Source organism: Dactylosporangium sp. NBC_01737 (assembly GCF_035963215.1).
Classification (GTDB): Bacteria; Actinomycetota; Actinomycetes; order Mycobacteriales; family Micromonosporaceae; genus Dactylosporangium.
Map to the genome: position 1 here is coordinate 4283275 of NZ_CP109153.1, position 55729 is coordinate 4339003.

Below are 55729 nucleotides of genomic sequence, written 5' to 3' on the forward strand. Positions count from 1 at the left end.
GGTGCCCCTGGACGAGATCAAGCAAGCAGCGGCGCAGGCGTCACCGCCCAAGGATGCCTACACCAAGCTGAGGGCCCCCGGCGTGGGGGTGATCGCCGAGGTGAAGCGCGCGTCGCCGTCGAAGGGGCAGCTCGCCGAGATCCCCGATCCGGCCGAGCTGGCCAAGGAGTATGCCGCCGGTGGTGCCCGCGCGGTCAGCGTGCTGACCGAGGGCCGCTGGTTCGGTGGCAGCCTCGACGACTTCGCCGCCGTGCGCGCCGCCGTCGACGTGCCGCTGCTGCGCAAGGACTTCATCGTGTCCTCCTATCAGGTGCACGAGGCCCGCGCGTATGGCGCCGACCTGGTGCTGCTGATCGTGGCCGCGCTGGACCAGAACACCCTGTCGGGTCTCCTCGACCGCATCGAGAGCCTGGGCATGACCGCCCTGGTCGAGGTGCACGACGAGGAGGAGACCGACCGTGCCCTGGAGGCCGGCGGCAAGGTGATCGGGATCAACGCGCGCAACCTGCGGACCCTCGAGGTCGACCGGACGGTGTTCGAGCGGATCGCGCCCGGCCTGCCCAACGACGTGGTGAAGATCGCCGAGTCGGGTGTCCGCGGCCCGCACGACCTGATCCGCTACGCGTCCGCCGGCGCCGACGCGGTCCTGGTCGGCGAGGGGCTCGTCACCCAGAAGAGCCCGCGTGATGCGGTCGCCGAGCTCGTCACGGCCGGTAGTCACCCGGCGACGCCGCGGCCGGCGCGATGAACGCGTTCCTGTCCGCCGCCGGGCTCCTGCCGGACCAGTCCGGGCACTTCGGCAAGTACGGTGGGCGTTTCGTCCCCGAGGCGCTGATCGCGGCCCTGGACGGGCTGGACGCCGCGTACCGGCACGCACAGGCCGACGAGGCGTTCCAGGCCGAGTTCAACCGGCTGCTGCGCGACTACGCGAACACGCCGTCGCCGCTGTACCGCGCCGACCGGCTCTCCGCGCACGCCGGCGCCCGGGTGTTCCTCAAGCGCGAGGACCTCAACCACACCGGCGCGCACAAGGTCCGCAACGTGCTCGGCCAGGCGCTGCTGACCAAGCGGATGGGCAAGCAGCGGGTCATCGCGGAGACCGGCGCCGGCCAGCACGGCGTCGCCAGCGCCACCGCCTGCGCCCTGCTGGACCTCGAGTGCGTCGTCTACATGGGCGAGGAGGACACCCGCAGGCAGGCGCTCAACGTCGCCCGCATGCGGATGCTCGGCGCCACCGTCGTGCCGGTCACGACCGGCAGCAAGACGCTCAAGGACGCGATCAACGAGGCGCTGCGCGACTGGGTCACCAACGTCGACACCACCCACTACCTGCTCGGCACCGCCGCCGGCCCGCACCCGTTCCCGGCGATGGTCCGTGACTTCGTCAGCGGCATCAGCGTCGAGGCGCGCCGGCAGATCCTGGAGCAGACGGGGCGGCTGCCCGACGCGGTCGCCGCGTGCGTCGGCGGCGGCTCCAACGCGATCGGGGCGTTCCACGCGTTCGTCCCCGACGAGGGTGTGCGGCTGTTCGGCTTCGAGGCGGGCGGCGACGGCGTCGACACCGGCCGGCACGCGGCCAGCATCACCGGCGGCTCCACGGGCGTGCTGCACGGCGCCCGCACGTACCTGCTGCAGGACGAGGACGGCCAGACCGTCGAGTCGCACTCCATCTCCGCGGGCCTGGACTACCCGGCCGTCGGGCCGGAGCACGCCTACCTGCACGACACCGGCCGCGCCACGTACGAGCCGGTCACCGACGCCGAGGCGATGGACGCGTTCAAGCTGCTGTGCCGGGTCGAGGGGATCATCCCCGCGATCGAGAGCGCCCACGCGGTCGCCGGCGCGCTGCGGGTCATCCCGAAGCTGTCGGCCGACCTGGGCCGCGAGCCCGTCGTGGTGATCTGCCTGTCCGGCCGCGGTGACAAGGACATGGACACCGCGCGCGACTTCTTCGGGGTGTGACGACAGTGAGTGTTTCGATCGCGTTCGAGAAGGCCCGCGCGGAGGGTCGCAGCGCGCTGATCGGCTACCTGCCGGCCGGGTTCCCGACCGTGCCCGGCGCGGTCGACGCGATCAAGGCGATGATCGACAACGGGGTGGACATCGTCGAGGTCGGCCTGCCGTACTCCGACCCGGTCATGGACGGCCCCGTCATCCAGCGCGCCACCGAGGCGGCCCTGGCCGGTGGCTTCCGGGTCGCCGACGGGCTGCGCACCGTCGAGGCGGTCGCCACGGCCGGCGCGCCGATCCTCGTCATGACCTACTGGAACCTGGTCGAGCGCTACGGGGTGGACCGGTTCGCCGCGGACCTCGCCGCCGCCGGCGGTGCCGGGCTCATCACGCCAGACCTCATCCCGGACGAGTCCGCGCCGTGGCTGTCCGCCTCCGACGCGCACGACCTGGACCGGGTCTTCCTGGTGTCGCCGTCCTCGACGGACGCCCGGATCGCGATGACCGCCGGCAGGTGCCGCGGCTTCGTCTACGCGACCAGCGTCATGGGTGTCACCGGCGCCCGCAGCAGCACCAGCACCGCCGCGCCCGCCCTCGTCGAGCGGATCCGCAAGGCGGACCCGAAGCTGCCGGTCGCGGTCGGTCTCGGCGTCTCCAACGGCGATCAGGCCGCGGAGGTCGGCGCGTTCGCCGACGGGGTCATCGTCGGCAGCGCCCTCGTGCGGTGCCTGCAGGACGCCGCGACGCCGGCCGCCGGGGTCGCCGCGGTCGCCGCGCTCAGCGCCGACCTCGCCGAGGGCGTCCGCCGCCGCTGACACCGGCGTGAGTCACCGGGCCCGACGACCGTCGTTGAGCCCGACGTGCGCCGATTTTTCCGTTTGGTACCTGTAGCGCTCCTGCTGTCCGCGGCCCCCGCCGGCCTCGCCCTGGCCTTCCCGGGCGTGGTGCCGCCCCCGGCGGCGGCGGTGACCGAGACCGACGCCGGCTGGCGGCAGGACGGCAACGGGCCGGGTCGCGCCGGATACCAGCCGGTCACGCCGTACCTGACCACCGGGTCCGCGATCCGGCTCGGCACGGTGTGGACCGCGCCCGCGTCCCGGCCCGAGGAGCAGGTCGGCGGCGCGGTCGTCGCCGACGGCACGCTGCTGCGCTCCTCCGGCGGCCCGACCGGCCAGATCCGCCGCTACGACGCGGTCACCGGCGCCGACCTCGGCCCCGTGCTCGACGTGCCCGGGCGGTGGTTCGGCCGGCTCGCGGCGCCACCCGCCGGCCGGCGGGCCGGGCTGCTCGTGGAGTCCCAGACGTACGACGCGGTCAGCGGCAACCTGCTGCAGCGCCACCTCAGCGCGTACACCACCGGCGGCGAAGCGGTGTGGGACGTCCTGCTGCCCGACGAGGTGTCCGGCGGCTACACCGTCGCGGGGGACGTGGTGCTGCGCGCCGCGGGCACGACCCTGACCGCGTCGCGGCTCACCGACGGCACCACGGCGTGGACCGCGCCCCTGGACGGCGAGGCGGGCCTGCACCCGCCGGTCGCCGACGCCGGGCTCGCGCTGCAGACGTTCGAGACCGCGGGCGGCACCGGGCTCGCCGCGTTCGACCTGCGCACCGGCACCCGGGTGTGGCGCCAGGACGTGAGCGGGCCGTGGCTGATCGCGGCCGGCGGCGTCGCCTACACCACCGGCACCGGCGGGGTCTGCGCTTACACCGCCGCCGACGGCGCCCGCCGCTGGTGCGACACGACGACCCTGCGTGACCCGCGCTCGGCGACCACCGACGGGCAGACGCTCATGGTCTTCGACGCCCACGGCCACGCCGCGGGGTTCGGCGCCGGGGACGGCAAGGTCCGCTGGACCCGCGACTGGGGCGCGGCCGGCGCGGAGGTCTCCACGTCCTACTGGTCGCCGGTCAACGGCGGCGGCGTGCTCTACGGGGTCGTCTACCAGTTCCTGCTGCGCGACGGCGCCCCCGTGCACCGCACCGAGCTGCTCGCCCTCGACGCCGCCGACGGCACCGTCCTGACCCGGCAGGACCTCGCGTTCGACGCCCTGCACGGCGCCGAGCCGCTGCTGCTGTCCGGCGACCACGTGTACTTCGCGGCCCTCGAAAAGCTCATCGCGCTCGGGGTACGCTAGGCACATGGACAACCGCCGGATGATGCGCCCCGTCACGGGGTCGCTCGGCGTGCGCTAAGTCCGCTCACCATCCGCCCCTGCACGCAGGGGCGATCGCGGATCAGGTCCGTTCCCTGCCATGGCAGGGCACACAGACCGGAGATCCGTCATGAGCTTCTACGTCACCACCGCCATCCCGTATGTCAACGCCGCCCCGCACCTCGGGCACGCCCTGGAGCTGGTCCAGGCCGACGTCCTCGCCCGGCACCGCCGGCTGCGCGGCTCCCGCGTGCGGTTCCTCACCGGCACGGATGAGAACGCGTTGAAGAACGTCACCGCGGCCGCCGCCGCGGGCGTCGACGTGACCGGCTTCGTCGCCGCGAACGCCGACCGGTTCGAGGCGCTGCGCGACGTGCTGGACCTGTCGTTCGACGACTTCATCCGCACCTCCCGGGACCCGCGGCACGCCCGCGGCGTCGAGGAGCTGTGGCGGCGCACCGCCGAGCACGGCGACTTCTACCGGCGCGACTACGAGGGCCTGTACTGCCCGGGCTGCGAGCAGTTCTACGAACCCGGTGAGCTGACCGCCGGCCTTCGTTGCCCCGAACACGGCACCGTGCCGGAGACCGTCACCGAGTCCAACTGGTTCTTCCGGCTGTCCGGGTACACCGAGCGCATCCTGAAGGCCCTGCTGTCCGGTGAGGTGCGGGTCGAACCGGCCGCGAAACGCAACGAGGTCCTCGCGTTCGTCCGGGCCGGCCTGCAGGACATCAGCGTGTCGCGCCCGGCCGCCCGCGCCGGCGGGTGGGGCATCCCCGTGCCCGGCGACCCGTCGCAGGTCGTCTACGTGTGGTGGGACGCCCTGGCCAACTACGTCACCGCGCTCGGTTCCTCCGGCGGCGCGCTGTACGAGCAGTGGTGGCAGGACCCGGCCGAGCGGGTCCACGTGATCGGCAAGGGGATCGTGCGCTTCCACGCCGTGTACTGGCTGGCGCTGCTGCTGTCCGCGGGCCTGCCGCTGCCGACGGCGATCTTCGTGCACGAGTACCTGACCGTCGGCGGCGCGAAGCTGTCCAAGAGCGCCGGCAACGCGGTCGACCCCGCCGCCCTCGCCGGCCGGTACGGCAGCGACGCGCTGCGCTGGTGGCTGCTGCGGGAGGTCGCCCCGCTCGGCGACACCGACTTCACCGAGGAGCGGCTGCTGCAGCGCTACCACCAGGACCTGGCCAACGGCCTGGGCAACCTCGTCAACCGCACGATCAGCCTGGTGCAGCGGTACCGGGGCGGCGTGGTGCCGTCCGCCACCTCCCCGGGTGCCGCCGCGCTGCCCGCCGCCGTCGACCGGGCCCTGGCGGTGTTCGACCTGCGGGCCGCGACCGACGCGATCTGGGCCGCGGTCGCCGCCGGCAACCGCCTGGTCGAGGAGACCCGGCCGTGGGAGCTGGCGAGACGGGGACAGGCCGGCGAGCTCGACACGGTCCTGTCCGACCTCGTCGCACTGTGCCGGGTGGTCACCCGCGAACTGGGGCCGTTCCTGCCGGCGGGCGCGGCACGGCTCGCCGCGCAGCTCGGCGACGGCGCCCTGGTCGGCACCCCGTCGCCGGTGTTCCCGCGCCTGTGACGCGGGTGTCAGGCGCGCAGCGCAGCCCGCCACGCGTCGCGGACGGCCTCGGCGCCCCAGGCGTTGGGTTCGATGTGCCCGCACAGCCACAGGTCGCGGTTGTCGGGGCGGGGGTCGGCGGCGGTCACGTCGCCGGCCTTGGCGCCGTGGCCGAGGAACGCGGCGTGCAGGTCGGCGACCGCCGTCCCGTGGCGGGCGGCCGCATCGCGGATCACGTCGTTGAGCGACGCCAGGACCCGCAGGCCACCCTCCCAGGCGGGCAGCCCCACCCAGGACAGGTCGCCGGTGCCGTCCGTCGGGTCGTACACGGTGCTGAGCACCAGCTTCGCGCCGGTCGCGACGAGGGCCGGCATGGCGATCGCATAGTTCGCCGCGACCTGCGCCACGGTGCGCTGCGCCGCGTCCAGGTCCGGCGGCAGGCCGAGCTTGGCGGGCGAGAACAGGGTCGTGAGCAGGTCGTTGCCGCCCATGGTCAGGGTGATGAGGGCCGGCCGTCCCTCGATCTTGTCCAGCTGGGAGCGCACGACGTCGTCGCTGGTCGCACCGTCACGGGCGAGCAGCGTCAGGTCGATGCCGAAGTCGTCGGCGAGCAGCGAGGCGGCACCCAGGCCCGGACCGCCGGCATAGTCGTCGATCGAGATGGAGTCGCCGAGCGCGTAATAGGCCACGGGACCAGTAGATCACCCGCGGGCCCGTGCACGTTTCACGCGTCCACGGCCTCACGCTCGACTTCACGCAGCACGTCACGTTTGATCTGGCGGATCACACCCGCGCGGCCCGCGCCCGCGTCGGCGATGGCGGTGCGGGTGGTGGCGGTCAGCGGCTCCGGCAGCGACGCCGGGTCGTGCCACGCCAGGCGGCTGATCCGGCCGGGCGCGTTCAGCGCCGGCCCGCCGCCCTCCAGCCGGCCGCTGAGCCGGCCGCGGAACACGTGGACGAACAGGTCGGGGACCGCCTCGCCGCAGCCGTCGCCGGTCACCTCGTACATGCCGACGAGCTCGACGATCTCGGCCTCCAGGCCGGTCTCCTCGAAGATGTCGCGGACCGCTGCGTGCACGGGGCTCTCCGCCGCACGGATCCGGCCGCCGGGCAGCCCCCACAGCTGGTGACCGCCGGCCTGCTGGCACAGCAGCACGCGGCCGGAGGCGTCTTCGATGATCGCGGCAACGGCAGACGTGACTTCGTAGCTCATATTCGCACTCTAGGCGCCATAGCGGACCGTTGCGATACCTTCGCTGGTGGTGATCTTCGCCGGTCGGAGTGGGTTTCCGGGCGCGGCCGGGTGGCGAATTGGGCGAACCCAGGGCATCGCGTTTCGGCGGATCGGCGGTAGCGTGTGCACCCGTGGATGCTGCCCTTACCCCGCTGGCCGTGATCCCCAGCCCCACGCAAGGTGTCTGGGACCTCGGACCGGTGCCGTTGCGCGCCTACGCGCTGTGCATCGTGCTCGGCATCGTCGCCGCGTGCTTCATCGCCGACCGGCGGCTGCGCCAGCGCGGCGCCCCGCCGTGGGTGATTCTCGACATCGCGGTGTGGGCGGTCCCCGCCGGCATCATCGGTGCCCGGATCTACCACGTGATCACCTCTCCCGAGGCGTATCTCGGTGAGAACGGTGACCTGCTCAAGGCGTTCAAGATCTGGGAGGGCGGCCTCGGCATCTGGGGCGGCATCGCGGGTGGCGCCGTCGGGGCGTACATCGCCTGCCGCCGGCTCAACCTGCCCTTCGCGATGGCCGCCGACACCCTCGCCGTCGGCCTGCCCGTCGCGCAGGCCCTCGGCCGCTGGGGCAACTGGTTCAACAACGAGCTGTACGGCAAGGAGACCGACCTGCCGTGGGGGCTCAAGGTCTACAACTGGGACGCGAGCGCCGGCCACGCCCAGACGGTCAACGGTGAGCCGATCGTGCTCGGCATCTTCCACCCCACGTTCCTGTACGAGTTCCTATGGTGCCTCGGTGTCGCCGCCGCCGTCTGGTATGCCGACAAGCGCTGGACCCTCGGGCGGGGCCGGGCGTTCGCGCTGTACGTCGCGCTGTACTGCGTCGGCCGGTTCTGGATCGAGGCGCTGCGCATCGACGACGCCCACCACTTCCTGGGCATGCGGCTCAACAACTGGACCTCGATCGTCGTCTTCGCCGCCGCCGTCGTCTACTTCCTGCGGGTGAGCGGCCCGCAGGAGCGCGTCACGTACGACGAGAACGGGCGCATCACGGTCGTCACCGGCGCCCCCGAGGACGCCGACGTCTCCGGTGCCGCCGTCGCCGAGCCGACCCCGGCCGACGCCGCCGAGGAGCCCGCGGCCGGCGCGGAGCCCGTCGAGGACACCTCCGAACCCGACGACGCGGACAGTTCCTCCAACAGCTCTTCGAGCAAGGGCTGAGGTAGCGACCGGATGCGCACCGCTGTCGTGGTGGGCGCCGGCATCGGCGGGATCGCCGCGGCCGGCGCGCTCGCCCGGACCGGCTGGCAGGTCACCCTCCTCGAACGCGACGACCGGCTCCGCCCGGGCCGCGGGGCGCTCGTCCTGTGGCCCAACGGGGTCCGGGCGCTGCGCGGGCTCGGGCTCGCCGGCGGCCTCGACGGCATCGCCACCCCGTCCCCCCGGTCGGCATCCGCCGCCGCGACGGGCAGTGGCTGGTGCGTCCCGGCGCCGGCACCCCCGACGGTGCGGGCGACGACGTCGAGTCGCCGCCGGTGGTCGTGCACCGCGAGGACCTGCACGACGCGTTCATCGCCGGGCTCAGCGACCAGGTCGACATCCGCAACGCCATCGAGGTGCAGCCCGCCAGGGTGCGCCGGGAGCGCCCCGCCGTCGGCGACGGCCGCACCACGTTCGAGGCGGACCTCGTCGTCGCCGCCGACGGCGTGCAGAGCGCGATCCGCCGCCGGCTCGCCCCGGCCACCAGCTTCGCTAGCGCCGGGTTCGCCGCGTGGCACGCCGTCATCCCCTGGTATCGCATCCCCGACCTGCCGCCGGGCCTGCCGCCGCACGGCGAGACCCTCGACGGCGGCCACCGCTTCACCTTCGCCTCGCTCGGCGAGCGCGGCTCCTCCGGCGGCTCGACCCGCGGCGGCATCTCCTGGGTCGCGACCGTCCCCGGCGCGCTGCGCCCCGAGCCTCCCGCGGGCCAGCTGGCGCTGCTGCGCCGGTGGTTCGCCGGCTGGCACGCCCCGATCCCGCAGCTGCTCGCCGCGACCGAACCCGACGACCTCGTCCAGGAGCCGATCGGCGAGCTGGCCCCGCTGCCGGAGACCTTCGGCGTGCGGGCCGGCACCGGCGGCTACGCGCTGATCGGCGACGCCGCCCACGCCATGCCCCACCACCTCGCCCAGGGCGCCTGCCTGGCCCTGGAGGACGTCGCGACCCTGCAGGCCGTCCTGGCCAACGTGCGGGGGCCGCTGGCGCCCGCCCTGGACGAGTACAGCCGCCTGCGCCGCCCCAGGGCGGCCAGGGTCCTGCAGCAGACCCGCAAGGCGTCCGCCGTCCTGCAGCCCCGCGGCGGCCTCACCAGCCGCGCGATGGGCGCCGCACTCGGCCGCGCCAACCCGCGCACCCTGGACCGGGCCGCCGCCGCGGCGGCCGAGTGGGCCGGCCCGACGTCGCCGTAGCGGCACCGCTCAGTGCGGTCACGCGGTGGTCAGGAGGCCAGGTGGCCGTGTTCGACGCAGGTGGCGGACCAGCCCTTCGGCAGGACCTGCACCTTCATGCGGCGCCGGCACTGCGGGCAGAACCGCGGCGGCTCGAGCTCCCGCGCCGCCGCGCACGCCGGGTGTGGCGTGCCGGCGGTCAGCGCCTCGCCGCAGCGGTCGCACCAGACGGCGGTGTCCACGGCGCTCACAGCGTCGCCGAGAGGGCCTTGACCGGCATGCGCAGCTCGTCGAGCAGGGCGAGGTCCTGGTCGGGGGAGCGGCCCAGCGTCGTGAGGTAGTTGCCGACGATGACCGCGTTGACGCCGCCGAGCAGGCCGTCGCGGGTGCCGAGGTCGCCGAGGGTGATCTCGCGGCCGCCGGCGTAGCGCAGCAGGGTGCGCGGCAGGGCCAGGCGGAACGCGGCGACGGCCCGCAGCGCGTCCTTCGGGTCGAGCACCGGCTGGTCACCCAGCGGGGTGCCGGGGCGCGGGTTGAGGAAGTTGAGCGGGACCTCGTGCGGGTCGAGCTCCTGCAGCTGGATCGCGAACTCGGCCCGCTGCTCGACGGTCTCGCCGAGGCCGAGGATGCCGCCGCAGCAGACCTCCATGCCGGCGTCGCGGACCATGCGCAGCGTGTCCCAGCGCTCCTCCCACGTGTGGGTCGTGACGACCTGCGGGAAGTGCGACCTCGCGGTCTCCAGGTTGTGGTTGTAGCGGTGGATGTCCAGCGCCGACAGCTGGTCCACCTGTTCCTGGGTGAGCATCCCCAGCGACGCGGCGATGTTGATGTCGACCGCCTCGCGGATCGCGGCGACACCGTCGGCGAGCTGCGACATGAGCCGCTGGTCGGGCCCGCGCACCGCGGCGACGATGCAGAACTCGGTGGCACCGGTCGCGGCGGTCTGCTTCGCCGCCTCGACGAGCGACGGGATGTCGAGCCACACGGCCCGCACGGGGGACGTGAACAGCCCCGACTGCGAGCAGAAGTGGCAGTCCTCGGGGCAGCCGCCGGTCTTGAGCGAGACGATGCCCTCGACCTCGACCTCCGGGCCGCACCACGTCATCCGCACCTCGTGCGCGATCGCGAGATATTCGGGCAGCTCCTCGTCGGAGCAGCGCAGCACCGCGAGGACGCCTTCGAGGTCGAGCCCGACCCCGGTGTCCACGACAGCCTTGGCAGCATCAAGCATGCTCGTACCTTACAAAACGTTAGGGGCCGACGGGTCAACGGTGAAATTGTGCACATCAGACAATCGATGTGGTAGGGGTTCGACAACGGCGATGCGAGGATGTGGCGATGGAAGACGGATCCTGGCTGTCCACGCTGGACGGTGAGGCCGCCGCCCGGCAGGCCGCCGGGCTGCGCCGTGAGCTGCGCCCCCGCACCGCCGGCGACGACGTGATCGACCTCGCCGGCAACGACTACCTCGGGCTGTCGCGGCACCCCGCCGTCCTCGCCGCCGCGGCGCGGGCCCTCGCCGACTACGGCCTCGGCGCGACCGGCTCGCGGCTCGTGCGCGGCTCGACCGAGCCGCACCGCGCCCTGGAGGACGGCCTCGCCCGGCTCCTCGGCGCGCAGACGGCCCTGGTCTACTCCTCCGGCTACCTCGCCAACCTCGGCGCGATCCGCGCCCTCGTGCGCCCCGGCACCCTCGTCGTGTCCGACGCGCACAACCACGCGTCGATCGTCGACGGCTGCCGGCTCGCCTGCGCCGGGCGCGCCGCCGCGAGGGCGCCACCACCGTCGTCGCGCCGCACGCCGACCCGGCGGCGGTCCGGGCGCTGCTCGCCGCGCACCCGCGGCCCGCCGTCGTCGTCACCGAGAGCGTGTTCTCCGTCGACGGCGACCTCGCCCCGCTCGCGGACCTGCACGCCGCGTGCCGTGCGCACCCCGGCGGCGCGCTGCTGCTCGTCGACGACGCCCACGCCCTCGGCGTCATCGGCCCCGGCGGTGCCGGTGGGGTCGCCGCGGCCGGCCTGTCCGGCCGCCCCGACGTGATCGTCACCGCGACCCTGTCGAAGTCCCTCGGCGCCGCCGGTGGCGTCGTGGCCGGGCCCCGGCAGGTGCGCCGCCACCTCGTGGACACGGGCCGCACGTTCATCTACGACACGGCGCTGCCGCCGGTCGTCGCCGCCGGTGCCCTCGCCGCCCTCGACCTGCTCGTCGAGGGCGACGACCTGCGCGCGGACCTCGCCGCCCGGTCCCGGCACGCCGTCACCCGGCTGCGCGCCGAAGGCCTCGACGTCTCCGACCCCGACGGCGGCGTCATCTCCGTCGCCGCGCCCAGCGCCGACGAGGCCTTCGCGTGGGCGGCCGCGTGCCGGGACCGGGGCGTCGCGGTAGGCTGCTTCCGCCCACCGTCCACACCGGACGGTCGGTCGCGCCTGCGGCTCACCGTCAACGTCGGTGTGCCGCCGGAGGCGTTCGAGCACGCGCTCGACATCATCGTCAAAGAGCGCCCCTGAGAAGGACAGCCGTGACCGACCCGCGCCCCGAGCCCCGTGACGTCCTGCCCGCCGAGGCCCTCCTGGCCGAGGCGCTGCGGTCCGAGGCGCTGCTGTCGGAGGAGGCGACCCCCGCCGCGGTCGAGCCGATCACCGGGGCCGTCATCGTCACCGGCACCGACACCGGGGTCGGCAAGACCATCGTCACCGCAGCCATCGCCGCCGCCGCGACCGCCGCCGGGCGCAGCGTCGCCGTCGTCAAGCCCGCGCAGACCGGCACCGCCGAAGGCGACGAGCCCGACGCCGCGACCGTCTCCCGCCTCGCCGAGCCCGTCACGGTGCGGACCCTCGCCAGCTACCCCGACCCGCTCGCGCCCCTCGCCGCGGCGCGGGTCGCCGGGGACGACCCGCTGACCGCGGTCATGGCGCAGCTCGCCCTGCGCACGATCGTCGAGGAGCACGACGTCACCCTCATCGAGGGCGCCGGCGGGCTGCTCGTGCCGATGGGGGAGGGCGGCTGGACGGTCCTGGACCTCGCCGCGGCGCTCGGCGCCACCGCCGTCGTCGTCGCCCGGCCCGGCCTCGGCACGCTCAACCACACGGCCCTGACCCTGCAGGCCCTCGCCCACCGGGGCGTGCCGGCCGCCGTCGTGCTCGGCTCGTGGCCGGCGGAGCCCGAACTGGTCCACCGCACCAACCTGCACGACCTGACCGGCGACCTCGCCGGCGCGGTCCCGGAGGGCGCGGGCGCGCTCGCCCCGGCGCTGTTCCGGCGGGAGGCCCCGCACTGGCTCGCGCCGCTGCTGCACGGCCGCTTCGACCCCGTCGCGTTCCGGTCCCACAGCCGCTGACCGGGTCCCGCAGCCGGTGGAAGGTCGGCGCTTCGGGGGACCGCGGCGATCAATGTGACGCGGTACGGTCACGCCATGACCGAGATCGACCCCGGTGCCCACCCGGCCGCGGTGCCCACACCGGACGAGGAGCGCCGCGCCCACGCCCGCAAGCGGCTCGACGACGCCGTCGCCCGCGTCACCGCGGAGGCCCGCGCCGAGTCCCGCGAGCAGGTCCGCGAGCTCATGGGCTGGTCATGAACGACCGGCCAGACACCACCGGGCTGGTGCTCGACCCGTCCGCGGTCCTCGCGTACACCCAGGGCAACACCGGCGTCGACGACCTGGTCAGCACCGTCCTCGCCGACGGCGGCACCGTCGTCGTGCCGGCGGTCGCGCTCGCCGAGACCCGCAGCGAGCTCGCCTACGCCGAGGAGCTCGCCCGCCTCGACACCCTGCTGCGCGCCGTCACCGTCGCACCGCTCGGCGGCGACGACGCCGTCGGCCTCGGGCGGCTCGCGTCGCGGCTCAACAGCGGTCTCGGCCTCGCCCACGCCGTCGCCGAGGCCCACCGCCACGAGGCCCGCCTGCTCACCGCCCACGGCTCCGCCGTGCGCCGCACCGTCGGCGAGCTCGACGGCATCGTCGACCTCTGAAGCCGGCCTCCGGGAGCGGGAGCTACGGCGAGCGCCGGCTCACCGTCGCCAGCACGCCGGCGGGCAGGGTGAGCCGGAACGACGTCTCGTCCAGGCGGACCTCGCCGCCGCACAGGCTCGCCACGGCCCGCGCGACCCGCAGGTCCGCGGGCTTCTGCGGGTCGCTCGGGCGCGGCTGCGGCGCGGTCAGCTCGCCGTGCGCGACGATCTTCGCGTCGATCGCCGGGACCGGGTCCGCCCGCAACGCGATCTCGATGTGCGCGCGGCCGGGCGCGGCCGTCGCCAGCCACAGCACCAGCTGCCCGACGAGGTGCCGGCAGACGAGGTCGTCGACCGCGACCAGGACCGTCGCCGGCGCGTCCGCGTGGATGCTCACCGCACCGGCGACCGCGACCCGCCGCGCCAGGTCGACGGCGTCGTGCAGCACGGCGACCAGGTCCGTCGCGCCCGGCCGGTGCGAGCCGTCGTCACCGGCCGCGTCACCGGCGAGGTTCGCGGCGGCGAGCGGCAGCACGACACCGTCGACGTAGCGCTGCAGCCGCACCGCGTTGCGGTCGATCGCGTCCAGGCACGCGACGCCCTCGCTCAGCGCGTCCGCCGCGGGAGCGCCGGCCAGGTCGTCGCGCAGCAGCCGCGTGTACGCGAGGATCGACGTCAACGGGGTGTGCAGCTCGTGCCGCAGCCGTGCCGCGGGATCGTCGCCGGTGGAGAACACGCGGGCTCCTAACTGTCGCTGCCCGGGACATCGACGCTAACCGGCGTCCGAGCCGCCGGGTCCGCGACCGGCGATCAGGTCACCCGATCGGGAGCAGGTGCTGCGCGGCGCGCGACGGGTGACGCGGCGCCGCGCCCGGCAGCGGGTCACGCTGCAGCGCCTCCCGCAGCGACGCCTGCACCGCCGACGGGTCCGCGCCGGCGTCGACGACCGTGAAGCCGACCGCTTCCGGCAGGCCCCGGTACGCCGCGTCCGACGCCGTCAGATAGTCGAGCTCCTCGTGGTCCTTGCCCCGCGCCTCGACCCGCGCCTGCGCCACCAGCGGCGGCACCGCCAGGTAGAACACCAGGTCGGGCTGCGGCAGGAGCCGGAACAGCATCCGTGCCACGCCGGGCCTGCCGCCGCGCACGGTGATGCTGGTGTACTGGCAGTAGGTGTACCTGTCCATGACGGCCACCGTGCCGGTCAGGCGTGACAGGATCAGCGCCCGCGTGATGACCAGGCCCCGCAGCACCGTCTCCACCAGCAGGAACAGCCGCACCCCGAGCAGATGCTCGGCGTCGCGCCGGCCCAGCCGCTGCGCCACCCGGCCGAAGAAGACCCGTCCGGCGGCGTTGCGGTGATAGCGGGCGGGGGTGCCGCTCGCGTCGAGCCAGTCGGCGAGCCACCGCGCCTGGGTGGACTTGCCGGCGCCGTCGATACCAATCAGTGCCACTGTACGGATCACCTCCCCAACGGTAAGCCGTCGGCTGTGAAATACCAGTGAAGGTGATTGGATCTGACTCAAGGTCAGGGCAGGACGACGACGCTGGTGCCGCTGGGCACCGAGTCGAGCAGGACCTTCTGGGCGGCGGGCGGCATCCGGACGCAGCCGTTGGACCTGCGGAAGCCGAACTCGTTGCGGTACCAGGCGTGGATGCCGGTGTGGGCGTCCTGCAGCCCCTCGGCGACGGCGCCCTTGTCGTCGGGGACGGCGCCGAGCGCGAGGACGTCCAGGCCCGCGTAGACCTTGCTGGGCAGCGTGGAGCGGCCCAGGACGAACGTGCGGCCCAGCGGGGTCTGGGTCGCCGCCGCGCCGACGGTGACGGTCCACGTCTGCTGGGCGACGCCGTCGCGGACCCAGGTGAGCGTGAACGCGCCGCGGCGCACGACGAGCTGGTCGCGCAGCGGCACGGTGCTCCAGCCGCCGCCGGGGAGCCAGCCGACGCTGCGGTTGATCGTCGGCAGCAGCACCGCGACCCAGCCGGCCTGCCGCGCCACGATCGGCATGACCAGCTGCACGCCGCTGATCTCGGGGGTCAGGTAGGCGCGGGCGTTGCCGCCGGGCGCGTCGTACGCGGCGAGCTTCGCGGTGGGGTGCAGCGCCTCGGTCAGCGGCACCGTCGAGGACTGGTCCGGGTCGGCGGGGAAGCCGGACGCGGCCCGCGTGTAGGTGATCGTCGGGATGCCGGCGGCGGCCGCGGCGGCCGGCGGGGTGGTCGCGGGCGCGGCCGGTGACGCCGGTGCGGACGCCGACGGCTCCGCGGCGGCGGTGGCCGTCGGCTGGGCTCCGGCCCGCGGCTGCTTCGCCTTGCCGCAGGCGGTGACCCCGCCGGTGAGGCAGACCGTGAGCGCGGTGAGGGCGGCGGCGCGGCGCACGAGCATCCGTACACCGTAGCGGGCGCCGCCGGGGTGCCCTGTCATCCCGTCGGGCGGGAGGCGCGGTCGAGGAGGTCCAGGGCGACCGGCAGGTCGGCGGCGGTGATCATGCCGTAGCCGATGACCAGGCCGTCCGGTGGCTCGCCGGTGCTCCCGCCGGCGGCGTAGAAGCCGGCGAGCCGCTCCACGGCGACCCCCGCGTCCCGCAGCCGCGTCACCACCCCCGGCACGTCGAGGCCCGGGGCGGCGAGCAGGGTCACGTGCAGCCCCGCCGAGGACGGCACCAGGGTGAACCGGTCGGCGAGCACACCCCGCGCGGCGGTGGTCACGAGGTCGTGGCGGGTGGCGTACACCCGCGTCACCGTCCGCACGTGCCGCCGCAGCAGACCCTCGTCGATGAAGTCCGCCAGGGCCGCCTGCGCGGCGGGCTCTGCGTGCCAGTCGGTGAGGCGTTTCGCCGCGACGAGCGCCGGGCGCAGCGACGCGGGCGCCACCAGGAACCCCAGCCGCAGCGCCGGCAGCAGCGTCTTGGCGAACGAGCCGACGTAGACGACCCTGCCCGCCCGGTCCAGGCTCTGCAGCGGCTCCAGGGGCCGCTCGGAGTAGCGGAACTCGCTGTCGTAGTCGTCCTCGACGACCGCGGCGCCGTGCCGCTGCGCCCAGTCCAGCAGCGCGGCGCGCCGGGGCAGCGACATGGGGACGCCGAGCGGGTACTGGTGCGACGGCGTCACGTACACCAGCCGCGCCTGCCGGGGCAGCGCCTCCACGACCAGGCCCGAGCCGTCCACCGGGACCGGGACGACGCGGGCGCCGAGCGCGGTGAAGGCGAGCCGCGCCGGCGGGTAACCAGGCTCCTCGACGGCGACCACCGACCCCGGCTCGACCAGCACCCGGCCGACGAGGTCCAGGCCCTGCTGGGCGCCGTTGGTGACGATCACGTCGTCCGCGGACGCCCGCACCGACCGGGACAGGCCCGCCGACCGCGCCACCGCCGACCGCAGTGCCTCCAGGCCGGCCGGGTCGGCGTAGTCGGCGCCGCCGCGCAGCGACCGGGTCAGCAGCCGCCGCCACGTCGCCAGGGGGAACAGGGAACCGTCGGGGTGCCCGGCCCGCAGGTCGTAGCGGGCCGCCGGGACCGGGGCCGCAGGGCGAGGTCGCCGGCGACGGCGGCCCAGCGCGGCGAGGGCCGCAGCGCCCCGACCGGCGCCGTGCGGGACCCGGCCCTGGCTGACGGCATCGACGGCATCGACGGCATCGCCACGAACGTGCCCGCGCCCGCCCGGCCCTCCAGGAACCCGTCGCCCACCAGGCGGTCGTAGGCGGCGGCGACCGTGTTGCGCGACACCGAGAGCTGCCGGGCGAGGTCGCGGCTCGGCGGCACCCGCTCCCCGGCCCGCAGCCGCCCGTCGAGGATCGCGTCGCGGACCTGCCGGTAGATGCGGGCGGCCTGGTCACCGCGGCCGCCGAGACTGATGTGCAGCTCCAACTTGGCCCAACGCAATCCGTGATCAATTGGCACTTCAACCAGGCCAAGCGCGGGCCTAGCGTCGATCGTATGCTCACCGTCAAGCAAGGCGCCGCACTGTCCGTCGGCGCCGTCCTCGGCACCGGCGTGATCGCCCTGCCCGCCCTCGGCGCCCAGGTCGCCGGCCCCGCCTCGCTGGTCGCGTGGCTCGCCCTCGTCCTGCTGTCCGCGCCGCTCGCGGCCACCTTCGCCGCCCTCGGCGCCAGGTATCCCGACGCCGGCGGCATCTCCACCTACGTCGCCGAGGCGTTCGGCCCGCGCGCCGCCGCCGTCGTCGGCTGGACCTTCTACCTCGCCGTCCCCGTCGGCGTGCTGCCCGCCGCGACCTTCGGCGGCGCCTACGTCACCGCCGCCGTCGGCGGCGGCTACCGCACCACCCTGCTCACCGCCGGTGCGCTCGTCGTGCTCGTCGCCGCCATGAACTTCGGCGGCGTGCGCCTGTCCGGCAAGGTCCAGCTCGGCCTCGCCGCGGTCCTCGTCGGGCTGCTGCTCGTCGCCACCCTCACCGCGCTGCCGCACGCGAGCCTCGCGAACCTGCGGCCCTTCGCCCCGCACGGCTGGCTCGCCGTCGGCCCGGCGATCACGGTCCTCGTGTGGGGCTTCGCCGGCTGGGAGGCGCTCACCTCGCTCGCCGCCGACTACCGCAACCCGCGCCGCGACGTGCCCCGCGCCACCTGGATCGCCGTCGCCGTCGTCGGCGTGCTCTACCTGCTGGTCGCCACCACCAGCCAGCTCGTCCTCGGGCCCCGGGCCGGCACGGTCGAGGCGCCGCTCGCCGAACTGCTCACCATCGGCCTCGGCCGCGACGTCACAATCCTCACCGCGGTCGTCGCGCTGCTGCTCACCGCCGGCGCCATGAACGCCTACTTCGCCGGTGCCGCCAAGCTCGGCGCGGCCCTGGGCCGCGACGGCGCCATGCCCGCGTGGCTCGCCAAGGGCGCCGGCGCCGGCCAGGTGCCGCGGCGGTCCCTGGCCGTGGTCGCCGGGCTCGCCGGGACCTGCATCGCCGTCGCCGGGCCCCTCGGGGTCGGCGCGAAGCCGCTGCTGCTGGCCACGACCGCGTCGTTCGTCGTCGTGTACGTCCTCGGCACGGCCGCCGCCGTCCGGCTGCTACCGGCCGGGAGCTGGTCGCGGCGCACCGCAATGGTGGCGTTGCTGTGCGTAGTCGGGCTGCTCGCCCTCACCAAATGGTATGTGGTGTGGACGGTGGGGGTGGCGGTGGTCGCTCTCGGTTATCAGGCGGCCACCGCCAGTCGCGTCAGGGGACGTCAGCGGTCGACGTCGATGATGTGCATGGCGGCCTCCTCGGCGGACGCGGCGCCGCCGTCGATGCCGACGTCGGAGCCGATCTCGTCCTTCTCCTCGTCCTCGCCCCAGCCCTCGTCCGGGGCGACGAGCCGCCCCGCCCTCCTGTCGCCGACCTCGCCGGCGTCGAAGAACTCGTCGGACTCGGTCGTCGTGCCGTAGTCGTCGAGGTCGGGGCGGGCCGCCGGGTCCGGCTCCTCCTGCGCGATGCGCTGATCCCAGGACTCACCCCGCTGCGCCTCCGCCTGGGTGACGCCGAACGCGTTGAGTCCCAGGGGCTTCTCCGGCGGCGAGTATCCCTCGTCCAGGGCGTCGACGAGCCCGCGGTCCGACAGGGTGTCCTCGGCGGACAGCTGGCCTTCCTCGTCCGGTGCCGGGTCCCAGCTCGCGGTGTCAGAGCTCATGATCACGTCTCCTCGATGGCAGGGTTTCGCGGTGCTGCCGGTCTGCATACCCGGCAGCACCCACAATCGACCCTAGATGACCGAATCGTGCGCGACAGGGTGTGCGGCGCGATGGGCGCGGATCAGCTCCGCGTACCGGTGGCCGCTGGCCTTGATCGTGCGCTCCTGCGTGTCGTAGTCGACCCGGACCAGCCCGAACCGCTTGTCGTAGCCGTAGGACCACTCGAAGTTGTCCAGCAGTGACCAGGCGAAGTAGCCGTCGACCGGTGCGCCGCGCACCACCGCGTTGCGGACCGCGTCCAGGTGCTGCTCCAGGTAGTCGACCCGCTCCTTGTCCTGCACCTCACCGTTCGGCTCGACGGTGTCGGCCCACGCCGAGCCGTTCTCCGTCACCAGGATGCTGCGCGGCTGGTACGTCTCCGCGACCCGGACCAGGATCTCCTCCAGGCCCCTGGCGTAGACCTCCCACGGCATGGCCGTCTCCACCGACCCCGGCACCGGGATCTGCCGCACGTTCGGCGCGTGACCGTCCGGGTCGTCCACGATGATCTGCCGGAAGTAGTAGTTGATCCCGAGGAACTCCGTCGGCGCCGCGATCAGGTCCAGGTCGCCGTCGCGGACCGGCACGTCCACCCGGTACGTGTCCAGCATGTCCGACGGGTAGCCCAGGCCGTGCAACGGATCCAGCCACCAGCGGTTGACGTGCCCGTCGGCGCGGTGTGCCGCCGCCACGTCCTGCGGCCGGTCGCTGCCGGGCTCCGTCGGGCTCAGGTTCAGCACGATCCCGACGTTCGGCGGCAGCTGCGCCGACGCCCGGACCGCCTGGTTGACGAGGCCGTGGCCGAGCAGCACGTGATGCGACGCGCGGACCGCCCGCGTCAGGTCCCGCTCACCCGGCGCCATGCGCCCCTCGAGGTGACCGATCCAGCACACGCACAGCGGCTCGTTGACGGTGTTCCAGTCCGCGACCCGGTCCCCGAGCCGGCCCGCGACGACCGCCGCATAGTCGGCGAACGCCTCCGCCGTGGCCCGCTGCGGCCAGCCGCCGGCGTCCTGCAACGCCTGCGGCAGGTCCCAGTGGTACAGCGTCGCGAACGGCCTGATGCCCGCGTCGAGGAGCCCGTCGACGAGCCGGTCGTAGAAGTCCAGGCCGGCCTGGTTCACCGCGCCGGTCCCGGTGGGCAGGACGCGTGACCACGCCACCGAGAACCGGTAGGCCGCAAGGTTCAGCCGCGACATCAGCGCGATGTCCTCGGGCCAGCGGTGGTAGTGGTCGCAGGCCACGTCCCCGGTGTCGCCGTTGTCGACCGCGCCGGGCAGATGGCTGAACGTGTCCCAGATGGACGGTCCGCGGCCGTCTTCCGTGACGGCGCCCTCGATCTGGTACGCCGCGGTCGCGGAACCCCAGATGAAGTTCGGTGGGAGGTTGGACAGATCCAGCACGGGGTGGTTCTCCTCTTGGTGGCGGGAGGACGGGTTACTTGACGGCGCCGGCGGTCAGACCGGCCACGAAATACCGCTGCAGTGCCAGGAACCCGGCCACGACCGGGATGCTGACCACCAGGGACGCGGCCATCACCTGGTTCCAGTACACCTGGAACTGCGTCGAGTAGGCCTGCAGGCCGACGGCGAGGGTGCGGCTGTCCTGATCCGTCATGATCGAGGCGAACAGCACCTCACCCCACGCGGTCATGAACGCGTACACGGTGACCGCGACGATCCCCGGCACCGCCGTGGGCAGGATGACGGTGAACAGGGTGCGCATCGAACCGGCGCCGTCGACCTGCGCGGCCTCGTCGAGGCCCCGCGGGATCGAGTCGAAGTAGCCGACCAGCATCCAGATCGAGAACGGCAACGAGAACGTCAGGTACGTGATCACCAGGCCGAGGCGGGTCTGGTACAGCTCGATCCCGGTCGCCGTGCCCAGGTTCACGTAGATCAGGAACAGCGGCAGCAGGAACAGGATGCCGGGGAACATCTGCGTGGACAGCACCGCGACGGAGAACACGCCCCGGCCGCGGAAGCGGTACCGGCTGATCGCGAACGCCGCGAACACGGCGATCGCCACCGAGAACAGCGCCGCCACCGACGACACGGCCACGCTGTTGAGCAGGTAGTTGCCGAGCGGGACGGTGCTCCACATGTCCACGAACGCCTGGAACGTCAGCGTCGAGGGGAACCAGGTGAAGTCGTCCTGCACGTCCTGCAGCGGCTTCAACGCCGAGCTCACCATCACGAACAGCGGGGTGAGCACGAACAGCGCCAGCAGGCTCAGCACGATCCAGCGGGCGATCCGCTCGCCCCTGCCCTCACGCATGGTTCCTCCCCCGGTTCGTGACCATCAGGTACACGGCGGTCACCAGCAGCAGGAACAGCAGCAGCACCACCGACATCGCCGAGCCCATGCCGAAGTCCCAGGTGCTGAACGAGCTGTTGTAGATGTGGATCGAGATCAGGTCCGCCTCCTGCGGCGCGGACCCGCCGAACAGCACGTACGGGGTGTTGAAGTCGTTGAACGTCCACAGGAACAGCACCAGCAGCAGCACCTGGTTGATCGGGCGCAGCGACGGCAGCGTCACCGAGCCGATGCGCCGCCAGAACCCGGCGCCGTCGATCGCGGCCGCCTCGTACATCTCCGTCGGCACGTTCTGCAGCCCGGCGGTGATGCACAGCAGCGCGAACGGCCACGTCCGCCACACCGACACCACCAGCAACGCCCAGAAGCTGTTCTCGCCGATGAGCCAGAACGGCCGCTCGCCGTCGACGAGCCCGAGCTGGTCGACGAGCACGTGGTTGACGAGGCCGGTGTCGCGCTGGAACAGGAAACCCCAGGTGATGACGGCCGCGTAGACGGGCAGCGCGTACGGGGTCAGGAACAGGGTCCGCAGCAGCGCCCGGCCCTTGAACGGCCGCTGCAGGAACACCGCCGCGGACAGCCCGAACAGCCACGACAGGAACACCGACAGCGACGTGTACAGCACGGTGATGCCGAACGAGCGCAGCAGCGCCTTGCCGGTCTCGCTGTTGAAGTCGACGGTCGCGGCGTAGTTGTCGAACCCGACGAACGGCGCCGTCGACCAGTCCTGGATGTGGAACTGGGTCAGTTCCAGCAGGCTCATCCACACGCCGACGAGCATCGGCACCACGTGGATGCCGATCTCCAGGACCACGGCCGGGGCGACCAGCAGGTACGGCAGGTACCTGGAGCGCAGCCGGCGCCGCCGGCGCTGACGCTGGGTGCGGTTCGGTGGCGCACCCACCGCGCGGGCGTGATGCTGGCGCACGTCCGGGGCGGCGTGCATGGGCCGGCGGACCGGTACCGCGGCGGAGCCCCGCACGCTCATCGGCGTCACGTGGCCGCGGCCGGGGCGGGTCATCCTTTCATCCGTTGCTCGACGGCCTTGAGCTTCGCGCGGATCGCGGCCTCGGTGATCGGCTTGTTGTTCGCCGCGTTCGCGAACTGCTCCTTCATCACCGCGCCGACCAGCGTCTCGAACTGGCTCTCCGTGGTGACCTGCGGCAGCGGCGACGCCGTGGAACCGAGCACCTCGGCGAGGACCTTCTGCTCGGGTGCCGCGAACGCCGGGTCCGCCAGGGCCGCCTTCACCGACGGCAGCGAGCCGTACACCTTGTTGAGGGCGACCTGCTCGGCGTCGCTGGTCATGAACTTCACGAACTCCATCGCCCCCTCCAGGTTCCTGCTGTGCCGGAAGACCGCGATGTTGATCCCGGCGACCATGCTGTTGACCTTCTTGCCGCCGGCCGGTGGGTTCGCCGGGAACGGCACGTGGGCGATGCCGTACTCCTCGGGGCTCATGCCCTGCGCCTGGAACGCCGACCCGGCCGCCTGCCACAGCAGCATCGCCGCCTTGCGGTTGGCGAAGTCGGACAGCGACTCGTTCTTCGCGTACTCGGCGTTGCTCGGGTTGACGATCTTGTCGACGGCCATGAGGTCGATGTACCGCTTGATCGCCTTGACGTTCTGATCCGTGTCGAACGTCGGCTTGCCGCTGGCGTCGAACCACTCCCCGCCGTACTGCTGGCTGAACGTGAACGCGTGGTGCGCGTTCTCCGACGGGTTGGCGCCCTCGATCGCGAGGCCCCACTGCTTGCCGTTCGTGAGGCGCTTGCCGACCTCGACGAGCTCCTCCCACGTCGCCGGTGGCTTGCTGATGCCGGCGTCGGCGAACATCTGCTTGTTGTAGTAGAGCGCGTACGACAGCGAGTACAGCGGCACCGCCGCCGGCGCCTTCCCGGGCGCGCCCGCCGCGGCCAGGGCCGCCGGCACGAACCGGTCCCGGCCGCCGATGCGGTCGAACGCCTGCGCGTCAAACGCGATGAGCGCGTTCGTCGCCTGCAGCGACGCCGACCACGTGTTGCCGATGTTGACCACGTCGGGGCCGCGCCCGGAGGTCGCCGCGGCGAGGAGCCGGTTGAGCAGGTCCGACCACGGCACGACCTCGACCTTGACGTGGATGCCGGTCTGCTGCTCGAACCGCTCCAGGACCGGCGCGAGGGTCTGCTTGTCGAACTCGAGACTGCTGCCCTGGTTGCTCGCCCAGTACGTCAGGGTCCTGGCGTCCGCCACAGGGTCCCCGCACGCGGTGAGGGAACCGGTCAGCAGGGCGGCCGCCATCAGTAACGCGAGCCTGTGTCGTCCCGACACGGTGTCTGCCCTTTCGATGGGTGCCGACCGGCGTGCCGAAGCGACCGCAGGGGTTGGGACTGCGGTGTGACGGTCGCGCGCTCGACAGGGGTGGGGTGGTGCTGGTCCCAGCCGAACGGGGGGTGTGTTGCCGCGACCAGTTTCTATCGAGACTTAAATAATGTCGTCATTAAAGTGGGGCGCCTTGAGGACGTCAAGGTCGGGCCGGATCCGCAAACGCCGCAAAAGGGATTGTTCACGTCGCGATAGAAGTTTGTCTTGACGGCGGTGCAACGTCGGCGTAACACTCGTGGTTCTGAGAGAGCGCTCTCTCACTCCTGCTCCGCAAGCCGGCATGACGATGCCGGCCGACCGGCCGGCGCACCGCCTTGCGCCGTCCGCGTCACCCCCTCACGGTTCCGTCCGCCCAGATCACGACCGGGAGACCAACGAACCTCGCCCGGTCTGGATCCCCGCCAGGTCCCCCGATTGACAGGCAGGATCATGAAATTTCCGCGTATGTCGCGTTACGCCTCGGCGCACGCTGAGCCGGCCGAGGTGAGTCGCCGCTCTGCCCTGCGGCGCTGGCTCCTCGGCGGCGCCGCCACGCTGATGCTCTCCACCGTCGTCGCCGCCATCGCGCTGCCCAACGCGAGCGCCGCGCCCACCCTGCTGTCGCAGGGCAAGCCCACCACCGCCTCGTCCGCGGAGAACGCCGGTACCCCCGCCACCGCCGCCACCGACGGCAACACCGGCACCCGCTGGGCCAGCGCCTTCAGCGACCCGCAGTGGATCCAGGTCGACCTCGGCGCACCCGCCACGCTGTCCCAGGTCGTGCTCAACTGGGAGGCCGCGTCCGGCAAGGCGTTCCAGGTCCAGGTCTCCGCCGACGCCGCCACCTGGACGTCGCTCTACTCGACCACCACCGGCGCCGGCGGCGTGCAGACGCTCAACGTGACCGGCACCGGCCGGTACGTGCGCGTCTACGGCACCGTGCGCAACACCGCCTACGGCTACTCGCTGTGGGAGTTCCAGGTCTACGGCGAGATCTCCCCGACCGGGCAGACCTGCGGCCCCGTCAACCGCGCGATCAGCCGCCCGGCCACCGCCTCCTCGACCGAGAACGCCGGCACGCCCGCGGGTTCCGCGGTCGACGGCAACACCGGCACCCGCTGGTCCAGCGCCGCCTCCGTGCCGCAGTGGCTGACCGTCGACCTCGGCGCGACGTACCAGGTCTGCCGGGTGATCCTGCGCTGGGAGGCCGCCTACGCCAACGCCTTCCAGATCCAGGTCTCCGGCGACAACGCCAGCTGGACCCCGGTCTACTCGACCACCACCGGCACCGGCGGCGTCCAGACGGTCGACCTGACCGGCAACGGCCGCTACGTGCGGGTCAACGCCACCGCCAAGGCCACCCAGTGGGGCGTCTCGCTGTGGGAGTTCGAGGTCTACGTCCTCGGCGGCGGCTCCACCTCGCCGTCCAGCAGCCCGTCGACCAGCACCGGGCCGATCGAGCCGACCGACCCGAAGAACCCCAACTTCGGCCCCAACGTCTCCGTCTACGACCCGTCGCAGCAGGCCGCCGCGCAGGCCCGGCTCAACCAGATCTTCGCCGGCCAGGAGACCAACCAGTTCGGCACCGAGCGGTACGCGGTGCTGTTCAAGCCCGGCAACCACACCATCGACGCCAACATCGGTTTCTACACCCAGGTCGCCGGTCTCGGCTTCTCACCCGACGACGTCAACATCAACGGCCACGTGCGGGCCGAGGCCCTGTGGTTCGGCGGCAACGCCACCCAGAACTTCTGGCGCGGCGCGGAGAACCTGTCGGTGACCCTGCCGAACACCGGCAACGGCGTCCAGGTCGAGCGCTGGGCCGTCTCGCAGGCCGTGCAGTACCGCCGCATGCACCTGCGCGGCGCCAACAACGAGATCCAGCTCTGGAACGGCGGCGACGGCTGGTCCTCCGGCGGTCTCATGGCCGACACGAAGGTCGACGGCCGGGTCGTCTCCGGTTCGCAGCAGCAGTGGTACACCCGCAACAGCGAGCTCGGCAGCTGGGCCGGCTCGGTCTGGAACATGGTCTTCCAGGGCGTGACCGGCGCCCCGCCGCCGAACTTCCCGAACCCGTCGCACACCGTCATCAACCAGACGCCGCTGCAGCGGGAGAAGCCGTTCCTGTACATCGACGGCACCGGCACCTACCGGGTGTTCGTCCCGGCGCTGCAGGCCAACACGACCGGCACCAGCTGGTACAACAAGACCCCGGCCGGCTCGTCGATCTCCCTCGACCAGTTCTTCGTGGTGCGCCCCGGCCACACCGCCGCGCAGATCAACGCGGCCCTCGCCGCCGGCCGGCACCTGCTGGTGACCCCCGGCGTCTACCACCTCAACCAGACCCTGCAGGTCAACAACCCGAACACGATCGTGCTCGGCCTCGGCCTGGCCACGTTCGTGCCGGACAACGGCATCACCGCGATCAAGGTCGCCGACGTCGACGGCGTGAAGCTCGCCGGCATCCTCGTCGACGCCGGCACCGTCAACTCGCCCACCCTGGTCGAGCTCGGCCCGGCCGGCTCGTCGGCGTCGCACGCCGCGAACCCGACCTCGCTGCACGACGTGTACTTCCGCATCGGCGGCGCCCACGTCGGCAACGCCACCGTCAGCCTGCAGGTCAACAGCAACAACGTGATCGGCGACCACATGTGGATCTGGCGCGCCGACCACGGCAACGCCGGCACCTACGGCTGGACCGTCAGCAAGGGCCAGAACGGCATGGTCGTCAACGGCAACAACGTCACCATGTACGGGCTGTTCGTCGAGCACTACCAGCAGTACCAGGTCATCTGGAACGGCAACGGCGGCCGCACGTACTTCTTCCAGAACGAGATGCCCTACGACCCGCCGAACCAGGCCGCCTGGATGAACGGCTCCACCCGCGGGTGGGCCGCCTACAAGGTCGCCGACGCCGTCAACACCCATGAGGCGTGGGGCCTGGGCAGCTACTGCTACTTCAACGTCAACACCGCCGTCGTCGGTGAACGCTCCTTCGAGACGCCGGTCAAGTCCGGGATCGCCTTCCACAACATGGTCAGCGTCTCCCTCGGCGGCGTCGGCACGATCAACCACGTCATCAACAACACGGCGGGACCCGCCAACGCGGCCAACCAGATCATCTACGTGACCAGCGGGCCATAACGCCTTTCCCCGGAAACAGTCGAGCCGGAAGACCTACCCGCCCGGGTCTTCCGGCTCGACGCCGTCTGTCCACCGGTCGGTTGACAACCGGGTTCCGTCGTCCGGTCGTCCTTTGCCGGTGGGCGCAGGCGGTTCGATGGGTCCATGACACCGATCGAAGTGCACGGGCTGCGCAAGGCGTACGGGGGCAACCCGGCCGTCGACGGGATCTCCCTCTCCGTCGGGCCCGGGGAGATCTTCGCCCTGCTCGGGCCCAACGGAGCGGGCAAGAGCACCACCATCGAGATCCTCGAAGGCCACCGGCGCCGCGACGGCGGTGACGTGCTCGTGCTGGGGGAGGACCCCGGGGTCGCGGGGCGGCGGTGGCGGGCCCGGATCGGCATCGTGCTGCAGACCGCCACGGACGCGGCCGACCTCACCGTCCGCGAGACCGTCCGGCACTACGCGCGGTTCTACCCCTCCGCACGGGACCCCGACGAGGTCATTTCGCTGGTGGGCCTGTCATCCAAGGCGGGAGCCCTCGTCCGGACGCTGTCCGGCGGGCAGCGGCGGCGCGTCGACGTGGCCCTGGGCATCATCGGCAACCCCGCCCTCGTCTTCCTCGACGAGCCGACGACCGGGTTCGACCCGCAGGCGCGGCGGCAGTTCTGGACACTGATCCGCTCCCTCGCCGCCGACGGGACCACGATCCTGCTCACCACCCACTACCTCGAAGAGGCCGCCGCCCTCGCCGACCGGCTCGCGATCATCGCCGGTGGCCGGGTCGTCGCCGCCGGTACACCGTCCGACGTCGGCGGACCCGCCCGGGCACAGGCGACCGTCACCTGGCGCGATGGCACCGGACTGCACGAGGTCCGCACCGACACGCCCAACAGCGTGGTCGCCGCCCTGCCACCCGACGCGCTCGACCTGCAGGTGCGCCGCCCCAGCCTGGAAGACGTCTACCTCGACCTGATCGGAGCCCCGTCATGACCGCTCTGCTCGCGCACGGCCGCTCCCGTGGCCACGTCGAGATCCTGCAACTGGTGCGGCAGAAGGACGCGGTCATCTTCACGTTCGCGTTCCCGGCGCTGCTCACCGTGCTGCTCGGGCTCATCTTCGACACCCCGGTCGTGCCCGGGTCGCCGACCACGCACAGCCAGGTGTTCGCCGCGGGCATGATCGCCTACGGCATCCTGTCGACCGCGTTCATCAGCATGGGCGTCGGCATCGCCGTCGACCGCGAGGACGGCACGCTGAAGCGCCTGCGCGGCACCCCCGTCACCGCCGGCGCCTACTTCCTCGGCAAGATCGTCCTGGTCTTCTTCGCCGCGCTCTTCGAGGTGCTGCTGTTGCTGCTGGTCGGGGTCCTCATGTTCGACCTGCCGCTGCCCTCCGGGTCCCGCTGGCTCACGCTCGCCTGGATGCTCGTCCTGTCGGTGGTCGCCTGTACCCTGCTGGGCATCGCCGCGTCGTCGATGGCCCGCTCGGCCCGCAGCGCCCCGGCGGTGCTCAACCTGCCCGTCCTCGTCCTGCAGTTCACCTCCGGCATCTTCGTCCACATCGCGGCGCTGCCCCCGGCGATGGTCAACGTCTCGGCGCTGTTCCCCGTCAAATGGATGGGCCAGGGATTCCGCTCGGTGTTCCTGCCCGACACCCTCGCCGCGCAGGAGGTGGCAGGCTCATGGGAGCCCGGCAGGACGGCTCTGGTGCTGGGGGCGTGGTGCGTGATCGGACTGGTGCTGAGCCTGCTGACGTTCCGGTGGTCGCGTTCATGAAACGCCGGCATTGGGACTTGGGCTTCACCGTCGTGGCCGGCGCGGTCATCGCGTTCATGGCCTTCGACGACGGCCCGGGTCCCCGCGCCGCGTTCGTCTCCTCGGTCCTCGTCGCCGCCGCCCTCGCCTGGTACTTCCTCTACGGCCGCCGCCACATCTTCCGCACCGTCACCCCGCGCGGCGCCTGGATCTTCGTCCTCGTCCTCGCCGTGCTGCACCTCACCGCCGTCTGGATCGACCACACCGCGTCCTTCGCCCTCTTCGCCTGGGGCACCATGGTCTTCTCCGCGGTGCCCCGCCGCCCCGCCGCCGCGATCGTGGCCGCCCTCACCCTCCTGCCGGTCCCGATGACCTACCTGCGCGACGGCACCCTGTCCCTCGTGCACGGCCTGCTCCCGCTCACCGTCCTCGGCCTGGCGTTCGCGCTCCTCCTCGGCAGCTTCGTCTCCCACCTCGTCGAGCAGAACGAGGAACGCGCCACGATGATCGCCGAACTGTCCGCCAGCCGGGCCGAGGTCGCCCGCCTCTCCCACGAGGCCGGCGTCGCCACCGAACGCGCCCGCCTCGCCGCCGAGATCCACGACACCCTCGCGCAGGGCTTCACCAGCATCATCACCCTCGCCCAGGCGGCCGCGGCCGATCCCGCCCAGGCCGCGCACCGCCTCGAGCAGGTCGCCGGCACCGCCCGCGACAACCTCGCCGAGGCCCGCGCCCTCGTCGCCGCCCTCACCCCGGCCGACCTGCACAACTCCGGCCTCGGCGACGCCGTGCGCCGGCAGCTCTCCCGCCTCGCCTCCCAGACCGGCATCCGCACCGCCTGCCACCTCGATCGCCGCCTCGACCAGGGCCTGTCCGACCTGCCGACCGCGCTGCAGGTGGTGCTGCTGCGCTGCCTGCAGGAGGCCCTCACCAACGTCCGCCGCCACGCCCACGCCACCACCGTCGACGTCCACCTCACGCTCACCGGCACCACGGTCGTCCTGACGATCACCGACGACGGCATCGGCTTCACCGTCCCACCCCCGGCCGCCGCTGTGGCCCCCGCCCCGGCTGCGGTGCTGGGTGTGGACTCCGGCGGTGCGGCTGCGGGCCCGGCCGCGGCTGCGGTGCCTACCTCTGCGGCGGCGCCTGCCCCTGCTGCGGTTCCGGTTCTGGGCTCCGCCGATGCGGCTGCAGGGCCGGGTGCGGCTGCGGTGCCTGGTTCGGGCGCGGTTCCGGATGTGGGCTCCGGCGGTGCGGTTGCGGGCCCGGCCGCGGCTGTGGTGCCTGGTCCGCGTGCGGTTCCGGATCCGGGTTTGGGCTCCGGCGCTGCGGCGTCCAGTGCTGCCGGGTCGGCGTCTGGGCCCGAGCCCGGGTCCGGGTCCGGGTCCGGCGGGTCCGCAGCCGGGTCGGGATTCGGGTCGGGGTTCGGCCTCGCCGGAATGCGTTCCCGGGTCGAGCAGGCCGGCGGCCTGTGCACCGTCGAGAGCCGCCCCGGCGCCGGCACCACCGTCACGGTGCAGTTCGCATGATCCGCATCCTGCTGGTCGACGACCATCCTGTCGTCCGCGACGGCCTGCGCGGCATGCTGGAAGCCGAGCCCGACCTGACCGTCGTCGGCGAGGCCGGCTCCGGCGACGAGGCCATCACCGCCGCGCACACCCACCACCCCGACGTCATCCTCATGGACCTGCGGATGCCCGGCCTCGACGGCGCCGACGCCACCGACCGCATCCTCGCCGCCCTCCCACAGACCCGCGTCGTCGTCCTCACCACGTACGACACCGACGCCGACATCCTCCGAGCCGTCGAAGCAGGCGCCAGCGGCTATCTGCTCAAGGACGCCACCCGCACCGATCTCACTGCCGCCGTCCGCGCCGCCGCCCGTGGCGAGACCGTCCTCGCCCCGTCCGTCGCCGGCCGCCTCGTCCAGCAGGTCCGCAACCCACCCCGCCCGGCGACCACCCCGATCCTCTCGGCCCGCGAACTGGAGGTCCTGTCCCTCGTCGCCACCGGCCACACCAACGCCGCCATCGGCCGCGCCCTGCACATCACCGAGGCAACCGTGAAGACCCACCTGCTGCGCGCCTTCAACAAGCTCGACGTCAGCGACCGCACCGCCGCCGTCACCACCGCGATGGCACTAGGCCTCCTCACCTTCTGACCCCGGCTCACCTTCTGACCCTGGCTGACGTTCTGGCCCTGGCTGACGTTCTGGCCCGGCTCGCCCCTGCCCTCGGCACTCACCCCTGGCCCGGCTCGCCCCTGCCCTCGGCGTTCACCCCTGGCCCGGTGCGACCGCACCACAGCGCTTCCGGCCAACCGTGCCATGGCCCTGTCCAGCCGCACCTCCGTCCGCTGTCTCCACCCCAGAGCACCCGATCGGCGGCCGTTCCCGGTCGGCGTTGCGTGCGATCAAAGGGCTGCCGAGGTCCACGATGCGACGTCAGCGGCCGAAGTCGTGGATGGCGGTGGTGTGTTCGACACGCATGGTCCTCATGTCCCTGGCGATGACCGCGGCGGCCATCACGAGCAGGACCGCCGTGAGCTGTGCGACGGCGCGCCAGTGACCCAGCGGGATCGCCGCCAGGACGCCGGCCGCGGCCGCCACGCGATACCAGGCGCCGGGCAGCTTCAGGATCGACAGGAACAGCGCGTGGCCGAGCAGGAACGTGGCGGCGCCGGCGCTCAGCGCGATCGCGCTCGGCCAGTGCAGCGGCTCAAAGGCATGACCGACCGACAGCTTCACCCCGACTGCGGTGAACACGATGCCGGCGATCAGGAAGTAGTGCGCGTAACCCCACGCCTGGACCGCGACACGGGCCTTGCGGGCCGGGTCGGTGATCGCGTGCAGGGCGTGCTCGGCGCGGGTCTCGTCGCCGGAGAAGTAGTTCCAGTACAGGTAATACGCGATGCACAGGCCCAGCATCGCCACGAGGAGCGTGGACGGGTTGAGGTGCATGCCGGCGAAGGCGAGGCCGATCGCGACGACCGACTCGCCGATGGCGACGATGACGACCAGGCCGTGCCGTTCCGCGAAGTGTCCCGCGTTGATCGTCCAGGTGCCCATGCTGCGCTGCAGATACGGCGCGGCGATGACCACCACCAGTGCCGCGGTCCACAGCCCGTAGTGCCACGCGCCGTCGAGGAATCCGCCGGCCAGCACCAGAAGCGCGGCGGTGCCGTTGATCGGGGCCAGGCCGCCGATCGCGGCGCCGATCGAGGCGTTGTCGTCGGCCTGCAGGAACAAGGCAGAGTGGACGGCGGTGACGATGAGATAGCCGACGCCGAAGGCCCATCCGTCGCCGTCGAACGCATACGGGATCGACAGGGCGATCACCATGAATCCGGCCATGCCGGTGAGCAGCAGCGTGCGGCGCGTCGTGCTGCTCGGGGCCACCGCGTTGGTGAGCCAGGCGTAGCCCGCATACATCCACCAGACGATGCCCAGCATCAGCAGCACCCGGAGCGTGTGAACCACGTCGACGTGCTTGACCAGCACGGTGGCGAACTGGGTCACGGTGAAGACGAACACGAGATCGAAGAACAACTCGATGGTGGAGACCCGGGGTCCCCGCACCTGGGATGTCACAGCGATCACTGTAGCGACGGGCACCGACAATTTTTCTTGTCTTGACAGAAGAAGTTGTCGGTAGGTACGGTTCTCACATGTTCGAAGTGGGAGTCATCGAGGAGCCCGGCGCCGCCGAGGTGGCGTTGGACCCGATTCGGGCGCGGCTGCTGGCGCTGCTGGTGGAGCCGCACTCGGCGACCAGTCTCGCGGCGATCGTCGGCCTGCCCCGGCAGAAGGTGAATTACCACCTGAAGACGCTTGAGGCGCACGGCCTCGTCGAGCTGGTCGAGGAGCGGCGCAAGGGCAACGTCACGGAGCGGGTGCTGCGGGCCACCGCAGCGTCGTTCGTGATCTCGCCGACGGCTCTCGCCGCCGTGGCACCCGACCCGGCCAGATCACCCGACAAGCTGTCCGCGCGCTGGCTGCTTGCGATTGCGGCACGCCTCGTCAAAGAGGTCGGCACGCTCATCACCGGTGCCGCCCGGGCGGGCAAGCCGGTCGCGACGTTCGCGCTCGACGGCACCGTGCGGTTCGCCTCCGCGGCCGACCGGGCCGCGTTCGCCCAGGAGCTGACCACGGCGGTGGCCGCGCTGGTCAGCCGCTACCACGACGAGCGCGCCGAAGGCGGACGCGACCACCGCGTCATCGTCGCGATCCACCCCAGCCTGCGCCCGGACGCCCCGGGTTCGATGGACGCGGCAGCCACCGCCACAGACATCGACGTTCAGATCGAACCGCACCGTCCCGAGACCAAGGAGTCCTGACATGTCGCACGAATTCGAGCTCACCCACGACATCGACATCGCGGCAACGCCCGAGCAGGTCTGGGACGCGATCGCCACCGGCCCCGGCATCGACTCGTGGTTCATGGGCCGCAGCGAGGTCGAGCCCCGCGTCGGCGGCCGCGGGTCACTCACGATGCCCGGTTTCACCGCCGAGTCGACGGTCACCGCGTGGGATCCGCCGCACCACTTCGCCTACCAGAGCTCGCCCGACGAGAGCGGCGCGTTCATGGCGTTCGAGTATCTCGTCGAAGGCCGCGACGGCGGCAGCACCGCGCTGCGGCTCGTGCACAGCGGGATCATGACCGGCGACTGGGAAGAGCAGTATGACGCGCTGCGCAAGGGCAACCCGCTCTACCTGCGCACCCTCGAGCAGTATCTGCTGCACTTCCCGGGGCGCACCGCGGTGCCGGTCACCGCGTTCGGGCCGCAGCAGTCTGACCCGGAGCGGGCGTGGGCAGGCATCGTCGCCGCCGTCGGTCTGACCGTGCCGGTCAGCGAGGGCGACAAGGCACAGTTCACCGTCGACGGGCAGGACGTCACCGGCGTCGTCGACGTGGCGTTCGAGCCCGGCTTCCTGGGCGTGCGCACCGACGACGCGCTGCTGCGGTTCCTGGGTGGCGGTCCCATGATCCTCACCGGACACCACGTGTTCGCCGACATCGACCAGGAGGCCGCGCAGCAGACCTGGTCCGAGTGGCTCGCCGCCGTCTACGCCTGACCAACGTCACAGGGGCCGGCGACCGCGTCGGCTCCTGTGCTCGGGCAAGGAGCGCACCGTGCACACCGCCGAGTATTCGATCACCCGCAGGCTCGCCGCGGACCCGAAGCGGGTCTACCGGGCGTGGACAACGCCCGCGGGTTTCAGCCGGTGGTTCGGCCCGCGGGAGTTCACCACGCCGGAGGACCGCATCGTCATGCAGACCCGGCCGGGCGGCGCCTGGCGGGTCGTCATGCTCGACGGCGCCGGCAACGAGCACCCGCTCGGCGGTGTCTACCGCGAACTCGATGCCCCGCCCGGCTCGTCATGACGACCCGCGACCCCGGTGCCGCCGCAGGTAGCGGCGCCTGGACGGTGAGCGTGATGTTCAAGCCGACCGGTGACGGCGGCACCGAGATGACCATGCGGCAGCAGGGCGTCACCACCGACGCCGCCCGCGCCGAGAGCACCGTGGCCCGTTGGCGCCGGTCCTTCGACCGGCTCGCCGAGCACCTGGAGGAGCGGTGAACCTCGCCTGGGCCGTTGTCCTCCCGATCGTCGTTGCCTTCCTGTTCGTCGTTGTCGTCCTGGTCGTTTGCTGCTCTCCTGGCGGTCCCGGGCGGCATCGCCCAGCCGGCGTGGTTGCCGCTGCTCGACGACAGCGGCGCGCGTCCGGCCGTGCCGCGACGGTGCCGGGCCTCCGGTCAGGCCGCGACGAAGCGGTGGCAGGCCACGGCGGGGATGTTGCCGAGCGAGGCACTGAGGCGAGCCGAGGCGGGGTGGGATGCGGGGAGCAAGCCACGGTGGGGATGTTGGCCAGCGCGGCGTTGAGGCGAGCCGGGCGAGGCGGGATGCCCCCTAGGGCATTAGCGGGGGAGTCGGGGTGGGTTGTGGCGGGGGAGCCGGGGTGGGTTGCGGGCCGGGGTGGTGTGGGCGGTGCCGGTCATCGTGTGTGCGGTGGCGCTGCTCGTCATGCGCAGCTCGCGCGGCAGGCGGTCACCGGCGGCGGCAGTCACCGGCGGTCGCTGCGGCACCTGTTCGGCCGGGGTGCCAAGCCGGGTGAGGGGTCCCGCCGGTGGCTTGCAGGGGTCACAATGCTCACGTGACGTTGCCCATCCCCTACAGCGGCGGCGGCGGTGAGCTGCCCGCCTACACCGGGCCCGACGTGCAGATCGGCGACGTGCGGGTCGACGGCCGCGCCATCTACACCCCGGTCGGGGTCTGGCCGATCCACGGCAGCCGGTGGCTGGTGATCTCGCAGCCGGTGCCGATCACGACGACGCCGGGCTGGGCGATCGGGCTCGGTGTGGCCAGCGCGATCATCGCCGTGATCATGGCGCCGTTCACGTGCGGGCTGAGCCTGTTCCTGCTGTTCGGCCTGTTCTTCCTGACCGCGAAGGCGCACACGATGTCGGGGCCGATGATCGTGTCGATCCAGGCGGGACAGTTCCACTACATGGCGCGCGAGGTGGTGTATTCGCCGCTGCACGCGGCCGAGGCGCTGCAGCGCGTCAACTTCGCGCAGGCGCTGGCGTCGCGGTACTGAGGACGGGGGCGCCGCCGGGCGGGCTCAGGCGTCCGGGTCCTCGTCGTAGCCGGCGAGCAGCTGCGACCTGGTGCCGACCAGGTGCGGCTCCAGGTCGCCGACCCTGGCGAGCCTGATCTCGGCCGGCGCCAGGTTCGACACCCGCAGCAGCAGGCCGGGCACCTCGTCGAGGACCGCCAGCCAGCCCTTCTGCGCCGGCATTACCTCCTGGTCCGGCCAGCGCTGGAACGGTTTCGGCACGCCGTCGACGGTGATGCCGACCCGGTGCGGCGCGGGTGTGGACGCGGCGCGCAGGTTGCGCTCGTACGTCCTGCGGTCCTCGGGTGGCTGCGGCATCACGGCCGCGACCCGCATGTCGATGAGCAACGGCAGCGGCGGGCCGGCGGTGGTGACGACCTCGACCCAGCCGCCGCCGGCCGCCGGGTCGCCGAACGTCAGCCCGGCGTGCACGAGCCGGTCGTCGTCCCAGGCCCAGCCGCCGATGCGGCACGGACCGGACCAGCCGGCCATCCCGTACAACGGCAGCGCGGCGGCGCTCGCACGGATCCGGTTCGCCCGCTGGTCGATCAGCGCAGTGAACTCGATGCGGTTCAGCCGCCCCCCGTATCGCATGGGATCGATCGTGCAGCATCACCGGCGTCTGTGGCGTCCCGCCGCCCCTCGCGCGAACCCCCGCTGTTTACCCCGTGGCGCCGTACTCACGACCCGGCGCGGCGGGGCCGGATGGCGCACCGCCACCGGGCCCGGCGGGCCGGCATCGGCGGGCGGTCAGCGTGCCTCCGGGTCGGCGCCCCTGGCGGCGCGGCCGCCGTCGACCGGCAGCACCGCACCGGAGACGAACGACGCCGCCGGTGACAGCAGGAACGCGACCGCCTCGGCGACCTCGTCGGCGCCGCCGGGCCGCCCGAGCGGGTGCAGCCGGGCCAGCTGGTCCACGATGTGGGCGGCCTCGTCCGGCGGGCGGGCAGCGAGGTACGCCTCCGAACGTTCGGTCCCGATCGAGCCGAGGGCGACGGCGTTGACCCGGATGCCGTGCGGGCCGTGGTCGACGGCGAGGGCGCGGGTCAGGCCCTCGATCGCGGCCTTCGCGGTCGCGTAGGGCAGTGCGCCCCGCACCGCGCGCTGCGCCTGGTGCGAGGACACGTTGACGATCGCGCCGCCGTGCCCGGCCGCGCGGAAGCGTCGCACGGCGGTGCCGCTGCCGGCCACGGCGGGTGCCAGGTTCGCCACGATGAGTGCGACGAGCTCGCGCGCCGGTACCGCGTCGATCCAGGCGTCACGGAAGACGGCGGCGTTGTTGACCCAGCCCGTGAGGGGCCCGCGCGCCTCGGCGAGGTCGGCGGCGCGCTCGGTGACCGCCTCGTCACCCGCGTCCCCGGCGAGTCCGACGACGCGCCCGCCGTCGAAGACGCTGCCGGAAGGGCTGCCGGCGCCGCCGGTGATCCAGGTCAGTGCCGAGGGGTCGTGCTCCAGGACGACCACGGCGGTGCCGTCGTCGCGCAGCAGGCGCGTGACGACCGCGCGGCCGACACCCCGGCCGCCGCCCGTGACGACGTAGGACCGCACCGGACTCAGAGCACCTCTTCGATCTTCGCGGTGCCGACGTCGAAGATGAACCCGCGCACGTCCTCACGGTGCGGCAGCCACGCGCACTCGCGGATCGTCTCGATCGAGGTGCGCATCGTGTCGTGCAGGTCGCTGAAGCCGGGCACGTCCCAGCTCGGCGCACGGCCGGTCTCCTCGGTGAGCGTCGCGCGGAACTCCTCGTCGTCGAAGCCCTGCATGCCGCATTCGGTGTGGTGGATCACGACGATCTCACGGGTGCCGAGCCGCCGCTGGCTGATCGCGAGCGAGCGCAGCACCTCCTCCGTCGGCAGGCCGCCGGCGTTGCGGATGAGGTGCGCGTCACCGATGTCCAGACCGAGCGCGCCGAAGAGGTCCAGTCGCGAGTCCATGCACGCGATCACGGTCAGCCGAAGGCGCGGCCGCAACGGGCGCGGCCCGGGGAACGTGCTGGCGTACTGCTCGTTGGCGTGGATGAGATGGTCGATCGCCGACATCCCGCCAGTGAAACAGATCGGTCACTCATTCGGATGACGTCTGCATCACACGAGGCCAATCTCACCTGTGAGCGTGGACCTCTACGCTGCTCGAGTGAGCGTGAACGTGAACGGACCCGACAGCGCGGATCGGCAGGACTGGGACGTGGTCGTCGTCGGCGGGGGGCCCGCCGGGCTGTCCGCGGCACGCGCGGCGGCGCTCGGCGGGGCACGGACGCTGGTACTGGAGAAGGCGGTGCACCCCCGGTACAAGACGTGCGGTGGTGGTCTGATCGGTTTCAGCGTCCAGGCGGTCGCCGGCGCGATCGAGATCCCGGCCGACGACCACATCGTGCGGGCCGACTTCACCCATGACGGCCGGCGGGCGTTCACCCGGACCGCGCGCCGCGGGCCGCTGCTGCAGATGGTGCGCCGGCCGCAGTTCGACGACGCGCTGCGGCTCGCCGCGGAGAAGGCCGGCGCGGTCGTGCGGCAGTCGGCGACGGCCCGGTCCCTCGAACAGACCGGCGGCACGGTGACGGTCCGGCTCGCGGACGGCTCGACCGTCATCGGCGCCACCGTCATCGGCGCCGACGGCTCGTCAGGGATCACGGCCCGCCACGCCGGCGTCGAGTACGGCCAGGTCGACCTCGGCCTGGAGGTCGAGCTGCCGGTCCCCGCCGGCGTCGCCGCCGACTGGAAGGGCCGGCTGCTCATCGACTGGGGTCCGCTGCCCGGCTCCTATGCGTGGGTGTTCCCGAAGGACGACGTCCTCACCGTCGGCGTGATCGCCTCCCGCGGGCAGGGCGAGCGGACGAAGCGGTACCTGCGCGACTTCGTGACCCGGCTCGGCCTGGACGGCATCGAACCCGTGCACGACTCCGGGCACCTCACCCGGTGCCGCACCCCGAGGTCGCCGCTGCGCACCGGCCGGATCCTCGTCGCCGGCGACGCGGCGGGCCTGCTGGAGCCGTGGACCCGCGAGGGCATCAGCTTCGCCGTGCGCTCCGGCACCCTCGCCGGCGCGGCCGCCGCCTCCGGCGACCTCGACGGCTACGTCACCGGCGTCGAACGGACCCTCGCCCCGGCGATGACGGCGGGGCGGCGGCTGCTCGACACGTTCAGCCGCCGGCCCGGGCTCTTCCACGCGATGCTGCGGACCCCGCCGGGCTGGCGCATGTTCGAGCGCTTCTGCCTCGGCGAGACGTCGTTCGAACGTACCGTCGAACGCCTGCCGATCCGGACCGCCCTGCAACTGCTGCGCTGAGCGCTACCGTCTGCAGGCATGAGGTTTCGCGCGACGCTGTTCCTCGGCGGGAAGACCGCCACGGGCATGAAGGTCCCCGCCGAGGTCGTCGAGTCCTTCGGCCGCGGGAAGAAACCGCGGGTCCTCGTGACGATCAACGGTTACACGTATCGCAGCACGGTCGCGGTGTACGGCGGGGAGTACATGCTGCCGGTGTCCGCCGAGGTCCGCGCCGGTGCGGGGATCGCCGCCGGTGACGAGATCGACGTCGACCTGGAGCTGGACACGGCGCCCAGGGTCGTCGAGGTGCCCGCCGACCTCGCCGCCGCCCTGACCGCGGATCCGGCGGCGAAGGCGAGGTTCGACGGGTTGTCGTACAGCAACCAGCGGCAGCACGTGCTGGCCCTGGACGGCGCGAAGACGGCCGAGACGCGGCAGCGCCGGCTGGACAAGACCCTTGCGGCGCTGCGTGTGAGCGCGTCGGGGCGTTGCGCGTCAGCTTGACATGAGGGCGTTGAGCTCGCCGTACCCGATGGCGCCGTCGAGGCTCGTGTAGGTGCCGGCGCTGAACGCCTCCTCGGCGGCGCGCCGGGCGACCGTGTACGCCGCCTCCGCCACCCACGAGCCGAGGCTGACCCGGGCCACGCCCAGCTTCGCGAGGTCGGCGACGGACGGCGCGGACGGGCCGACGAGGATGTTCAGCGGCGCGGGGATCGCCGCGGCGAGCGCCGCGATCGTGGTCGCGTCCACGACCCCGGGCACGAAGATCCCGCTCGCCCCGGCGTCCAGGTAGGCGCGGGCCCGCGCGACGGTGCCGTCGATGTTGCCCTCGCCGCGCAGGTACGTGTCGACGCGCGCGTTGATGTAGACGTCCGGGGCGGCGGCCCGGGCGGCCGCGATCCTCGCCGCCTGGTCGGGGACGGCGCGCAGGCCGGGGTCGTCGCCGCGCACGGTGTCCTCCAGGTTGACGCCGACGGCGCCGGCCGCCGCGACCCCGCGCAGCGTGTCGGCGACGTCGCCGGGGTGGCCCCGAAGCCGGACTCGACGTCCGCGGTCACCGGCACGTCCACCGCGGCGACGACCCGCGCCAGGTGCGCGAGCATCGCGTCACGGGTCAGCGCGTCGCCGTCGGGCACGCCGAGCGACCAGGCGACCCCGGCGGAGGTGGTGGCGACCGCGCGGGCACCGGCGGCGGCGACGATCCGCGCGGAGGCGGCGTCCCACGCGTTGACGAGCACGAGCGGGTCGGCGGCGTTGTGCAGCGAGCGGAACAGTGCGGCGTTGGTCATGCCGCCATCCTTCCGGCCGCTGCGGTGCCGTTCCAACGTTTTAGCCTGGACTGCATGGTTGCCATCGGGCTGTCCGCCGGCGGGGTCGCCCGGGTGCGGTTCGCGATCTCGCCACTGTGGGAGACGATCGCCAGCATCCGCGTGCTGCATGACCCCGGCGCGCACGCGATCCACCTGCCGTGGGTCCGGAAAGTCCGGCCCCGCCTCGGGCGGCTGACGCGCAGCGAGCTGTGGCAGCTGGTGCCGCCGGGCCCGGCGTACGTGCCGGACTTCCTGACGCCGGCGCCGGCGGGCCTGTTCACAGACCTGTCGGCGGAGCTGGACGCGCTGCTGGCGACGCCGCCTGCCGAGGTCGCGGCGCAGCTCGGGGTCGCGGCGCGGCCCGGGGTCACGGCGCGGCCCGGGGTCACGGCGCGGCCCGGGGTCACGGCGCGGCCTGGGGGTTGGGTGCAGGGGCCGTCGCTGGACGGGTTGCTGCAGCGGCTCGCGGAGCAGATCGCCGACTACTTCGACGTGGCGCTCGCCGCCGACTGGCCGCGCATCCGGCAGCTGCTCGAGGCGGAGGTGTTCACCCGCGCCCGGGCCCTCGCCGCGGACGGGGTCGGCGGGCTGCTCAACGACCTGCACGAGCAGGTCCGCTGGGCCGACGACACGCTGTCGGTCGCGCAACGGTGGTGCACCGCCGACGACGTGCCGGACGGCGGCGGGCTGGTGCTGATCCCGTCGGTGTTCGTGTGGCCGTCGATCCTGACCGTTTCGGCGGGGCGGCTTGCCCAGTTGGCGTACCCCCCACGGGGGACGGGCGCGCTGTGGGAGCAGCCGGCCCGCACCCCGGACGGGCCCGCCGCGGTCCTCGGGCGCAGCCGGGCGAGGCTCCTGGTCGAACTGTCGGCGCCCGCGTCGACGACGGCGCTCGCGGCCCGGACCGGGCTGACCGCCGGTGGCGTCTCCCAGCACCTGGCGGCGCTGCGGTCGGCCGGGCTCGTCACCGCCCACCGTGACGGCCGCACCGTGCTCAACGTCCGCACCGACGTCGCCGACGCCCTGCTCGGGAGCAGGAGATACGGCTGAGGTGACCAACGGGATGCGGCAAGGCGGCTCGGGGATACGGCCGGGGGACTCCGGTCGGTGGCCGGGCAGCTTCATCTCGACCCTACCGCAGCCAGAGAAATTGATCTCCGGCGTCGTCGCTGTCCGTAGTTTACGCTGCCAGACCGGGGCCGGAACGAGCGCATGCCGGCCTGCGGGAGTGGCTCCCGCGGACCGGCATGCGAAGCAGTGAGGATCAGCCGGCGGCGATCGACGGCGGGGTGTCGGTGTCGATGACGGTGGCCTGGGAGAAGGCGGAGTCCAGCTGGGCCTGCAGGGCGTCGAGCTGCGAGAACTCGGCCTGGTGCGACGACTCGCTGCCCTCGGCGGCGAAGACGTGGTCCGACTCGGCGGCCGAGTGGTCGTAGGACGTGAAGTCCGACTCCTCGTAGTGCTCGCCCGACGGGTTGGAGTACTCGACGTGGTGGCCCTGGTCGAACGAGGTCGACTCGGCGGCCGCGTGGTCCTGCTCGTACACGTTGAACTGGTTGTTGTAGTCGGCCTCGCTGGCGTTGACCTCGTGGAGCTGGTTCAGGGACTCGTGCTCCTGGCCGGTCTCGACGTGGCCGTAGTCCGCGCCGGTGTCGCCGCCGTCGTACTCGCTCATGGTGGATCCTCTCGTATTGCGGGGGTGATGTGGTTTGCGATGCAGATGGGGTTCTTGGCGCTGGTGTTGACACTAGGAGCGCCGTCGTGGCGTCGAATCCCGGATACGTGCCAGCCGTTCAACTGCCGTGGCCGGGAGCGTATACCGTGCTCAGGGGCCTGGACTATCCCCGAAACGACAGTTGTCCTCCTGCCGGACACCCGACAGTGTGCGCCCGCCATACTGCGTGCCGTGCGAAAACACTGCTGCGACGGCATGCGTGCTCAACTGGCCCGGTCCGAGTCGGAGGACGGCGAGGACGACCCGGACGTGGTCGTCGTCTATGACGCGAAGTTCGACGAGTACGGGCTGCCCGTCCGGGACGGCGGCACGTCGATGGTCGTGATCGGGTACTGCCCGTGGTGCGGCGGGCGCCTGCCGGCGTCGCGGCGCGACGCGTGGTTCGACGCGATCGAGGGGCTCGGGCTCGACCCGTGGGAGGACGAGGTCCCCGTGGAGTTCCACGACGGCAGCTGGTGGGCCCATGACCTGGTCGAGGACGTCACCAGCCGCGAGTTCGTCGAGCCGGACAAGGTGCTGAGCCCGGTCTAAAAGCCAGGACTCAAGAAGGCCAGAACCACAGAAGGCAAGAAAAACTAGCGGATCAGCTCGACCACGGGGATCTTCCGTTCGACGCCGTTCTGGTGGTCGGCGAAGAACGGGTAACGCTCGCAGATCCTGGTCCACAGCACGGGCCGGTCCTCATCGGTGACGGGACGAGCGGTGGCGGGGAACTCCTCGCCCTCCGCCTCGACGGTGACGGCCGGCCCGGCGACCAGGTTGCGGTACCAGTCCGGGTCGGAGACCGCGCCCGCGTTCGAGGCGATGACGTACAGCTTGTCGTCGACGCGGATGTACATCATCGGGCTGGTGTGCGGCTTGCCGGTCGTGCGGCCGACGGTGGTGAGCAGCAGCAGCGGCCTGTCCTCGAGGCGGCGGCCGTTGGCGCGGAACTCCGCGATCAGCTTGCGGTTGTACTCGCGCTGGTCGATCGGCAGCTCAGTCATGCCTGCCAGCCTAAGCGGCGGCGCGCAGCAGCGCCCGCCATCGGCAGGCCTGAGCGGCAGCGCCCGCCATCGGCAGGCCTGAGCGGCGGCGCGCCCGCAATCGGCAGGCCTAGGCGGCGGCGCGCAGCAGCGCCGGCCAGCCGCCGTCGACGAAGCGGACGTCCTGCTGCGCCGACGGTGGCGCGAGGAACCGCAGCAGCCGGGCGCCCTCCTCGGCGACCTCGTCCAGGTCCGCGGAGGACAGGTCCGTCAGCGGCGCCACGTACAGCACGGCGCTGCCGCGGGTCAGGACAGGCCGCCACAGGGCGGCGGTGAAGCCGTCGACGAGGACGACCGCGGGCATCGGGCCGTTGTCGCCGAACGGCTGGCTCAGGTACCCGGTGGTGAGGACGCGGCTGCGGTCGGCGTGGCTGAGCAGCAGGTTGTCGAAGTCGTACAGGTACCGCACCGGCGCCGGCGTGTCCGGGTCGGGCCGCGGCGCGTCGGGCAGGTCGAACAGCTCCCGGCCGTCCTGCCCGGCGAACGTGACGGTGGTGAGGCGGGCGAACACCTCGGCGAGGCGGGTCAGCCCGGACCAGACCTGCGCGTCGCGGACCGTCGCCGGGCCGAACGCGCCCAGGTAGCGGCGTACCAGATCGTCCACGGACATCGGGGCGGCCGTGACGTGCGGCAGCCACGCCGACGCGGGCGTGTGCGCGGCCTTGCCGCTGCGCCCCCACAGCCCACGCGGCGGCACCTGCACCAGGGTCTCGAAGACGCGGACGGTCTGCGCGAGGGCGGCCGGGTCGCGGCCCGGAAAACACGTGCCCAGCGCGGCGCCGAGCTCCCCGAACGTCATGGGGGTCCCGGTGAGCAGCCGCCTGCCCTCGGCCACGATGTCGTCGAGCGGCGGGTCGGCACCGAGGCGGCGGCGGAAGTTGGTGGACCACATGCGCTCGCCGGCGACGGCGACGAGCGGCCGCACGGCCAGGGCGTCGCGGCCGGTCATCAGGTGGATCGTGGAGCGAAGGCTGGCGACGCGGACCAGGCGGCCGTCGGCGAGCAGGTCCGAGGCGTGCGCCGGCGCGAACCCGGCGAGGCGGGTCCACAGCCCCGTGTACCAGGTGTGCGGGGTCTGCGCCTGCAGCCCGGCGAGGTGCTCGACCGCCTCGGGGACCGTCATCGTGGCGCGGTCCAGCAGCAGCTGCCGGGCCAGCGTGGCCCGGTTCAGCGCCCGGCGGTCGAGCAGCACCTCGACAGCGTAAGCGCTACACGGGCTCCAGAAGTTTCGATTTCTGCACGATCGGCACCGACAGCGTCTTGTAGCCGACCTCCTCGAACAGGACCACGACCCGGTCCTGTTCGTAGGCCATGACGGTGCCGGTACCCCACGCGGTGTGCCGGACCTCGCTGGACACCGGGAACGGCCGGGCGGAGTCGGTGAGCGCGACCTCGTCCGCGGGGAGGGTCGCCGCCGGCCGGCGGAACAGGCGCCGGTACCAGGGGAGCTTCGGCACGACCGGGTCGACGACGACGGTGCCGTTGGCGCAGTTGTCGCAGTGCCCGCACGCCCGGTCGGCCTGTTCGCCGAAGTAGGCGAGCAGGGTGTTGCCGCGGCAGTTGGCGCTCTCGGCGTACTGGCGCATCATGTCGATGCGGGAGCGCCGCAGCGTCTGGTGCCGCTCGAACTGGGCGAGGGCGAGCCGTGACGCCTCGGCCGGGTTCGGCGCGTAGCGGGGCGTGGACAGCTTGTTGCCCGGCAGGACCTCGACGGCGCCGACCTGTTCGAGGAGGCTCAGCAGCGAGGTCACCTTCCGCGCCGGCAGGCCGCTGCGGGTCGCGAGGGCGGTGCGGCTCACGGGGCCTTCCCGCAGCGCCGCGGCCAGCTGCGTGAGCTCCTTGCCGTCGGGGGCGCCGGCGGCGAAGAACCGTTGCAGCGACACGTCCTCGGGCCGGAAGAACAGCACCGTGCGCGACGGTGCGCCGTCCCGGCCGGCCCGGCCGATCTCCTGCAGGTAGCTGTCGGGGGAGTCCGGCAGTGCCACGTGATGCACCCAGCGGATGTTGGGCTTGTCGACGCCCATGCCGAAGGCGCTGGTCGCGACCATGACGGGGATCTTGTCGGCCATGAAGTCGGTGTACCGGCGGCTCCGCTCGCCCGACGCGAGCCCGGCGTGGAACGCGACCGCCTCGACGCCGTGCTCGGTGAGCCGGGTCGCGTACTGCTCGGCGATCGCCCGGGTCGGCGCGTAGACGATGCCGGGCTGCGGCTCCCGCCGTACCTGGGCGAGCAGCCGCTGCCAGCGCTGCTCGTCGCTGGTGCAGTGCACCGTGGCGAGTTCCAGGTTGGCCCGGTCCAGGCCGGCGACGTGCGTGAACGGGTCGCGCAGCCCGAGCGCCTCGGTGATGTCGGCGCGCACCGGTGGTGACGCGGTCGCGGTCAGCGCCACGATCACCGGCCGCCGGTTCCCGTCGCCGAGCTCCCTGATGAGGTGCCCGAGCTGCAGGTAGTCGGGGCGGAAGTCGTAGCCCCAGGCGGAGACGCAGTGCGCCTCGTCGACCGCCACCATGCTCGGCCGCAGCGCGCGGACCTCGGCCAGCCGCGCGGGGTTGCCGAGCTGCTCGGGCGTGATGAACAGGAACCTGGCCGTCCCGGCGCGCAGCGCCTCCAGGGCGGCCTGCTGCTGGTTGGGGGTCTCGGCGGAGCTGATCCTGACCGCCTGACCGGCCTGGCGGCGGTTCAGTCCGGCGATCTGGTCCTGCTGCAGCGCGAGGAGTGGTGAGATGACGACGGTGGGTCCTGGCAGCAGCATCGCCGGGACCTGATAGATGGCGGACTTTCCACCCCCGGTGGGTAACACCACGAGGGCGTCACGCCGCTTGAGCAGGGCGCGCATCGGCGGAAGCTGTCCTGCGCGCAGCTGGTCCCAGCCGAAGTGCTGGCGTGCGGCGCGGCGTAGGCGGGGTGCGAGCGGTACAAGATTCATCGCGGGCGACTGTACCGGTGTTCGAATCACTCGGCGCGTCGAGCGCGTCGTTGCGACACGCCGGTCTTGAGCACTCTCACCGTCTCGCAACCAAAAGGCACCCGAAAGTGACGGCGCCAGCACCCTTCGTAGCCGAAAGTTCTTCGTGTCAGCAGGTGGACCGCCTGCACGGGGTTCACCACAGACACGAGGGGGAACCGATGACAGCGACCCTTGAGGGTGCCACGCTCAAGGTCCAGTTGGAAGGCCGCGAGCTCGAGGACATGATCCGCGAGCACCTGCCACTCGTCGGGCATCTGGTCCGCCAGACGCTCGGACGCCTACCCGCCCACGTCAGCCGCGAAGACCTGGTCTCCGCCGGCATGGCGGCCCTGGCCGGCGCCGCGAAGGCGTTCGACCCGAGCCGGGGCATCCCGTTCGGCAGCTTCGCCACGACCCGCATCCGCGGCGCGATCCTCGACGAGCTGCGCGGGCTGGACTGGGCGAGCCGATCGGTGCGGGCCAGGGCCAGGCAGGCCGACGCGATGCAACAGGAACTGACCGCGGCGCTCGGACGCACCCCGGCCAACCACGAGCTGGCCGAGGCGCTCGGCGTCAGCGTCGATGAGCTCCAGTCGATCGACGACGACGTGCAGCGGGCCGCGGTGCTGTCCCTGCAGGGGTTCGCGGCCGGCAGCGCCGAGGACATGGTCCCGGAACGGGCCGCCGGCCCGGAGGACCTGATCCTGCACCGCGAACGGATCGGCTACCTGCACAACGCCGTCGAGGCCCTCCCCGAACGGCTCGGCAAGGTCGTCAAGGGGTACTTCTTCCAGGAGCGCCCCATGATGGAGATCGCCCACGACCTCGGCGTCACCGAGTCACGGGTCTCCCAGCTGCGCGCCGAGGCGCTCATGCTGCTCCGCGACGGCCTCAACACGCACCTCGACCCCGATCTGGTCTCGGTCAGCGACAAACCGACGGGCTGCGTCGCCCGCCGTCGCGAGGCGTACCACGACAAGATCGCCAGCGCCGGCAACCTCAACAGTCGGCTGGCGCAGACCAACCACCACGGCATGCCGTTCCTGCAGTCCGGCCGGCACGCGTAGGAGTCCTTGTACCCTCGGGCGGTGCTGATCCTGCTGCCACCGTCCGAGGGGAAGGCCGCCGCCCCGCGCCGCGGCGCCGCGCTCGCCCTCGACCGGCTGTCGCTGCCCGCGCTGACCGAGGCCCGCACCGCGGTCCTCGACGACCTGGTGAAGCTCGGCACCGACCCCGTCGCCGCGCTCGGCGTGCTCGGCCTGACGCCGGGCCTCGCGGACGAGGCGGCCCGCAACACCGTGCTGTGGACCGCGCCGACGCAGCCGGCGGCGACGCTGTACACCGGCGTCCTCTACGACGCGCTCGGCCTGGCGTCCCTGACCGGCCCGGCGCTCGCCCGCGCCCGCAGGCAGCTGCTGATCTTCTCCGGCCTGTGGGGCGCGGTCCGGCTCGGCGACCGGGTCCCGTCCTACCGGTGCGCGATCGGGGTGCGGCTGCCGGGCGTCGGCCCGCTCACCGCCCACTGGCGCGCGGCGCTGCCGCCGGTCCTCGACGGCCTGGCCGGCGACACGCTGGTGCTGGACCTGCGCTCCTCGGCGTACACCGCGATGTGGACGCCGCGCAACGCCGTCACCGTGCGGGTCCTGCACGGCGGCAAGGTCGTCAGCCACTTCAACAAGGCCACCAAGGGCCGCCTGGTCCGGGCGCTGCTGCTGGCCGGAGCCCGCCCGCGCACCCCGGCCGCCCTCGCCGCCGCCGTCCGCGACCTCGGCTACACCGTCGACGTGCGCGGCCCGCACGAGCTGGACGTCACCGTCGACACGCTGTGACGCCCAGGACCGCCCCATTGATCACCCTGCGTCGTTGACCGGTGGCAGTACGGTCATTGCATGTACCCGTCGCCGTCGTTCCGGGCGTCCGACGCCGACCGTGAGGCCGTCGTCGCGCACCTCAGCGCAGCGGCCGCCGACGGCAGGCTGAGCCTGTCGGAGTTCGACGCGCGCACCCGCCACGTCTACGCATCGCGGACCTGGGGTGAGCTGCTGCGCATCGTGCGCGACCTGCCACCGCTGCCGCCCGTCGCCGTGCCGCCGCGGTCGGCGCCGGAGCCGGCGTGGCCGACGGTCGCGCTGGTCCTCGGCATCATCTCGGTCCTGATGATGTTCTGCGCGCCGATCAGCGTGATCGCCGGGCTCGCGGCGGTCGTGTTCGGCGTCCTGGGCCTGCTGCCGGGCACCCGCGGCGCCGGCACCAGGCGCGGCATGGCCCTGGCCGGCCTGATCTGCGGCGCGTCCGGCATGCTCCTGTCGATCGCGCTGACGATCTTCATCGCCGGCATCGACTGACGGGCGCGGTCACCCGGGCTCGGTCCACCGCACGACGGCCTCCATGCGGCTGCGCACGTGCAGCTTCGCGAACACGTGGTTGAGGTGGTTCTTCACCGTCTTCTCCGTCAGCAGCAGCTGCCGCGCGATCTGCGCGTTGGACAGCCCCTGGCACAGCAGGCCCATCACGTCCTCCTCCCGGTCGGTGAGCCCGAAGTGCGACCGGGCCAGCCGCCGCCGCTCCGCGTGCCGGTGCTGGACGCGCTCACGGTCGATCTGGTCACGCACGACCGACGCGGCCACCGACGCCGCGACCGGCGACAGCCAGCCACGCCCCCGGGCCACCTCGTGCACCGCCCGCAGCAGCTCGAGCGGGTCGAACTCGCCGTGCACCAGGTAACCGCGGGCGCCGTGGTGCAGCATCCCGCGGATCAGCTCCGGATGGTCGTCGCTGGTCAGCACGAGCACGGTGGAGTACTGCGAGAGCCGGCCGATGACCGACAGCCCGTCGGCGACCGGCATCCGGTGGTCCAGGAGCGTCACTGCGGGCCGCAGCCGCCGCGCCGCGTCCAGGGCCTCCCGCCCGTTGGCCGCCTCGGCGACGACCCGCAGCGCGTCGTCGCCGTCCAGGATGCCGCGGACGGCGGCCCGCACGATCGGGTTGTCGTCGACGACGAGCACCCCCACCGCAGCGCTCACGGCGCGCTCACGAACCGCTGCCCGCCCCGGCGGGGCTGATCCGGCCGGCCGTCCGGGGGTGCCAGGGGCACGTGCACGGCGACGGTGCTGCCGGCGCCCGGGGCCGAGTCCAGGTATAGCCGGCCGCCCGCCATCCGGGCCCGCTCGGCCATGCCGACGATGCCGAAGTGGTTCGCCGACTGCAGCCGCGACAGGTCATCCGGCACGGTGAACCCGGCGCCGTCGTCGGTGACCTCCAGCAGCACGCCCCGCCGGGCCGGCGCGAGCCGCACCACGACCTGCCGCGCGCCCGCGTGCCGGGCCACGTTCGCGAGCGCCTCCCGCAGGATCCGGGTCAGCTCGTACCCCACCATGACCGGAGGGTCGCACGCCGTCAGGTCGGTCCGCACGGGGATGCCCGACGCCGCGCTCCACACCGCGCAGATCTCCTCGACGCCGGTGGCGAAGTCCCGGTCCGGCACGTCCAGGCGCATCTCCTGCAGCAGCTCCCGGGCCTGCCGGGCGGCCGCGGTCGCGCCGGCGGCGACCGTCGTGGCCAGGTGCTCCGCGAGGGCCGGCTGGCGGCGCAGCGACGACGGCAGCGCGAGCGCGGCCAGGGACACCCCGCGCAGCGTCTTGGCCACCGAGTCGTGCAGCTCCCGCGCCAGGCGGGCCCGCTCCGACGCCGCCGCCGAGCGTTGCGCGGCCACGAGCAGGCTCGTGGACAGTTCGAGGTGCCGGGCCAGGGCCGTCGTCGCGACCACCGCGCCGAGGCCCGCGAGGGCGCCCGCCATCGGGAACGCGACGACGAACGCCGCGATGTCCGCCGGCGGGTCGTTGCGGCGCAGCACCTCGGCGGTCACCGCGAAGCTCAGCGCGGCGTGCGCGACCCACACCGGCAGCGCCCGCATGCCGAGCACGACCCCGGCGAGCCCGCCGGCCCCGGCGGCGAAGCAGAAGTAGGCGATCCCGCCGCGGCTCACCGCGAGGACCGCGAACACCAGGGCGAAGTCGGCGGCGACGACGACGGCGGGCCGGCCGACCAGCCCGGGACACCGGGTCAGGGCACCCAGCTGGCCGGCGGTGGCGAACGCCACCAGCACGAGCACCGCGACGACCCTCGACCGGTCCTCGACCAGCAGCAGCCCGGCGGCCGCCGCACTCAGCGTGGCCGCCGCGCGCGCGATGAGCGCCGCGCGGGTCAACGCCGCCGCGGCGATCTCGCGACCTGACGAGGGATCGGACCGTGCCGATCTCATCACTGAACACCCGCCTGAGCCTGGAACGCGACCGCGGTACCGAACGTTACTTGCCGTCACGCCCCCGCCGAACACCCGGCGGGGGCGCTTAATGCGAATTTGAGCCCTGCTTGATCGGCGGCTAACTCAGCTGATCGTGACGACGTCGATGTCGGGCGCCGGGGTGTCGTCGTTGAAGAACACCAGCCGCAGGTCACCGGCCGGCAGCTCGGCGGTGAACTGGAAGGACCGCGGCGCCGTCCACTCCGGGCCGGTCACCTGGAACGTGCGCGCCGGCGCCCCGTTGACGGCGACCTTGACCGCGCGCGGCCCGTCCACCTCGTACCCGACGGTCACCGTCCGTGTCCCTGCCACCGGCAGCACCGCGCGCACCTCCAGGGTGCAGGTGAAACACAGGTAGCGGACGCGGGCGCCGCCGTGGCACGTGCCGCAGGCGGTGACGCCGGCGCCGCCGGTGAGGCGGTTGCCGGGGTCCTCCGCCTCGACGACGATCGGCGTGAACCTCGCCGGCGCGCTGCCGGTCGCCGGTCCCTGCACCGCCGGGGAGCTCGGCGCCGCCGGCGAGCTCGGCCCCGCCGGTGCACCGGACGGGGTGGCACCGGTCGCGCCGGGGTCCTTGTCCGGGGCGATCAGCGGGGGTACCAGTACCGTCGCGGCCGCCATCCCCGCGGCGACCACCGTGACGCCGAGCCACTGACCGGGCGGTCTCCGGCGGGCACGGCCGCGGGTGAGACCCCGCAGGCTCCCGTCGGTCAACTGGCGCTCCTCGTCCTGCGGTGGCCAGGCCGGCCCTCCGACGGACCCTACGTCACGGGCCGGGCGCACCGACAGCGCCGCCGCCCACTGCCATGGACGGCGGCGCTGCATGCCCTGTGGAGGGTCAGGGCAGGAGATACTGCTCGTTCAGGACGTACGGGGCGGGCTGCTGGTCGTCGCGGCCGTCGTGCCCGCGCGGGTCGCACTGCCGCGCCGCCACGATGCACCCGTCGACCATCGCGGCCAGGGTCCGGTCGTCCCACGCGTTCATGAAGTCGTAGTGGAACGTGGGGCCGGCGCCGCTGGTGAACCGGACCTTCGACATGTCACCGTTCACCGGCCACGCCATCTTGAACTCCAGCTTCGGCACCGCGACCGGGTGGCTGTCCGGGCAGACCCAGCCGGACGCCGTGTGGGTGTCCACCGGGTACGACATGTGGCTCTGGTGGTCCGGCGAGTCCAGGTGCAGCCCGTCCCAGCAGCTCGGCGCCTGGTACCGGATGTTGAGCTGGACGCTGCGCTCGGCCGGGCAGGTCAGCGGGATGTTCTTGTTCTTGTAGCTGTCGCCGCACTCGAAGCCCTCCTCGGTCGCGGCGAGGAACCTGTCCGCGTCGGTGTTCTTCGCGTTGCCGACCACGAACCGCAGCCCCTTCGGGAACGCGCGGACGCTGCGGTAGTCGCTCACCCCGGCCTTGTAGTAGATGGTCTGCAGGCCCACCGGGTTGACCACGGTGTCACCGTTGAGCAGCGTCGGCATCCAGTACGCGGACAGGTCGCCCTTGGCCTTGCAGGTCGTCTGGCCCTTCGTCAGCGAGTCGATCGTCGTGGCCGCGTTCGTGGTCGTGTTGCCCATGAACGTGTGCAGGTGCGACGCCCCGGCGAGGCCCGGGAAGACGATCGGGTCGTCGCCGAGGTTGGTCCGGCTGACCGAGCAGTTCGCCTGGAACTCGTGGAACCCGCCCTTGTTCGGCGGCACCTCGTGCGACGGCTTCACGTTCGTGACCGGGTTCGGCGCCATGATGTACCCGGCCGCCCCGGTGCCGCCAGTGCCGCCGGTGCCGGTGCCGCCCGTCGGCTGGGCCGTCGCGCTCTGCGACGCGCTCGACGGCGGGTTCACCGTCGCGGTCGCCGGCGCCGAGGACGACCCGAACACCTGCAGCTCCCACAGCGAGAAGCCGTACCCGCTGGACCGTTTGGTGCCGTACATCCGCACGTACCGGCCCAGCCCGCTCACGGAGAGGTTCTGGGTACCACCGGTGCCGGTCGTCGTGGCGTACACCTGCCGCCAGTTCGTCCCGTCCACGGACACCTGGAGCTCGAACGCGGTGGCGTAGGCCCGCTCCCAGTTCAGCACCACCCGGCCCACGGCGGCGGGCGCGCCGAGGTCGACCTGGATCCACTGCGGGTCGCTGAACGCGCTCGACCACCGGGTCTTCGGATCCCCGTCGACCGCGGCCTTCGCCGGGTACCCCTGCCCCTCCAGGGACGACGCCGTCACCGGCTTGCCCTGCGACAGCGGCTTGTCGTCGGCGCTGGCCAGGTGCAGCGGCCCGGTCGCGAACCAGCCGAGGAACCCGGCGAGGGCCACCACGATGCCGGCCAGCACGAACAGCCGCGACCGCGGCGCGCCTCGCAGGGACAGGGAACCGGATCTCATCGCATCTCCTGTGGGTAGACCGCCACTGGCGTTGACCACCCGGCGTTCGACACGCCAGGTGACCAGGACGCTAGCGGCGCGCCGACCCCCGCACCTGAGCCCAAAGACCCAGACCGGGGCCCAGAGCACAGTCACGTGCCGGCGCGTGCCGGGCCGGGACGCGGTGCTGCGACTGGTGCGGTTTCCGGGTTCTCCTGCGGGAGGCACGGCGGTGCGGGCAACGTCGCAGTGGTGGATCACGCAACGGGGCTGAGCCGACGTGGGGTGCTGCTCGCGGCGGGGGCCGCCGTCGCCGGGAGCGCCCTGCCGGGGGCGAGACCCGCTGCGGCGGCGGCGAAGCTGGTGCCGGTGAGCATGGCGACGCACATCCACGGGCCGTTCAGCGAGGGCGTGGCGAGTTACGCGGCGCACCTGGAACAGGCCCGCAAATACAAGGTCGACGTGGTCTGGTTCACCGATCATGACTTCCGGATCGCGGCGTACGGGCACCGCCAGGCCGTGCACTTCGACGGTGCCGACGAGCCTGAGCACGGGCTCGCCTGGACGTGGAAGCAGCACGTCGTGGGCAGGCCCGACAGTCACGGCGCGGACTTCGTCGCGGTGCCGCACTCGCCGCAGGACGGCACCGGGAAGGCGTTGCGGCTCGCCGCCGCCGGGGCGGGGTCGGTGCGGCTGGACGGGGTGGCGTGGAACGCGATGGCGAACGCGTGCGTCGCCGACACCGAGCTGACCCTGGACGTGCTGCCGGAGCAGGTCGGCGCGGGCGGCGGGCTGACACTGGACGTGCAGCTGTCCAACCAGCCGGGCAAGGGGATCCTGCGGGTGGCGTACCACATCGGCGGCGTCGGCAAGGTCACGCACAAGGTCGACGGGGCACGGGGCACGGTGCGGCTGCCCGCGAGGCCCGGCGTGTGGCAGCGGCTGACGTTCTTGCTCCGCGACGACATCGCGAAGCTGTGGCCCGACGTCGTCGCCGGCGACAACGCGCTGACCGGGCTGGCCCTGGAGGTGCGGCAGGGCCGTTTCGTGGTCGACCGGCTGACGTTCGTGCGCAGCCGCCGGGCGGGGCAGGCGGGCGAGCAGCTGCGGGCCGAGGTCATCGCGGCGGTCGCGGGGAAGTACCCGGACGTGACGCAGTTCCGGGCCCTGGAGGTGTCGATGGTGCGGCACCTGAACTGGTTCGGCGGTGACCTGACGCTGCCCGCGTTCCCGACGCCGCCGCTGCGCGACAACGACGCCGCGCTGACCGCGTCGATGGTCCGCTGGCTGCACGCGCACGGGGGGCTGGTCTGCTGGAACCACCCGATGGACGTCGCGAAGCGGGACGAGCTGGCGAAGCTGATCGTGTCGCAGGCCGCGCTGGGCGCCGACCTCGTGGAGATCGGCAGGGACCCTGTCGAGGATCTGCTCTGGGTGTACGACGTCGCCTCCCGCAACGCCGTGTTCCTCACCGCGCTGGGCAGCAGCGACGACCATGACGCGACCGACTGGGCGGCGAACGAGGAGCACTTCGTCAGTCACGTGTGGTCGCCGACGAAGCGCCGCGCCGACCTGCTGCGGGCGTTGTCGGCGGGTGCGGCCTGGTTCACGGACCTGACCTCGTACCGCGGGGCCATGGACCTGCGCGTCGGCGGCGTGTCCTGCATGGGCGCGGTGCTGGTCGGGCCGGCACCGGTGGCGGCCGATGTCTCTGCGACGAAGCTGCCGAAGGGCGCGACCTTGGAGATCGTCGTCGGAACGGTCGGCACCGGCCTCAAGCCGTCGACGACGGTCACTGTCGTAAAGACGGGAAAGCGGCAGGTGAAGCTGCTGCCCGGCACCTATGTGCGGTCGCAGGTCCGGTTGAAGGACACGACGATCGCCGGAGCATCGAACCCGTTGTGGCTGCTGGCGAAGGCGCCTGCGGCACCGATCCCGGCGGCCCGGAGACGGGCCCTGCCGTATTGAACGGTGTCGCTGAACATCAAGAGCGGACGACGAGATTCGAACTCGCGACCCTCACCTTGGCAAGGTGATGCGCTACCAGCTGCGCTACGTCCGCGTTGCCATTTGACTGTAGCGCATCATCGCGTTGCGCTCCCGCAGGGGGTGGTCACCCGTTAGCGTGATCCGCGTGAGGCGAATGGTGCCCGTGCTGTTGCCGCTGCTGCTCGCCGCCTGCTCGGCGACGGCGGCCCCTTCCACGCCGGCGTCGCCGCTCGCGTCGGCGCCGCCTTCTCCGGCGGCCCCGCCGTCCTCGCCGGCCCCGGTCGACCTGACGCTCGTGTTCGCCGGGGACGTGCACTTCATGGACCGCACCGCGAAGCTGCTCAAGGACCCGGCGACCGCGTTCGGCCCGATCGCGTCGCAGCTGTCCGCCGCGGACCTCACGATCGTCAACCTGGAGACCGCGATCACGTCCAGGGGCACCGAGGAGCCCAAGACGTACCACTTCCGCACCACGCCGGTCGCGATCGACGCGTTGAAGGCCGCCGGCATCGACGCGGTCAGCATCGCCAACAACCACACCCTCGACTACGGCCGGGTCGGCCTGCTCGACACCCTCGACGCGCTGCGTTCGGCGTCCTTCCCCGCGTTCGGCGCCGGCGCCGACGCCGACTCGGCGTACCGCCCGTGGCTGACCACCGTCCGCGGCGTGAAGATCGCCGTCCTCGGCTTCAGCCAGGTCGGCGAGCTGTCCTCGAGCTGGGCCCCCGGCCCCTCGAAGCCCGGCATCGCGATGGCCTTCGACACCACCCGCGCCCTCGCCGCGGTCACCGCCGCCCGCCGCGAGGCCGACCTCGTCATCGTCTTCAACCACTGGGGTGACGAAGGCAACAGCTGCGCCAACAGCACCCAGAAGACCTTCGCCGGCAAACTCTCCGCCGCCGGCGCCGACCTGATCATCGGCGCCCACGCACACACCCTGCAGGGATCGGGCTGGCTGGGCCCCACGTTCGTCGCGTACGGCCTCGCCAACTTCCTCTGGTACGGCACCTCCAAGAGCACCGAGACCGGCGTCCTGCGGCTCACCGTGCGGGACCGCCGTGTCACCAAGCGGGAATTCCTGCCCGCCGTCGTCTCCGGCACCGGCCAGCCCACCCTGCTCACCGGCGCCGCTGCGACCAAGCTCAGCCAGCGCTACGCAGGCCTCTCAGCCTGCGCCGGCCTCACCGCCACCCCCGCCTGACCCCCACCGCGACGCGCCGGATCCGATACCGGTTTGGCATGGGGGATGAGGGTCGGCTAGAGTTTGCATCCGTCGCCGGGTGCAAGACGGGCCGGGCGGTGCGGACGTAGCGCAGCTGGTAGCGCATCACCTTGCCAAGGTGAGGGTCGCGAGTTCGAATCTCGTCGTCCGCTCGGGATAGGGACCACGGTGGGGTGGCCGAGAGGCGAGGCAACGGCCTGCAAAGCCGTGTACACGGGTTCAAATCCCGTTCCCACCTCGAGAGGCCACACCACGGTGCGGCACCTCAGCTAGGGCGATTGGCGCAGTGGGAGCGCGCTTCCTTGACACGGAAGAGGTCACTGGTTCAAACCCAGTATCGCCCACGTTCCTGAACGGCCCCTGCTCACGCAGGGGCCGTTCGCCGTTTGGAACGTGGATTCCTCGCGCAGCCTTCGGCTGCTCCAGGCGGGGGGCTGCGCCACCCCGCACCCCCCATGCGCGCTTCGCTCGCACTTCGGGTCGACCCGCGCTCTGGTAGCGACAGTGCTCTCGTCGGTGGGCTGCCGTCCGGTGATCTTCTGTTGGACGC

Annotated in this window: 53 protein-coding genes, 4 tRNA genes and 5 pseudogenes (1 of these 62 cut by a window edge); 33 read left to right on the top strand and 29 right to left on the bottom strand. The window is 72.8% G+C overall.

Going from position 1 to position 55729, the window contains the following annotated elements:
• The 5 genes from trpC to OHA72_RS19425 all read left to right on the top strand — a co-directional run.
• Window positions 1-748: the 3' portion of an indole-3-glycerol phosphate synthase TrpC gene (trpC, locus tag OHA72_RS19405; protein ID WP_327011611.1), read on the top strand. Its footprint begins 56 nt before the window's first position; the window shows 748 of its 804 coding nt (coding positions 57-804); the start codon falls outside the window, past its left edge; its stop codon occupies window positions 746-748.
• Window positions 745-1962: a tryptophan synthase subunit beta gene (gene trpB / locus OHA72_RS19410; protein ID WP_327009211.1), complete on the top strand. Its 1218-nt coding sequence runs from the start codon at window positions 745-747 to the stop codon at window positions 1960-1962. The genes trpC and trpB overlap by 4 nt, the downstream gene beginning before the upstream one ends.
• Before the next feature lie 5 nt (window positions 1963-1967).
• Window positions 1968-2765 (top strand): tryptophan synthase subunit alpha, encoded by a 798-nt coding sequence (gene trpA, locus OHA72_RS19415; protein ID WP_327009212.1) that lies wholly within the window; start codon window positions 1968-1970, stop codon window positions 2763-2765.
• A gap of 63 nt (window positions 2766-2828) precedes the next feature.
• Window positions 2829-4085 carry an outer membrane protein assembly factor BamB family protein gene (locus tag OHA72_RS19420; protein ID WP_327009213.1) on the top strand — a complete coding sequence of 419 codons (1257 nt, stop codon included), beginning with the start codon at window positions 2829-2831 and terminating at the stop codon, window positions 4083-4085.
• A 148-nt stretch (window positions 4086-4233) separates the two neighbouring features.
• Window positions 4234-5685 (top strand): methionine--tRNA ligase, encoded by a 1452-nt coding sequence (locus OHA72_RS19425; protein WP_327009214.1) that lies wholly within the window; start codon window positions 4234-4236, stop codon window positions 5683-5685.
• Between the two features lie 8 nt (window positions 5686-5693).
• On the opposite strand, the gene OHA72_RS19430 is transcribed toward OHA72_RS19425, so the two are convergent.
• Both OHA72_RS19430 and OHA72_RS19435 read right to left on the bottom strand, forming a co-directional pair.
• A complete protein-coding gene (locus OHA72_RS19430) occupies window positions 5694-6353 on the bottom strand; it encodes an SGNH/GDSL hydrolase family protein (RefSeq protein ID WP_327009215.1) in 660 nt (219 codons plus the stop codon).
• Window positions 6354-6388: 35 nt separating this feature from the next.
• On the bottom strand, window positions 6389-6877 hold the full coding sequence (locus tag OHA72_RS19435) for an NUDIX hydrolase (protein ID WP_327009216.1): 489 nt from the start codon (window positions 6875-6877) through the stop codon (window positions 6389-6391).
• A 152-nt stretch (window positions 6878-7029) separates the two neighbouring features.
• On the opposite strand from OHA72_RS19435, the gene lgt reads away from it, so the two are divergent.
• Complete coding sequence (gene lgt, locus OHA72_RS19440; protein ID WP_327009217.1) at window positions 7030-8064, top strand: prolipoprotein diacylglyceryl transferase; 1035 nt, start codon at window positions 7030-7032, stop codon at window positions 8062-8064.
• A gap of 12 nt (window positions 8065-8076) precedes the next feature.
• Window positions 8077-9293: pseudogene (locus OHA72_RS19445) on the top strand (FAD-dependent oxidoreductase).
• A 29-nt stretch (window positions 9294-9322) separates the two neighbouring features.
• Here the strand turns inward: OHA72_RS19445 and bsaP are convergent.
• On the bottom strand, window positions 9323-9523 hold the full coding sequence (bsaP, locus tag OHA72_RS19450) for a biotin synthase auxiliary protein BsaP (RefSeq protein ID WP_442788614.1): 201 nt from the start codon (window positions 9521-9523) through the stop codon (window positions 9323-9325).
• A complete protein-coding gene (gene bioB / locus OHA72_RS19455) occupies window positions 9520-10503 on the bottom strand; it encodes a biotin synthase BioB (RefSeq protein WP_327009219.1) in 984 nt (327 codons plus the stop codon). Before bioB ends, bsaP begins: the two co-directional genes overlap by 4 nt.
• Window positions 10504-10610: 107 nt before the next feature.
• On the opposite strand from bioB, the pseudogene OHA72_RS19460 reads away from it, so the two are divergent.
• From OHA72_RS19460 to OHA72_RS19475, 4 genes and pseudogenes are all read left to right on the top strand, one after another.
• Window positions 10611-11779, top strand: a pseudogene (locus OHA72_RS19460) (8-amino-7-oxononanoate synthase).
• A 92-nt stretch (window positions 11780-11871) separates the two neighbouring features.
• On the top strand, window positions 11872-12609 hold the full coding sequence (gene bioD, locus OHA72_RS19465; RefSeq protein ID WP_442788728.1) for a dethiobiotin synthase: 738 nt from the start codon (window positions 11872-11874) through the stop codon (window positions 12607-12609).
• 75 nt (window positions 12610-12684) lie between these two features.
• Window positions 12685-12849, top strand: coding sequence for a hypothetical protein (locus OHA72_RS19470; protein ID WP_327009220.1), 165 nt, complete (start codon window positions 12685-12687; stop codon window positions 12847-12849).
• Window positions 12846-13244, top strand: coding sequence for a PIN domain-containing protein (locus tag OHA72_RS19475; protein WP_327009221.1), 399 nt, complete (start codon window positions 12846-12848; stop codon window positions 13242-13244). The genes OHA72_RS19470 and OHA72_RS19475 overlap by 4 nt, the downstream gene beginning before the upstream one ends.
• A gap of 22 nt (window positions 13245-13266) precedes the next feature.
• On the opposite strand, the gene OHA72_RS19480 is transcribed toward OHA72_RS19475, so the two are convergent.
• The 5 genes from OHA72_RS19480 to OHA72_RS19500 all read right to left on the bottom strand — a co-directional run bounded on the left by OHA72_RS19480 (window position 13267) and on the right by OHA72_RS19500 (window position 17083).
• Window positions 13267-13959, bottom strand: coding sequence for a histidine kinase dimerization/phospho-acceptor domain-containing protein (locus OHA72_RS19480; RefSeq protein ID WP_327009222.1), 693 nt, complete (start codon window positions 13957-13959; stop codon window positions 13267-13269).
• A gap of 79 nt (window positions 13960-14038) precedes the next feature.
• On the bottom strand, window positions 14039-14686 hold the full coding sequence (locus OHA72_RS19485; protein ID WP_327009223.1) for a dTMP kinase: 648 nt from the start codon (window positions 14684-14686) through the stop codon (window positions 14039-14041).
• 62 nt (window positions 14687-14748) lie between these two features.
• On the bottom strand, window positions 14749-15603 hold the full coding sequence (locus OHA72_RS19490; RefSeq protein WP_327009224.1) for a L,D-transpeptidase: 855 nt from the start codon (window positions 15601-15603) through the stop codon (window positions 14749-14751).
• A gap of 35 nt (window positions 15604-15638) precedes the next feature.
• Complete coding sequence (locus tag OHA72_RS19495; RefSeq protein ID WP_327011613.1) at window positions 15639-16712, bottom strand: aminotransferase-like domain-containing protein; 1074 nt, start codon at window positions 16710-16712, stop codon at window positions 15639-15641.
• A complete protein-coding gene (locus OHA72_RS19500) occupies window positions 16652-17083 on the bottom strand; it encodes a GntR family transcriptional regulator (RefSeq protein ID WP_327009225.1) in 432 nt (143 codons plus the stop codon). Before OHA72_RS19500 ends, OHA72_RS19495 begins: the two co-directional genes overlap by 61 nt.
• Window positions 17084-17152: 69 nt before the next feature.
• On the opposite strand from OHA72_RS19500, the pseudogene OHA72_RS19505 reads away from it, so the two are divergent.
• Window positions 17153-18397: pseudogene (locus OHA72_RS19505) on the top strand (APC family permease); the annotation flags it as partial.
• Here the strand turns inward: OHA72_RS19505 and OHA72_RS19510 are convergent.
• From OHA72_RS19510 to OHA72_RS19530, 5 genes are all read right to left on the bottom strand, one after another.
• The gene (locus tag OHA72_RS19510; protein ID WP_327009226.1) at window positions 18391-18831 is read right to left on the bottom strand and encodes a DUF5709 domain-containing protein; all 441 of its coding nucleotides are present in this window, start codon (window positions 18829-18831) and stop codon (window positions 18391-18393) included. The pseudogene OHA72_RS19505 and the gene OHA72_RS19510 overlap by 7 nt on opposite strands.
• A gap of 72 nt (window positions 18832-18903) precedes the next feature.
• Window positions 18904-20274, bottom strand: a complete 1371-nt coding sequence (locus OHA72_RS19515) for a GH1 family beta-glucosidase (RefSeq protein ID WP_327009227.1) — start codon at window positions 20272-20274, stop codon at window positions 18904-18906.
• Window positions 20275-20308: 34 nt separating this feature from the next.
• Window positions 20309-21148: a carbohydrate ABC transporter permease gene (locus OHA72_RS19520; protein ID WP_327009228.1), complete on the bottom strand. Its 840-nt coding sequence runs from the start codon at window positions 21146-21148 to the stop codon at window positions 20309-20311.
• Window positions 21141-22208, bottom strand: a complete 1068-nt coding sequence (locus OHA72_RS19525) for a carbohydrate ABC transporter permease (RefSeq protein ID WP_327009229.1) — start codon at window positions 22206-22208, stop codon at window positions 21141-21143. Before OHA72_RS19525 ends, OHA72_RS19520 begins: the two co-directional genes overlap by 8 nt.
• A complete protein-coding gene (locus OHA72_RS19530; protein WP_327009230.1) occupies window positions 22205-23467 on the bottom strand; it encodes an ABC transporter substrate-binding protein in 1263 nt (420 codons plus the stop codon). The genes OHA72_RS19525 and OHA72_RS19530 overlap by 4 nt, the downstream gene beginning before the upstream one ends.
• A gap of 528 nt (window positions 23468-23995) precedes the next feature.
• On the opposite strand from OHA72_RS19530, the gene OHA72_RS19535 reads away from it, so the two are divergent.
• The 5 genes from OHA72_RS19535 to OHA72_RS19555 all read left to right on the top strand — a co-directional run bounded on the left by OHA72_RS19535 (window position 23996) and on the right by OHA72_RS19555 (window position 30574).
• Window positions 23996-26674, top strand: coding sequence for a pectate lyase-like domain-containing protein (locus OHA72_RS19535; RefSeq protein WP_327009231.1), 2679 nt, complete (start codon window positions 23996-23998; stop codon window positions 26672-26674).
• 144 nt (window positions 26675-26818) lie between these two features.
• Window positions 26819-27646, top strand: coding sequence for an ABC transporter ATP-binding protein (locus tag OHA72_RS19540; protein ID WP_327009232.1), 828 nt, complete (start codon window positions 26819-26821; stop codon window positions 27644-27646).
• Window positions 27643-28431, top strand: a complete 789-nt coding sequence (locus OHA72_RS19545; protein ID WP_327009233.1) for an ABC transporter permease — start codon at window positions 27643-27645, stop codon at window positions 28429-28431. The genes OHA72_RS19540 and OHA72_RS19545 overlap by 4 nt, the downstream gene beginning before the upstream one ends.
• Window positions 28428-29942, top strand: coding sequence for an ATP-binding protein (locus OHA72_RS19550; protein WP_327009234.1), 1515 nt, complete (start codon window positions 28428-28430; stop codon window positions 29940-29942). Before OHA72_RS19545 ends, OHA72_RS19550 begins: the two co-directional genes overlap by 4 nt.
• Entirely contained in the window at window positions 29939-30574 is a 636-nt protein-coding gene (locus OHA72_RS19555; RefSeq protein ID WP_327009235.1) for a response regulator, read from the top strand. Before OHA72_RS19550 ends, OHA72_RS19555 begins: the two co-directional genes overlap by 4 nt.
• A 282-nt stretch (window positions 30575-30856) precedes the next feature.
• Here the strand turns inward: OHA72_RS19555 and OHA72_RS19560 are convergent, their stop codons facing one another.
• Window positions 30857-32002 (bottom strand): low temperature requirement protein A, encoded by a 1146-nt coding sequence (locus OHA72_RS19560; protein WP_327009236.1) that lies wholly within the window; start codon window positions 32000-32002, stop codon window positions 30857-30859.
• 77 nt (window positions 32003-32079) lie between these two features.
• Between OHA72_RS19560 and OHA72_RS19565 the strand changes: the two genes are divergently transcribed.
• From OHA72_RS19565 to OHA72_RS19575, 3 genes and pseudogenes are all read left to right on the top strand, one after another.
• Complete coding sequence (locus OHA72_RS19565; RefSeq protein ID WP_327009237.1) at window positions 32080-32748, top strand: ArsR/SmtB family transcription factor; 669 nt, start codon at window positions 32080-32082, stop codon at window positions 32746-32748.
• A gap of 1 nt (window position 32749) precedes the next feature.
• Complete coding sequence (locus OHA72_RS19570; protein WP_327009238.1) at window positions 32750-33487, top strand: SRPBCC family protein; 738 nt, start codon at window positions 32750-32752, stop codon at window positions 33485-33487.
• Between the two features lie 58 nt (window positions 33488-33545).
• A pseudogene (locus OHA72_RS19575) lies at window positions 33546-33994 on the top strand (SRPBCC family protein).
• A gap of 338 nt (window positions 33995-34332) precedes the next feature.
• On the opposite strand, the gene OHA72_RS19580 reads toward OHA72_RS19575, so the two are convergent.
• Window positions 34333-34482 (bottom strand): hypothetical protein, encoded by a 150-nt coding sequence (locus OHA72_RS19580; RefSeq protein WP_327009239.1) that lies wholly within the window; start codon window positions 34480-34482, stop codon window positions 34333-34335.
• 86 nt (window positions 34483-34568) lie between these two features.
• Between OHA72_RS19580 and OHA72_RS19585 the strand changes: the two genes are divergently transcribed.
• Entirely contained in the window at window positions 34569-35012 is a 444-nt protein-coding gene (locus tag OHA72_RS19585) for a hypothetical protein (protein WP_327009240.1), read from the top strand.
• A gap of 24 nt (window positions 35013-35036) precedes the next feature.
• On the opposite strand, the gene OHA72_RS19590 is transcribed toward OHA72_RS19585, so the two are convergent.
• The 3 genes from OHA72_RS19590 to OHA72_RS19600 form a co-directional block, all read right to left on the bottom strand.
• A complete protein-coding gene (locus OHA72_RS19590; protein ID WP_327009241.1) occupies window positions 35037-35624 on the bottom strand; it encodes a hypothetical protein in 588 nt (195 codons plus the stop codon).
• 156 nt (window positions 35625-35780) lie between these two features.
• Window positions 35781-36578: an SDR family NAD(P)-dependent oxidoreductase gene (locus OHA72_RS19595; protein ID WP_327009242.1), complete on the bottom strand. Its 798-nt coding sequence runs from the start codon at window positions 36576-36578 to the stop codon at window positions 35781-35783.
• Between the two features lie 5 nt (window positions 36579-36583).
• Entirely contained in the window at window positions 36584-37072 is a 489-nt protein-coding gene (locus OHA72_RS19600; RefSeq protein WP_327009243.1) for a beta-class carbonic anhydrase, read from the bottom strand.
• Between the two features lie 100 nt (window positions 37073-37172).
• Between OHA72_RS19600 and OHA72_RS19605 the strand changes: the two genes are divergently transcribed.
• Together OHA72_RS19605 and OHA72_RS19610 are read left to right on the top strand one after the other, a co-directional pair.
• Window positions 37173-38318: a geranylgeranyl reductase family protein gene (locus OHA72_RS19605; RefSeq protein ID WP_327011614.1), complete on the top strand. Its 1146-nt coding sequence runs from the start codon at window positions 37173-37175 to the stop codon at window positions 38316-38318.
• An 18-nt stretch (window positions 38319-38336) separates the two neighbouring features.
• A complete protein-coding gene (locus OHA72_RS19610) occupies window positions 38337-38801 on the top strand; it encodes a YdeI/OmpD-associated family protein (RefSeq protein WP_327009244.1) in 465 nt (154 codons plus the stop codon).
• On the opposite strand, the pseudogene OHA72_RS64705 reads toward OHA72_RS19610, so the two are convergent.
• Window positions 38793-39736 (bottom strand): annotated as a pseudogene (locus OHA72_RS64705) (isocitrate lyase/PEP mutase family protein). The gene OHA72_RS19610 and the pseudogene OHA72_RS64705 overlap by 9 nt on opposite strands.
• Between OHA72_RS64705 and OHA72_RS19625 the strand changes: the two are divergent.
• On the top strand, window positions 39641-40657 hold the full coding sequence (locus OHA72_RS19625) for an ArsR/SmtB family transcription factor (protein WP_327009245.1): 1017 nt from the start codon (window positions 39641-39643) through the stop codon (window positions 40655-40657). The pseudogene OHA72_RS64705 and the gene OHA72_RS19625 overlap by 96 nt on opposite strands.
• 214 nt (window positions 40658-40871) lie before the next feature.
• On the opposite strand, the gene OHA72_RS19630 is transcribed toward OHA72_RS19625, so the two are convergent.
• A complete protein-coding gene (locus tag OHA72_RS19630; protein ID WP_327009246.1) occupies window positions 40872-41282 on the bottom strand; it encodes a hypothetical protein in 411 nt (136 codons plus the stop codon).
• A gap of 231 nt (window positions 41283-41513) precedes the next feature.
• Here OHA72_RS19630 and OHA72_RS19635 point away from each other — a divergent pair, with 231 nt between their 5' ends.
• Entirely contained in the window at window positions 41514-41873 is a 360-nt protein-coding gene (locus tag OHA72_RS19635) for a DUF6980 family protein (protein WP_327009247.1), read from the top strand.
• A gap of 44 nt (window positions 41874-41917) precedes the next feature.
• Here OHA72_RS19635 and OHA72_RS19640 read toward each other — a convergent pair whose 3' ends face one another.
• The 3 genes from OHA72_RS19640 to OHA72_RS19650 all read right to left on the bottom strand — a co-directional run bounded on the left by OHA72_RS19640 (window position 41918) and on the right by OHA72_RS19650 (window position 45294).
• Window positions 41918-42328, bottom strand: a complete 411-nt coding sequence (locus OHA72_RS19640) for a nitroreductase family deazaflavin-dependent oxidoreductase (RefSeq protein WP_327009248.1) — start codon at window positions 42326-42328, stop codon at window positions 41918-41920.
• A gap of 109 nt (window positions 42329-42437) precedes the next feature.
• Complete coding sequence (locus OHA72_RS19645) at window positions 42438-43559, bottom strand: winged helix DNA-binding domain-containing protein (RefSeq protein WP_327009249.1); 1122 nt, start codon at window positions 43557-43559, stop codon at window positions 42438-42440.
• A gap of 16 nt (window positions 43560-43575) precedes the next feature.
• Window positions 43576-45294: a RecQ family ATP-dependent DNA helicase gene (locus OHA72_RS19650; RefSeq protein WP_327009250.1), complete on the bottom strand. Its 1719-nt coding sequence runs from the start codon at window positions 45292-45294 to the stop codon at window positions 43576-43578.
• A gap of 200 nt (window positions 45295-45494) precedes the next feature.
• On the opposite strand from OHA72_RS19650, the gene OHA72_RS19655 reads away from it, so the two are divergent.
• The 3 genes from OHA72_RS19655 to OHA72_RS19665 are packed head-to-tail and all read left to right on the top strand — an operon-like array spanning window position 45495 to window position 47660.
• Window positions 45495-46382, top strand: coding sequence for a sigma-70 family RNA polymerase sigma factor (locus OHA72_RS19655; RefSeq protein ID WP_327009251.1), 888 nt, complete (start codon window positions 45495-45497; stop codon window positions 46380-46382).
• Window positions 46383-46403: 21 nt separating this feature from the next.
• Window positions 46404-47144 (top strand): YaaA family protein, encoded by a 741-nt coding sequence (locus tag OHA72_RS19660; protein ID WP_327009252.1) that lies wholly within the window; start codon window positions 46404-46406, stop codon window positions 47142-47144.
• Window positions 47145-47204: 60 nt separating this feature from the next.
• Window positions 47205-47660: a DUF1707 and DUF4190 domain-containing protein gene (locus OHA72_RS19665; RefSeq protein WP_327009253.1), complete on the top strand. Its 456-nt coding sequence runs from the start codon at window positions 47205-47207 to the stop codon at window positions 47658-47660.
• A 9-nt stretch (window positions 47661-47669) separates the two neighbouring features.
• Here OHA72_RS19665 and OHA72_RS19670 read toward each other — a convergent pair whose 3' ends face one another.
• The 4 genes from OHA72_RS19670 to OHA72_RS19685 all read right to left on the bottom strand — a co-directional run bounded on the left by OHA72_RS19670 (window position 47670) and on the right by OHA72_RS19685 (window position 51989).
• Window positions 47670-48338, bottom strand: coding sequence for a LuxR C-terminal-related transcriptional regulator (locus tag OHA72_RS19670; protein ID WP_327009254.1), 669 nt, complete (start codon window positions 48336-48338; stop codon window positions 47670-47672).
• Window positions 48335-49576, bottom strand: coding sequence for a sensor histidine kinase (locus OHA72_RS19675; protein WP_327009255.1), 1242 nt, complete (start codon window positions 49574-49576; stop codon window positions 48335-48337). The genes OHA72_RS19670 and OHA72_RS19675 overlap by 4 nt, the downstream gene beginning before the upstream one ends.
• Window positions 49577-49702: 126 nt before the next feature.
• Window positions 49703-50332: a carbohydrate-binding protein gene (locus OHA72_RS19680; protein ID WP_327009256.1), complete on the bottom strand. Its 630-nt coding sequence runs from the start codon at window positions 50330-50332 to the stop codon at window positions 49703-49705.
• 124 nt (window positions 50333-50456) lie between these two features.
• On the bottom strand, window positions 50457-51989 hold the full coding sequence (locus OHA72_RS19685) for a DUF1996 domain-containing protein (protein WP_327009257.1): 1533 nt from the start codon (window positions 51987-51989) through the stop codon (window positions 50457-50459).
• A 231-nt stretch (window positions 51990-52220) separates the two neighbouring features.
• Here OHA72_RS19685 and OHA72_RS19690 point away from each other — a divergent pair, with 231 nt between their 5' ends.
• On the top strand, window positions 52221-53936 hold the full coding sequence (locus tag OHA72_RS19690) for a CehA/McbA family metallohydrolase domain-containing protein (RefSeq protein ID WP_327009258.1): 1716 nt from the start codon (window positions 52221-52223) through the stop codon (window positions 53934-53936).
• 21 nt (window positions 53937-53957) lie between these two features.
• Here OHA72_RS19690 and OHA72_RS19695 read toward each other — a convergent pair.
• Window positions 53958-54030: transfer RNA gene (locus OHA72_RS19695), tRNA-Gly, on the bottom strand.
• Between the two features lie 81 nt (window positions 54031-54111).
• Between OHA72_RS19695 and OHA72_RS19700 the strand changes: the two genes are divergently transcribed.
• The 4 genes from OHA72_RS19700 to OHA72_RS19715 all read left to right on the top strand — a co-directional run bounded on the left by OHA72_RS19700 (window position 54112) and on the right by OHA72_RS19715 (window position 55523).
• Window positions 54112-55158, top strand: a complete 1047-nt coding sequence (locus OHA72_RS19700; RefSeq protein WP_327011616.1) for a CapA family protein — start codon at window positions 54112-54114, stop codon at window positions 55156-55158.
• A 100-nt stretch (window positions 55159-55258) separates the two neighbouring features.
• Window positions 55259-55331 (top strand) — tRNA-Gly (locus OHA72_RS19705).
• Window positions 55332-55346: 15 nt separating this feature from the next.
• Window positions 55347-55417: transfer RNA gene (locus OHA72_RS19710), tRNA-Cys, on the top strand.
• Between the two features lie 34 nt (window positions 55418-55451).
• A tRNA-Val gene (locus tag OHA72_RS19715) sits at window positions 55452-55523 on the top strand.
• The last annotated feature ends 206 nt before the right edge of the window (window positions 55524-55729 follow it).

Bases quoted from the DNA above. Each gene is read 5' to 3' on its own strand.
- OHA72_RS19665 (WP_327009253.1), top strand. From the start codon at position 47,205: ATGTACCCGTCGCCGTCGTTCCGGGCGTCCGACGCCGACCGTGAGGCC.
- OHA72_RS19510 (WP_327009226.1), bottom strand. From the start codon at position 18,831: ATGAGCTCTGACACCGCGAGCTGGGACCCGGCACCGGACGAGGAAGGC.
- OHA72_RS19570 (WP_327009238.1), top strand. From the start codon at position 32,750: ATGTCGCACGAATTCGAGCTCACCCACGACATCGACATCGCGGCAACG.
- OHA72_RS19535 (WP_327009231.1), top strand. From the start codon at position 23,996: ATGTCGCGTTACGCCTCGGCGCACGCTGAGCCGGCCGAGGTGAGTCGC.
- OHA72_RS19600 (WP_327009243.1), bottom strand. From the start codon at position 37,072: ATGTCGGCGATCGACCATCTCATCCACGCCAACGAGCAGTACGCCAGC.
- OHA72_RS19475 (WP_327009221.1), top strand. From the start codon at position 12,846: ATGAACGACCGGCCAGACACCACCGGGCTGGTGCTCGACCCGTCCGCG.
- OHA72_RS19525 (WP_327009229.1), bottom strand. From the start codon at position 22,208: ATGACCCGCCCCGGCCGCGGCCACGTGACGCCGATGAGCGTGCGGGGC.
- OHA72_RS19640 (WP_327009248.1), bottom strand. From the start codon at position 42,328: ATGACTGAGCTGCCGATCGACCAGCGCGAGTACAACCGCAAGCTGATC.
- OHA72_RS19470 (WP_327009220.1), top strand. From the start codon at position 12,685: ATGACCGAGATCGACCCCGGTGCCCACCCGGCCGCGGTGCCCACACCG.
- OHA72_RS19540 (WP_327009232.1), top strand. From the start codon at position 26,819: ATGACACCGATCGAAGTGCACGGGCTGCGCAAGGCGTACGGGGGCAAC.
- OHA72_RS19655 (WP_327009251.1), top strand. From the start codon at position 45,495: ATGACAGCGACCCTTGAGGGTGCCACGCTCAAGGTCCAGTTGGAAGGC.
- OHA72_RS19610 (WP_327009244.1), top strand. From the start codon at position 38,337: ATGAGGTTTCGCGCGACGCTGTTCCTCGGCGGGAAGACCGCCACGGGC.
- OHA72_RS19530 (WP_327009230.1), bottom strand. From the start codon at position 23,467: ATGGCGGCCGCCCTGCTGACCGGTTCCCTCACCGCGTGCGGGGACCCT.
- OHA72_RS19700 (WP_327011616.1), top strand. From the start codon at position 54,112: ATGGTGCCCGTGCTGTTGCCGCTGCTGCTCGCCGCCTGCTCGGCGACG.
- OHA72_RS19590 (WP_327009241.1), bottom strand. From the start codon at position 35,624: ATGCGATACGGGGGGCGGCTGAACCGCATCGAGTTCACTGCGCTGATC.
- trpB (WP_327009211.1), top strand. From the start codon at position 745: ATGAACGCGTTCCTGTCCGCCGCCGGGCTCCTGCCGGACCAGTCCGGG.
- OHA72_RS19565 (WP_327009237.1), top strand. From the start codon at position 32,080: ATGTTCGAAGTGGGAGTCATCGAGGAGCCCGGCGCCGCCGAGGTGGCG.
- OHA72_RS19545 (WP_327009233.1), top strand. From the start codon at position 27,643: ATGACCGCTCTGCTCGCGCACGGCCGCTCCCGTGGCCACGTCGAGATC.
- OHA72_RS19435 (WP_327009216.1), bottom strand. From the start codon at position 6,877: ATGAGCTACGAAGTCACGTCTGCCGTTGCCGCGATCATCGAAGACGCC.
- OHA72_RS19490 (WP_327009224.1), bottom strand. From the start codon at position 15,603: ATGCTCGTGCGCCGCGCCGCCGCCCTCACCGCGCTCACGGTCTGCCTC.
- OHA72_RS19650 (WP_327009250.1), bottom strand. From the start codon at position 45,294: ATGAATCTTGTACCGCTCGCACCCCGCCTACGCCGCGCCGCACGCCAG.
- OHA72_RS19675 (WP_327009255.1), bottom strand. From the start codon at position 49,576: ATGAGATCGGCACGGTCCGATCCCTCGTCAGGTCGCGAGATCGCCGCG.
- OHA72_RS19520 (WP_327009228.1), bottom strand. From the start codon at position 21,148: ATGCGTGAGGGCAGGGGCGAGCGGATCGCCCGCTGGATCGTGCTGAGC.
- bioB (WP_327009219.1), bottom strand. From the start codon at position 10,503: ATGCTTGATGCTGCCAAGGCTGTCGTGGACACCGGGGTCGGGCTCGAC.
- OHA72_RS19685 (WP_327009257.1), bottom strand. From the start codon at position 51,989: ATGAGATCCGGTTCCCTGTCCCTGCGAGGCGCGCCGCGGTCGCGGCTG.
- OHA72_RS19425 (WP_327009214.1), top strand. From the start codon at position 4,234: ATGAGCTTCTACGTCACCACCGCCATCCCGTATGTCAACGCCGCCCCG.
- OHA72_RS19625 (WP_327009245.1), top strand. From the start codon at position 39,641: ATGGTTGCCATCGGGCTGTCCGCCGGCGGGGTCGCCCGGGTGCGGTTC.
- OHA72_RS19630 (WP_327009246.1), bottom strand. From the start codon at position 41,282: ATGAGCGAGTACGACGGCGGCGACACCGGCGCGGACTACGGCCACGTC.
- OHA72_RS19550 (WP_327009234.1), top strand. From the start codon at position 28,428: ATGAAACGCCGGCATTGGGACTTGGGCTTCACCGTCGTGGCCGGCGCG.
- OHA72_RS19555 (WP_327009235.1), top strand. From the start codon at position 29,939: ATGATCCGCATCCTGCTGGTCGACGACCATCCTGTCGTCCGCGACGGC.